49 protein-coding genes are annotated in these 48316 nt (G+C 56.3%); 18 read left to right on the top strand and 31 right to left on the bottom strand.

What is annotated here, in order from left to right:
• Window positions 1-104: 104 nt before the first annotated feature.
• The 7 genes from trmB to WMO24_RS06260 form a co-directional block, all read right to left on the bottom strand.
• The gene (gene trmB, locus WMO24_RS06230; protein ID WP_349215451.1) at window positions 105-791 is read right to left on the bottom strand and encodes a tRNA (guanosine(46)-N7)-methyltransferase TrmB; all 687 of its coding nucleotides are present in this window, start codon (window positions 789-791) and stop codon (window positions 105-107) included.
• A 30-nt stretch (window positions 792-821) separates the two neighbouring features.
• Window positions 822-2393, bottom strand: a complete 1572-nt coding sequence (locus WMO24_RS06235) for a hypothetical protein (protein ID WP_349215452.1) — start codon at window positions 2391-2393, stop codon at window positions 822-824.
• Window positions 2390-3211, bottom strand: a complete 822-nt coding sequence (locus WMO24_RS06240; protein WP_349215453.1) for a hypothetical protein — start codon at window positions 3209-3211, stop codon at window positions 2390-2392. Before WMO24_RS06240 ends, WMO24_RS06235 begins: the two co-directional genes overlap by 4 nt.
• Window positions 3212-3231: 20 nt before the next feature.
• Window positions 3232-4815 carry a hypothetical protein gene (locus tag WMO24_RS06245; protein WP_349215454.1) on the bottom strand — a complete coding sequence of 528 codons (1584 nt, stop codon included), beginning with the start codon at window positions 4813-4815 and terminating at the stop codon, window positions 3232-3234.
• 102 nt (window positions 4816-4917) lie between these two features.
• Window positions 4918-5451, bottom strand: a complete 534-nt coding sequence (gene nrdG, locus WMO24_RS06250) for an anaerobic ribonucleoside-triphosphate reductase activating protein (protein WP_349215455.1) — start codon at window positions 5449-5451, stop codon at window positions 4918-4920.
• Between the two features lies 1 nt (window position 5452).
• The gene (gene nrdD / locus WMO24_RS06255; protein ID WP_349215457.1) at window positions 5453-5611 is read right to left on the bottom strand and encodes an anaerobic ribonucleoside-triphosphate reductase; all 159 of its coding nucleotides are present in this window, start codon (window positions 5609-5611) and stop codon (window positions 5453-5455) included.
• Window positions 5612-5693: 82 nt separating this feature from the next.
• Entirely contained in the window at window positions 5694-7979 is a 2286-nt protein-coding gene (locus WMO24_RS06260; RefSeq protein WP_349215459.1) for an anaerobic ribonucleoside triphosphate reductase, read from the bottom strand.
• 210 nt (window positions 7980-8189) lie between these two features.
• Between WMO24_RS06260 and WMO24_RS06265 the strand changes: the two genes are divergently transcribed.
• The 4 genes from WMO24_RS06265 (at window position 8190) to WMO24_RS06280 (ending at window position 11926) form a co-directional block, all read left to right on the top strand.
• On the top strand, window positions 8190-8738 hold the full coding sequence (locus WMO24_RS06265) for a M48 family metallopeptidase (RefSeq protein WP_349215460.1): 549 nt from the start codon (window positions 8190-8192) through the stop codon (window positions 8736-8738).
• 100 nt (window positions 8739-8838) lie between these two features.
• Window positions 8839-10263, top strand: coding sequence for a lipopolysaccharide biosynthesis protein (locus WMO24_RS06270; RefSeq protein ID WP_349215461.1), 1425 nt, complete (start codon window positions 8839-8841; stop codon window positions 10261-10263).
• A gap of 127 nt (window positions 10264-10390) precedes the next feature.
• Window positions 10391-11170: a YhfC family glutamic-type intramembrane protease gene (locus WMO24_RS06275; RefSeq protein ID WP_349215462.1), complete on the top strand. Its 780-nt coding sequence runs from the start codon at window positions 10391-10393 to the stop codon at window positions 11168-11170.
• Window positions 11171-11359: 189 nt separating this feature from the next.
• Complete coding sequence (locus WMO24_RS06280; protein WP_349215464.1) at window positions 11360-11926, top strand: 6-pyruvoyl trahydropterin synthase family protein; 567 nt, start codon at window positions 11360-11362, stop codon at window positions 11924-11926.
• A gap of 36 nt (window positions 11927-11962) precedes the next feature.
• Here WMO24_RS06280 and WMO24_RS06285 read toward each other — a convergent pair whose 3' ends face one another.
• From WMO24_RS06285 to speB, 5 genes are all read right to left on the bottom strand, one after another.
• Complete coding sequence (locus tag WMO24_RS06285) at window positions 11963-12478, bottom strand: cob(I)yrinic acid a,c-diamide adenosyltransferase (protein WP_349215465.1); 516 nt, start codon at window positions 12476-12478, stop codon at window positions 11963-11965.
• Between the two features lie 70 nt (window positions 12479-12548).
• The gene (locus tag WMO24_RS06290; RefSeq protein WP_349215467.1) at window positions 12549-13565 is read right to left on the bottom strand and encodes an ornithine cyclodeaminase family protein; all 1017 of its coding nucleotides are present in this window, start codon (window positions 13563-13565) and stop codon (window positions 12549-12551) included.
• Window positions 13566-13732: 167 nt separating this feature from the next.
• Window positions 13733-13906, bottom strand: coding sequence for a DUF6472 family protein (locus WMO24_RS06295; protein ID WP_349215468.1), 174 nt, complete (start codon window positions 13904-13906; stop codon window positions 13733-13735).
• Complete coding sequence (locus tag WMO24_RS06300; protein WP_349215469.1) at window positions 13903-14955, bottom strand: LCP family protein; 1053 nt, start codon at window positions 14953-14955, stop codon at window positions 13903-13905. The genes WMO24_RS06295 and WMO24_RS06300 overlap by 4 nt, the downstream gene beginning before the upstream one ends.
• 112 nt (window positions 14956-15067) lie before the next feature.
• On the bottom strand, window positions 15068-15988 hold the full coding sequence (gene speB, locus WMO24_RS06305; RefSeq protein WP_349215471.1) for an agmatinase: 921 nt from the start codon (window positions 15986-15988) through the stop codon (window positions 15068-15070).
• 305 nt (window positions 15989-16293) lie between these two features.
• Here speB and WMO24_RS06310 point away from each other — a divergent pair, with 305 nt between their 5' ends.
• From WMO24_RS06310 to WMO24_RS06330, 5 genes are all read left to right on the top strand, one after another.
• Window positions 16294-16641, top strand: coding sequence for an Asp23/Gls24 family envelope stress response protein (locus WMO24_RS06310; protein ID WP_349215472.1), 348 nt, complete (start codon window positions 16294-16296; stop codon window positions 16639-16641).
• Window positions 16642-16699: 58 nt separating this feature from the next.
• The gene (locus WMO24_RS06315) at window positions 16700-18397 is read left to right on the top strand and encodes a DAK2 domain-containing protein (RefSeq protein ID WP_349215473.1); all 1698 of its coding nucleotides are present in this window, start codon (window positions 16700-16702) and stop codon (window positions 18395-18397) included.
• A gap of 73 nt (window positions 18398-18470) precedes the next feature.
• Complete coding sequence (gene recG / locus WMO24_RS06320) at window positions 18471-20492, top strand: ATP-dependent DNA helicase RecG (protein WP_349215475.1); 2022 nt, start codon at window positions 18471-18473, stop codon at window positions 20490-20492.
• 24 nt (window positions 20493-20516) lie between these two features.
• Complete coding sequence (locus WMO24_RS06325; RefSeq protein WP_349215476.1) at window positions 20517-20987, top strand: GNAT family N-acetyltransferase; 471 nt, start codon at window positions 20517-20519, stop codon at window positions 20985-20987.
• Window positions 20984-21871: a diacylglycerol/lipid kinase family protein gene (locus WMO24_RS06330; protein ID WP_349215478.1), complete on the top strand. Its 888-nt coding sequence runs from the start codon at window positions 20984-20986 to the stop codon at window positions 21869-21871. The genes WMO24_RS06325 and WMO24_RS06330 overlap by 4 nt, the downstream gene beginning before the upstream one ends.
• 79 nt (window positions 21872-21950) lie before the next feature.
• On the opposite strand, the gene WMO24_RS06335 is transcribed toward WMO24_RS06330, so the two are convergent.
• Both WMO24_RS06335 and WMO24_RS06340 read right to left on the bottom strand, forming a co-directional pair.
• Window positions 21951-22439: a hypothetical protein gene (locus WMO24_RS06335; RefSeq protein ID WP_349215479.1), complete on the bottom strand. Its 489-nt coding sequence runs from the start codon at window positions 22437-22439 to the stop codon at window positions 21951-21953.
• A 347-nt stretch (window positions 22440-22786) separates the two neighbouring features.
• Window positions 22787-23677: a DegV family protein gene (locus tag WMO24_RS06340; protein WP_349215480.1), complete on the bottom strand. Its 891-nt coding sequence runs from the start codon at window positions 23675-23677 to the stop codon at window positions 22787-22789.
• A 118-nt stretch (window positions 23678-23795) separates the two neighbouring features.
• Between WMO24_RS06340 and WMO24_RS06345 the strand changes: the two genes are divergently transcribed.
• Both WMO24_RS06345 and WMO24_RS06350 read left to right on the top strand, forming a co-directional pair.
• A complete protein-coding gene (locus tag WMO24_RS06345; protein ID WP_349215482.1) occupies window positions 23796-24410 on the top strand; it encodes a TetR/AcrR family transcriptional regulator in 615 nt (204 codons plus the stop codon).
• Window positions 24411-24496: 86 nt separating this feature from the next.
• The gene (locus tag WMO24_RS06350) at window positions 24497-25222 is read left to right on the top strand and encodes a YwaF family protein (RefSeq protein WP_349215483.1); all 726 of its coding nucleotides are present in this window, start codon (window positions 24497-24499) and stop codon (window positions 25220-25222) included.
• A gap of 58 nt (window positions 25223-25280) precedes the next feature.
• Here the strand turns inward: WMO24_RS06350 and WMO24_RS06355 are convergent, their stop codons facing one another.
• From WMO24_RS06355 to WMO24_RS06370, 4 genes are all read right to left on the bottom strand, one after another.
• The gene (locus tag WMO24_RS06355; RefSeq protein WP_349215484.1) at window positions 25281-25913 is read right to left on the bottom strand and encodes a PepSY domain-containing protein; all 633 of its coding nucleotides are present in this window, start codon (window positions 25911-25913) and stop codon (window positions 25281-25283) included.
• A gap of 94 nt (window positions 25914-26007) precedes the next feature.
• On the bottom strand, window positions 26008-27369 hold the full coding sequence (locus WMO24_RS06360) for a sensor histidine kinase (protein WP_349215485.1): 1362 nt from the start codon (window positions 27367-27369) through the stop codon (window positions 26008-26010).
• Complete coding sequence (locus WMO24_RS06365) at window positions 27366-28040, bottom strand: response regulator transcription factor (RefSeq protein WP_349215486.1); 675 nt, start codon at window positions 28038-28040, stop codon at window positions 27366-27368. Before WMO24_RS06365 ends, WMO24_RS06360 begins: the two co-directional genes overlap by 4 nt.
• 71 nt (window positions 28041-28111) lie before the next feature.
• Window positions 28112-28885, bottom strand: coding sequence for a ZIP family metal transporter (locus WMO24_RS06370; RefSeq protein WP_349215488.1), 774 nt, complete (start codon window positions 28883-28885; stop codon window positions 28112-28114).
• A 204-nt stretch (window positions 28886-29089) separates the two neighbouring features.
• On the opposite strand from WMO24_RS06370, the gene WMO24_RS06375 reads away from it, so the two are divergent.
• Entirely contained in the window at window positions 29090-30397 is a 1308-nt protein-coding gene (locus tag WMO24_RS06375) for a hypothetical protein (protein WP_349215489.1), read from the top strand.
• A gap of 48 nt (window positions 30398-30445) precedes the next feature.
• Here the strand turns inward: WMO24_RS06375 and WMO24_RS06380 are convergent, their stop codons facing one another.
• A complete protein-coding gene (locus WMO24_RS06380) occupies window positions 30446-31318 on the bottom strand; it encodes a DMT family transporter (RefSeq protein WP_349215490.1) in 873 nt (290 codons plus the stop codon).
• A 151-nt stretch (window positions 31319-31469) separates the two neighbouring features.
• Between WMO24_RS06380 and WMO24_RS06385 the strand changes: the two genes are divergently transcribed.
• On the top strand, window positions 31470-31943 hold the full coding sequence (locus WMO24_RS06385; protein ID WP_349215492.1) for a GNAT family N-acetyltransferase: 474 nt from the start codon (window positions 31470-31472) through the stop codon (window positions 31941-31943).
• A gap of 65 nt (window positions 31944-32008) precedes the next feature.
• Here the strand turns inward: WMO24_RS06385 and WMO24_RS06390 are convergent, their stop codons facing one another.
• From WMO24_RS06390 to WMO24_RS06400, 3 genes are all read right to left on the bottom strand, one after another.
• A complete protein-coding gene (locus WMO24_RS06390; RefSeq protein WP_407879770.1) occupies window positions 32009-33598 on the bottom strand; it encodes a peptide chain release factor 3 in 1590 nt (529 codons plus the stop codon).
• Between the two features lie 157 nt (window positions 33599-33755).
• Complete coding sequence (locus WMO24_RS06395) at window positions 33756-34952, bottom strand: AfsR/SARP family transcriptional regulator (RefSeq protein WP_349215495.1); 1197 nt, start codon at window positions 34950-34952, stop codon at window positions 33756-33758.
• Window positions 34953-35081: 129 nt separating this feature from the next.
• Window positions 35082-36401 carry a S1C family serine protease gene (locus WMO24_RS06400; RefSeq protein ID WP_349215496.1) on the bottom strand — a complete coding sequence of 440 codons (1320 nt, stop codon included), beginning with the start codon at window positions 36399-36401 and terminating at the stop codon, window positions 35082-35084.
• A gap of 304 nt (window positions 36402-36705) precedes the next feature.
• On the opposite strand from WMO24_RS06400, the gene WMO24_RS06405 reads away from it, so the two are divergent.
• From WMO24_RS06405 to WMO24_RS06415, 3 genes are all read left to right on the top strand, one after another.
• Entirely contained in the window at window positions 36706-37206 is a 501-nt protein-coding gene (locus WMO24_RS06405) for an RNA polymerase sigma factor (protein ID WP_349215498.1), read from the top strand.
• Window positions 37207-37274: 68 nt separating this feature from the next.
• A complete protein-coding gene (locus WMO24_RS06410) occupies window positions 37275-37979 on the top strand; it encodes a response regulator transcription factor (protein ID WP_349215499.1) in 705 nt (234 codons plus the stop codon).
• The gene (locus WMO24_RS06415; RefSeq protein ID WP_349215500.1) at window positions 37954-39600 is read left to right on the top strand and encodes a sensor histidine kinase; all 1647 of its coding nucleotides are present in this window, start codon (window positions 37954-37956) and stop codon (window positions 39598-39600) included. Before WMO24_RS06410 ends, WMO24_RS06415 begins: the two co-directional genes overlap by 26 nt.
• A 44-nt stretch (window positions 39601-39644) precedes the next feature.
• Here WMO24_RS06415 and WMO24_RS06420 read toward each other — a convergent pair whose 3' ends face one another.
• From WMO24_RS06420 to WMO24_RS06450, 7 genes are read right to left on the bottom strand one after another with little or no spacing between them, the layout of a single operon-like run.
• On the bottom strand, window positions 39645-40712 hold the full coding sequence (locus tag WMO24_RS06420) for a TRAP transporter substrate-binding protein (protein WP_349215501.1): 1068 nt from the start codon (window positions 40710-40712) through the stop codon (window positions 39645-39647).
• A gap of 58 nt (window positions 40713-40770) precedes the next feature.
• Window positions 40771-41436, bottom strand: a complete 666-nt coding sequence (locus WMO24_RS06425) for a ribulose-phosphate 3-epimerase (RefSeq protein WP_349215502.1) — start codon at window positions 41434-41436, stop codon at window positions 40771-40773.
• A gap of 14 nt (window positions 41437-41450) precedes the next feature.
• A complete protein-coding gene (locus WMO24_RS06430; protein WP_349215503.1) occupies window positions 41451-42197 on the bottom strand; it encodes a 5-deoxy-glucuronate isomerase in 747 nt (248 codons plus the stop codon).
• Window positions 42198-42211: 14 nt separating this feature from the next.
• The gene (locus WMO24_RS06435; RefSeq protein WP_349215505.1) at window positions 42212-43507 is read right to left on the bottom strand and encodes a TRAP transporter large permease; all 1296 of its coding nucleotides are present in this window, start codon (window positions 43505-43507) and stop codon (window positions 42212-42214) included.
• Window positions 43504-44025, bottom strand: a complete 522-nt coding sequence (locus WMO24_RS06440; protein WP_349215506.1) for a TRAP transporter small permease — start codon at window positions 44023-44025, stop codon at window positions 43504-43506. The genes WMO24_RS06435 and WMO24_RS06440 overlap by 4 nt, the downstream gene beginning before the upstream one ends.
• A 27-nt stretch (window positions 44026-44052) precedes the next feature.
• Complete coding sequence (locus WMO24_RS06445) at window positions 44053-44526, bottom strand: RpiB/LacA/LacB family sugar-phosphate isomerase (protein ID WP_349215507.1); 474 nt, start codon at window positions 44524-44526, stop codon at window positions 44053-44055.
• Between the two features lie 33 nt (window positions 44527-44559).
• Window positions 44560-44892 carry a cupin domain-containing protein gene (locus WMO24_RS06450; RefSeq protein WP_349215508.1) on the bottom strand — a complete coding sequence of 111 codons (333 nt, stop codon included), beginning with the start codon at window positions 44890-44892 and terminating at the stop codon, window positions 44560-44562.
• 332 nt (window positions 44893-45224) lie between these two features.
• Between WMO24_RS06450 and WMO24_RS06455 the strand changes: the two genes are divergently transcribed.
• Both WMO24_RS06455 and WMO24_RS06460 read left to right on the top strand, forming a co-directional pair.
• Window positions 45225-46271: a LacI family DNA-binding transcriptional regulator gene (locus tag WMO24_RS06455; protein WP_349215509.1), complete on the top strand. Its 1047-nt coding sequence runs from the start codon at window positions 45225-45227 to the stop codon at window positions 46269-46271.
• Window positions 46272-46283: 12 nt separating this feature from the next.
• Window positions 46284-47111, top strand: a complete 828-nt coding sequence (locus tag WMO24_RS06460; protein WP_349215510.1) for a sugar phosphate isomerase/epimerase family protein — start codon at window positions 46284-46286, stop codon at window positions 47109-47111.
• Window positions 47112-47146: 35 nt separating this feature from the next.
• Here WMO24_RS06460 and udk read toward each other — a convergent pair whose 3' ends face one another.
• Both udk and WMO24_RS06470 read right to left on the bottom strand, forming a co-directional pair.
• A complete protein-coding gene (gene udk / locus WMO24_RS06465; protein WP_349215511.1) occupies window positions 47147-47767 on the bottom strand; it encodes a uridine kinase in 621 nt (206 codons plus the stop codon).
• An 18-nt stretch (window positions 47768-47785) separates the two neighbouring features.
• Window positions 47786-48235 carry a NanQ anomerase/TabA/YiaL family protein gene (locus WMO24_RS06470; RefSeq protein WP_349215513.1) on the bottom strand — a complete coding sequence of 150 codons (450 nt, stop codon included), beginning with the start codon at window positions 48233-48235 and terminating at the stop codon, window positions 47786-47788.
• Between the last annotated feature and the right edge of the window lie 81 nt (window positions 48236-48316).

Raw genomic sequence — 48316 nt, forward strand, 5'->3', positions numbered from 1 at the left:
TAATAACTGCATGGCATATCAAGCCAAATACAAGAGAAAAACAGCCACCGCCAAATAGTGATGCTCCCCACCCTGCATCGCACGTTCAAAACGTGCGCGCTTTTTTACAGTTCTTGTGGCAGCGAAACCTTTCGGGCAATCAGTGCCTTTGTGGGGATTCCCATTTCCGTAAACATATTTTCGTGCTCCGTGCGGATGTTCCAGTCCGGCTCATCAGCGTGGAGGTCCCTCGTCATCCAGGTGATCTCAAAACCCGCAGCGGGCAGATACAGCAACGTATCTTCAAACAGATCCTCGTCATCGCATTTGAACCAGATCTCCCCGTTTTCACACAGGAACTCCCGGTACAAAAGCAACTGCTTGGTGTGGGTGAGGCGGTGCTTTTTGTGCCCCGCCTTTTTGTTCCAGGGATTGCAGAAGTTGATATAGATCCGCTCTACCCGGTCGCCCGCGGCACCGGAGAGCATCGAGGGGATGCGCTCGATGTCATGGGTCAGGATCAGCACATTGTCCACCGGGCGGCCCGCCTGGGCGTACTCCCGGTCAATGTTCCGCTTTGCCAGAATCAGAACTTTGTCGGTCAGGTCGATGCCCACATAGTTGATCTGCGGGTTCCGCACAGCCAGCTTTGCCAAAAAGCCGCCTTTTCCGCAGCCCAGTTCCAGATGCAGGGGTTGGTCGGGACGGGCAAACAGTCCGTTCCATTTCCCCCGCTGCTCCATGGGTTCATTGACGTGAAACGGACAGGCCCGCAGTTCCGGACCTGCATAGGGTTTAAAACGCATTCGCATAAAAAATCGTTCCTTTCCTGATAGTGGAAATCAGTTGTTTTCTTCCGGCGGCAGGGTGCAGCTGCCAAGGCGCTTTTCGTTTGCCTGCACCGTCACGGAACCGTCCGCTTCCATACGAAGGGTATATTCCCGGTTTTTCAGCACCCGTTTTTCCGCCAGGCCATCCAAATTGCCGTCGGAATAGCTGACCACTTCCAGCTTCCCGTCCGGCTGCCGTTTGGCTTCCAGCCCGCCCCGATGCAATGTCAGTTCCATAGTCGCGCTGGTTTTCAGCAGCTGGCCATCCGTATCCATTGCCCAGGCTACCACCGTTACAAAGACCGGACAATGCGCCTGTTTCATGGGAGCGCCCGTCAGCGCCAGTACCAGCATGCGGTCGCTGCCCGTTCCCACCACCGTGGGAATCACCGCGCGCAACCCGCCCGGGCAGATTGCCGTGGGAAGGAAATGCCACGAAAGTCCCTCTCCGCCGCTGAGCGTGATTTGAACGTCCAATGCGGCACCTTTGGTATTCACCAGATCTCCAAAGGGCTTATACAGAGACAAACTGACGTTGGGGCTGTCTTCCCGGGGCAGCTCCGGCGGTTCTCCGGAACCTTCCTCTTCCGGCAAATCTCCGTCCAGTCCTTCCCGGCGCGCAGGCAGAGCGTCCGGCTGAGACAGTGCATTGGCCACAGCAGTTCCCCCCAAGCCCAGAGCCGTGGCGCCTGCAGCAGTGGCGACCACAGATCCGCCGCCGGTGGACACATGCCCCCAGTCCGTAATGTTCAGCAGTACATCTACTTCATAGCCCCAGGGCAGGTCTTCACCCGCTTCTATTTTCTGAATTCGGCCATCGTATTCCAGTTCCGCATTCCAAGTTTTCCCCTCCAGCGAATGGACGGTGGAAAACGCATAATAGAATGCATCCGCAGGAAAACTGCTGTTCCGCGCGCTTCCCATTTGGCCCTGCATGGTAGCCCGGAACACCGCTTCCGAATACGGCTGCTGCTGAACCGGCGCACTTTGCAGAAGGCTGCTGGTCTCCTCCCGATAGGATTGCGTATTTTCAAAAGGCGGACGCTGCACCGTCCGCGTCACAGGAAAACGAACCTCAATCTGACAGGTGCCATCCATGGTAAAAAACAAATCACCGGTATCTTCGATTTGGTCCACAGCGAGCAGTTGAACGTTTTCAAACGCAATGCGCAGGGTGCCTGCCGCATTGTCCGGCAAACCGGCCAGCATGCCGCTTTCGTCCGAAGACAGCAACAACCAGCGATTGGAATAAAAAGCAACCTGCTGCTCGACGCTCACCAGGTCAAAAAAAGCCGCACCCTGCCACATGCCGCCCTCGAAAGGATACATCCCGCTGGTATCCATGGTCACCGGGCTTTCCAGTGTAAAACTGACCCGCTTGCCCTCCTGCAAACAAACCGAACCGTCCGCATCCACATCCGGGCCGGTCAGCTGCATGCTCTCGCTCACCGAAGCAGGCGCTGCGATCCGCACACTGTTGATTTTTTCTTCTCCGCCGTCCGCAAAAGCGCACGCACCGGTCAACGCACAAAAGGACAGCAAAATTACAACCGCGGCGCACCGCCGCAAAACCGATTGCTTCATTTGCCTGCCCCCTGACCCGCCGGCTGAATCTGCCGCGCTTTCCACAATGTCCAACCAAGGCATCCCACACCGGCCAAAATCAGAGCCCCGGGCAGGACCCGTGCCAGCAGCATCCACAGCGCACCACCCACCAGAGGGACAGCCCGCACAGCGGCAACGGGCACTGCCGCAGCCATGCCGACGGCGAAGCCCGCGAACACACGGTCCACCGCGCTCCGGTTCACCGTGCGCAGCGCCTTGCGCGCCAGCACGATGTTCAAAAGAGTGATGAGCAGGCCGCGCTGTTTGGAAATCTGCTTGCCTACGCTGAGGAACAGCGCCACGCACACCATGCTGTTGACCAGACTTCCGTTTCCGGTCAAAAAGGGATACGACGCCAGCGCAATTCCTACGCCCAGCAAGCCGCAACCCAGCATCAGAGGAGTTCGATCGCCGGTCAGCAGACGCAGATTGCCATATTGGGGAATGCGCGCCAGCACAGTGGACACGCTCTCCTTTTTCAATTCTTCCAAAAAGTGGACGCGCCGCCGCTCATCGCCCTTGCGCCGGACCACGATGCCGCGAAAAAAGCTGTTGAAAATCACCAGCAGAATTGCCTTGCCGATCGTTCCGCCCAGCGCGCTGCCTTCCAGACCGCTGAGTGCGCCGGTCAAGAAATTCAACGGCCACAGGATCACCCACTGCACACCGGCTGCGCGCACCCAGCCCAGCAGAAGCCAGAACAGCGCCATCAATGCCGTGGGCGCCAGACTGTTCCGCACTAAAGTCCACAGATATCTGCCCCATTCACGGGCGCTTCGCTGTTTGAGATTCCCCATCGTTTTCCCCTTCATCCTTCTTATTCGTTCCGCATTACACAGCTGCCCAGTCGTTTTTCCGCCGCCTGCACGGTGATGGTGCCGTCGCTGTTTTTCGCCAGAGTATACTCGTGCTCTTTCAGCACCCGTTTTTCCGCAAGTCCGTTCAGGTTTCCGTCCGCATAGCTGACCACTTCCAATGTGCCGTCCGGTTTGCGCTCCGCCTCCAGACCGCCCCGGTGCAGTGTCAGCTCCATGGTGCCGCTGGTTTTCAGTATTTTGCCGTCCGGCCCCGCCGCCCAGGCGATCACTGTCACAAATACCGGGCAGTGCGCCTGCTTCATGGGCGCGCCTGTCAGCCCCAGCACCAGGGTGCTCTCACTTCCTGTTCCCACCACCGTGGGCACCACCGCTCTCAGCCCGCCCGGACACACAGCCGTGGGCAGATAGTGCCAGCGAAGGCCCTCGCCCCCGCTGACGGTGATTTGAATATCCACTGCGGCGCCCTTGGTATTGATCAGGTCTTCGAAGGGCTTGTACAGGGACAGGCTTACCTGCGGGCTGTCCTCCTGCGGCAGATCCGGCGGATCTCCGGAATCGTTCTGCTGCGGCAGGTCCTCCTCCAGTTCCTCCCTGCGCGCGGGCAGCGCATCCGTCTGCGCCAGTGCATTGGCCACCGCGCTGCCGCCCAAGCCCAAAGCAGTGGCTCCGGCCGCCGTAGCCGCCACCGGACCCGCATGGGTGGTGGCTTCGTTCCAGTCGATCACCTCGAGATAAAGCGTGACGAAAAGTGAAAAAGACGGCGTGTCGGCTGCATCCAGGCGCTGGGTGCTGTCATCGAACTCCACCGTACACAAATCGCCCTCATCGCTTTCTGTCCCCATCAGCAAAAGGCCGGCGGGAATGCCCCGAACCGGTTCCACCGACTGACCATTGGCGCCGGATACTCCAACGCCTACGGGAGAGTTGTGATATGTGGCACGGTAAACCAGCTCTCTGGGTTCGATCCGGGCCCACTCGCGGTCATAAATGCCACGCGTATAGGCCCACATCTCTTCATCCGTCGAAACCTGAGGCGGCGCCTCATATTCCAGAACGCGGTCAACGGTCATGCGCACCTCGACCTCGATGGTGCCGTCCATGGCCACATAAGGCGTCTCTATTCGGGCGGCATCGTACAGGTAGCGATACTGCTGCACGTTTTGAAATGAAATTTTCACGTGCACCACAGACCCCTGCGCCGGAGCGGCAAAGGTCACACCGGACTCGTCCGCCTGTGCCACCATGGGAACGCGCGCATTGCTGACCTGCGGGAACACCGCGCGCATCTCCGGTGCAGCACCGCCCTTAACCCCTACATTGATGGGTGAATCGAACCACGCCGCATCGATTTCCTCTTCGAACGTAAAGTTGCCGGACCGATCGCTGCGCAGCAACACCGTGCCGTCTTCTTCCACCGAAGGGCCTGTCAGCAGGGATGTCCCATCCGACAGGGTGGGCATCAAAATGCGAATGTTTTCAATTTCCTGTTCTTCGTTCTGCGCCAAAGCGCATGTGCCCCCAAACACACAAAACGCCAGCAGCGCCAAAGACGCGGCGCACCGGCGAAAAAACGACCTCTTCATGCCAGGTTCCCCTCTTTTCCGACACATATTATACAATGCGCCATCGGCCTGTGCAAGGCGCAAAAAAGGGCGGACCCCTCGGGGGCCCGCCCTTTTTTCATCTTATGCATGGGGATGTGTTCCGCCGGTCCAGCGCTCGGCTTCACACCAGACGGCACTGCCGGCCGCCAGGCTTTTGGGCACATCCAGAATGCGCTGGTTTTCTGACCCGCGAAAGCGCAGGTCCAAATTGCGCCTGGCCAGGACAAACTCTCCGTCCACCAGAATATCCAGCTGTGCGAGCAGATCTTTCTGGGCCTGTGTTCCCTCCAGCAGCTGCTCAAAGGTATAGCCGGTATAACTGGCGACCTCATACCCGGCTGCCTTCAGCATACGGGCCAGTTCGCCAAATGCCTCGGCCTGAGAGAAAGGCTCTCCGCCGGAAAACGTGACGCCCCGCACCAAAGGACTTGCCTTGATATGGGCGAACAGCTCTTCCACCGGCACATCCTTTCCTGTACCGAACGGCCAGCTTTCCGGGTTGTGGCAGCCCTCGCACCGGCGGGGGCAGCCCTGGGCAAAAATGGCGGTGCGGATGCCCGGCCCATCCACAATGGAATCTTCCATAATGCCCGCCAGGTTCAGCACCTGTCCCATATCAGTGAGACAGACCGTGTTTCACGCGGTCGCGCTCCTCAGCCTTTTTGGCATCGTTCCATTTGTCCATGGTGCCGACCAGATAGCCGGTGATGCGGCGGATGCGCTCAAAGCCCACGTCTTTGCCATATTTTGCTTCACGGTTCGTCTGAATAGCCATACTGTTTCCTCCCAAGCTCTCGCTTATCTATGTAATGTTGTGTTTATTGTATACCAAATTAGAATAGTTTGCAAGTACCTGTTTATTCACAGCCGCAGAAAGTGGTCACTTCCGGATACAGTTTGCGCAGCTCGTCAACCTTCTCCTGGCTCAGTGCCTCGCCTTCACGGCGGCCGCAGCGGGGGCAAACCTCGCCGATGACACCTACATACCCGCAGATGGGGTCACGGTCTACCGGGTGGTTGATGGAGCCGTAGCCGATGCCCGCATCGTGCATGCAGCGCACCACGCTCTCAAAGGCCTCTACGTTGTTGGCCGTGTCACCGTCCAGCTCCACATAACTGATGTGACCCGCATTGGTCAGCGCGTGATACGGCGCTTCCTTGTGGATCTTATCGTAAGCGGAAATGGGGTACCACACGGGGATGTGGAACGAGTTGGTGTAGTACTCGCGGTCCGTGACGCCGGGGATCTTGCCGTAACGCTTCTGGTCCATGCGGATGAAGCGGCCGGACAGGCCCTCTGCCGGGGTTGCCAGCAAACCGTAGTTCAAATGCGTCTCAGCGGCCTTTTTGTCGCAGAACTCGCGCATGTGGCGCACAATGGCCAAGCCTTTTTCCTGCATCTCGTCGCTTTCGCCGTGATGATGGCCGTACAGCGCAGTCAGCGTCTCGGCCAGGCCGATGAAGCCAATGGACAGGCTGCCATGTTTGAGCACCTCGCGCACTTCGTCGTTGGGGCCCAGCTTGTCGGAGTCCAGCCACACGCCCTGACCCATCAGGAACGGATAGTTGTACACACGCTTGGAAGCCTGGATCTCATAGCGGTCATGCAGCTGCTGTGCCACCAGTTCCATCATGGCGTCCAGCTTCTCGTAGAACAGCTTTTCGTCGCCGTGGCTCTCAATGGCCAGTCGGGGCAGGTTGATGGAAGTGAAGGACAGGTTGCCGCGGGAATAGGCGATCTCCCGCTCCGGGTCGTACACATTGGACATCACGCGGGTGCGGCAGCCCATGGTCGCCACCTCTGTCTCCGGATGGCCGGGTTTGTAATACTGCAGGTTAAAGGGCGAGTCCAAAAAGACATAGTTGGGGAACAAACGCTTGGCGCTGACCTTGCAGGACAATTCGAACAGATCGTAGTTGGGATCGCCCGGATTGTAGTTGACGCCCTCTTTTACTTTAAAGATATGAATGGGGAAAATGGGAGTCTCGCCGTTGCCCAGGCCCGCGTCCTCAGCCATGAGGATGTTGCGGATGGCCATGCGGCCTTCGGGAGAGGTATCGGTGCCGTAGTTGATGGAGGAGAACGGCGTCTGCGCACCCGCACGGGAGTGCATGGTGTTCAGATTGTGCACAAAGCCCTCCATGGCCTGATAAGTGGCACGGTCGGTGGCTTTCTCGGCACGGTGACGGGCATGGCGCACCACATGCGTTGCCTTTTCCTTATCCAGACGGCCGTCCTTCACCAGCTGCTGCGCGGCAGCCGCATCAAAGGTGGCAGCCTGCGACTGGAGCCGGGGCTCCTCGCCGGTGGCTTCGGTACCGGCGGCAATGGCCGCCTGCGTCAGCACGGACTCGTCATCGGTGTCCAGAACATCTTCCAGTGCTTCCTGCAGCTTGCCGGCATAATTTTTGGCAAAGGTCTTGCGCACGCCCTGTGCCATGGCGTAATCGAAGTTGGGCACGCCCTGGCCGCCGTGCTGGTCGTTCTGGTTGGACTGAATGGCAATGGCCGCCAGCGCCGCATAGCTGCCGATGCCCTGCGGCTCACGCAGGTAGCCGTGACCGGTGGAGAAACCGCCTTTGAACAGCTTGACCAGGTCGATCTGGCAGCAGGTGGTGGTCAGCGCGTAGAAATCAAAATCATGAATATGGATATCGCCTTCGCGATAGGCGCGGGCCTGGTCGGGCGTCAGCAGATAGGCGGCATTGTACGCCTTGGCGCCGGCCGTACCGATCTGCAGCATGGAGCCCATGGCCGTGTTTCCGTCGATGTTGGCATTGTCGCGCTTCATGTCGCTGATGCGGGCATCCACATTGGTGATCTCGTCAATGGATTTCATCAGGCTGGTTTTGGCCTCGCGGATGCGGGTGCGCTCGGCGCGGTACAGAATGTACTGCTTGGCAGCTTCTTCCATGCCGGCGTGCATCAATTCCTGCTCAACGGCATCCTGGATCTGTTCAATCTGCGGGGGTTCGTTTCCACACTCTTTTTCCAGCGCCTCTTCCACTGCGTTGGCCACGTTCGCGGCAACGGTGGCGTCTCCCTGTCCTGCCGCCTGCAGGCAGCGCAGAACCGCAGATGCAATTTTGCTTGCGTCGTACAGCACCACGCGGCCGTCGCGCTTCACAATGCTTTTAATCATGGTTTTTTATCTCCTTATCTCGCGCCGGAATCCCCCGGGGTGACGCCCCAGACCGTTCGCTAAATCTTGAATCCGCGTTCTATTATCACACTAGATATTGTGGATGTCAAGCAAAAGGAACGTAAAAAAATTTGCGTTTTTTTGTCCAATTTGCCAAAGGTGACGAACATTGATATAATAAACTCACGTGAATTTGGGAAGTGTGACAATATGCGATCACAACAGCGCCGCACCCCTGGCGGCGTATGCTATGAACTGACTCGAAAGCGGGTAAAAAACCTGAATCTGCGCATCCGCGCGGACGGAAACACCGCTGTTTCGGCCCCCTCTTTTGTTCCTGTTGCTGAAATCGACGCCTTTGTGGACAGCCGGGCGGAATGGATCAGCCGTGCCAAGAGGAAAATTCTGGAGCGAAAAGCACAAGATCTTGTGCCCTGCACGGTTTCACCCCAAGAGGCTCTGGAACTGTTTGAAGCTGTCAGCCGTGAGATTTTTCCCTTGTTTGCGGACGTTCTGCAAAATCAGCCTCCTCTTTTGAAGGTGCGGGATATGAAAAGCCGCTGGGGCGTCTGCTGCCCGGCCAAGCGGCGCATCACACTGGCGCTTCGCCTGGCGGAAAAACCCCGGCGGGCCGTGGAGTACGTGGTTCTGCACGAGTATGCACATTTCCTGCAGCTGAACCACAGCCCGGCATTTTGGGCCGTGGTCGAGCGCTTCATGCCGGACTACCGGGAGCGCCGGGCCCTTTTAAAAAGTTGATTGCGTCAAAAATTCATTGCAATCGCCGGTGAAAACGGGTATATTACTTATTTAAGATGTTTCGGCCCTTCCCGGGCAATCAAACCAAGGAGGTTCCTGTTTGGATAAGTATAAGCGGCTTGTTTCCAACACCATCCTGTTTGCGATCAGCACCTTTTCGTCCAAAATTTTAAACTTTTTTCTGACCACCTATCACACTCACATGATGGGCACCGGTGCATACGGCAGTATGGACGCGATCATTGCCATCGGCAACGTGTTCATCCCCATTGTGAGTCTGGGTATCTCCAACGCCATCATCCGCTTCGGCCTGGAAAAGGGCATCAACAAACGCAGTCTGTACACCAACGGTCTTTTGTCCCTGCTGTTGGGATTTATGATCCTGCTGATTCTGACCCCGCTTCTGGATCTTGTGCCGTTCATTGGCGGCACCATCGGCGACTACTGGCCGCTGCTGCTGATTTTTGTATTCACCAGCTGCCTGCGCACGCTGAACTGCCAGTTTGTACGCGCCCGGGAAATGGTGCGGCTGTATGCCATTGACGGCATTTTGTGCACCATTGCCAACCTGTTTTTCAATGTTCTGTTCCTGTCCGGATTCCATCTGGGCGCCACGGGACTGATTCTCGCGCTGATCTGCTCCGATGCTTCCAGCGCACTGTTTCTGTTCTTTGTCTCCCGCATCTGGAAATACATCCGGTTCCGGCGCATCGACACCCGACTGTTCCAGACGATGCTTCGCTACTCGGTTCCTTTGATCTCCGCCAGCATTTTCTGGTGGGTGACAAACACCAGTGACAAACTGTTCATCACCAGCATGTTGGGCAGCGAGGTGAACGGCCTGTTTGCCACCAGCTATCGCCTGCCCACGCTTTTGACCATCGTGGCCACCCTGTTTACCGAGGCATGGCAGATCAGCGCGTTTACCGACGGCACGCGCGCCGGACGTGAGGAGTTTTTCAGCCGTGTGTGGAACGCCTATCAAAGCGTGATGTTCCTGGCGGGCGCCGGCATTATTCTGCTGTGCCAGCCCATTATGAAAGTGTATGTATCCGATGCGTTTTATGCCGGTTGGATCTACATTCCTCTGCTCACCTTTGCCACGGTTTTTTCCAGCTTCGACAACTTCTTGAACAGCATTTACATGGCGGAAAAACGCTCGGGCCTGAGCCTGATCACCATGGCGGTGGGCGCCGTGCTGAACCTGATTCTGAACGGTCTTTTGATTCCGCGGTGGGGCGTGCAGGGCGCGGCCTTCGCCACGTTTGCCAGCTATTTTGTGGTTTTCCTTCTGCGGGCCGTCAACACCCGCGGCTTGATCCGGGTGGATTTTGCCCCCTTTGTGCTGTTCCTGAATCTTGCCCTGATGGGATTTGAAAGCTACTGGATGCTGACCGACACCCCGCTGTGGCCTTTGTGGTGCAGCCTGTGCGTGCTGCTGATGGCCATTCTCAGCTTCAGCAGTCTGTGGGACACAGCCAAGCATATCCTGGCCATGGGCAAGCGCCGGAAAGCCCGGCATTGAGCATCTGTTTTCAAGCGGAGCCGAACGGCTCCGCTTTTTTCATGCCGGCATTGACTTTTCCCTTTGCCGGGCGTATGATGCAGATATATTATTTAGATGTCCATCAAAGTAAAGTGAGGAGATTTTCATGACACAAACACCTGTTCCCATGCTCACCATTGTGTGCATCGCCGTCAGCGCCTGTCTTTCCATTCTGGTGCCTGTTGCGCTCCTGATCGGATGCCGTGTGCGATTCGGCCGTGGGCCGAAAGCTGCCGCTGTGGGTGCACTTTGCTTTTTCGTGAGCGTCATGGTTTTGGAAACTCTGCTGCACCAGGTGGTGTTTTCTCTTTTCCCGGCCCTTCCTTTTCTGCCGGCCGCCTATGTGCTGTACGGCTGTCTGGCATCCGGCCTGTTTGAAGAGACCGCCCGCCTGTTGGGCCTGAAATGGCTGTGCCGCAAAGACCCCGATTTTGTCACCGGCCTGGGATACGGCATCGGACACGGCGGCTTTGAAGCCGTTGTGATGGTGGGAATCAATCTGGTTGCCAGCTTGGTTCTGGTACTGGCCCTGAACCACGGCGCCGATCTGGCTTCCGGGCTGACGCAGGCGCAGATAGATGTTTTTTCCTCCACTCCCTCCACTGCTTTCCTGTGGAGCGGCGCGGAACGGCTGATCTCCATCTGCCTGCACATCGCTCTGTCTGTTCTGATTTGGATGGTGGTGACCAAACGTATTTCCCACTGGTTTTACTGGGTGTCCGTAGGGCTGCACGCTTTGAGTAATGCGGGCGCCGCATTGTATCAGTGTGGCGTTTGGACCAGTCTTCCTCTCACCGAGCTCTGGACGCTGTGCACTACAGTCCTGACTGTGGCACTGGTCGTTTTTCTGTTGAAAAGGCAACCCCATAAAGAGTTTTCGGCTTGATCGAAGCGCCGCATCCGGTTGGATGCGGCGCTTTTTCACGAGAAAAAATATTTTTGTTATTGACATTTAATATCAATAAGGATATAATATTATCAATAGGAAATTCTTCCAGTGCAAAACCAGCCGGAAGGACTTCGGCGCATGTGGGTGCCTGATCCCATAAATTTAAACGATGAAGGAGATAAAACCATGAGAAGCATCACAACACTTGATCTGCAGTACGCCCACCGTTTTTACGGCTTCAAAGGCGAAGCCCAGTATCTTCACGGACACACCGGAGTTCTCACCATCGAAGTAGAAGGCTCGGTCAATCCTGGCGTCAACATGGTATTCCCCTGCAACGAGATCCAGAAGACCGCCTGGGAAGTTTTGAAAAATTTCGACCACGCCCTGATCCTGCGGGAGGATGATCCCCTGCTGCCGGCGGTACTTGCCGTCTACGAAAAGCAGGGCATCAAAGACGGAGCCCCGAACAATGTGATGAAAGGGCCTGCGTTCCAGACAGAACTGGCCACTGCTTACCCCGAATGCCGCCTGGTCGTCACCAAAGAAACCATGACGGTAGAGGGCATGATCAAAATCGTTTACGAGCTTTTGAAAGATAAGCTGAACATTGTGAAGCTCACCTTCTCCAGTGGTGTGAACATGGCTTCGCAGGAATACGAACCGCATCTGGAAGTAGAGCGCTGCCCGTTGTGCGGCATTGCGCTGAATGAAAACGGCGTCTGCCCCAAATGCGGATACCGCAAACCGTAAAGAAAAAAGCCGCCCCGAGAGGGCGGCTTTTCTGTTTTAAAACTCAATGCCCGGCCGGGCGGCGAGCCCCTGTTCATAGGGGTGGCGATGGCAGCGCATCTCGGTGGAATAATCCGCAGCCTCCCGCATCCAGTCTGCGGGCTGACGGCCGGTCAGGACGACCTCCCGGGAAAAGGGACGGTCCAGGACCGCCTCGCGCAGGAGGGATTCGTCCACCATATGAAGGGCACAGGCAGCGCAGGCCTCGTCCAGAATCAGCACATCGGACGGTTCTTCCAGCGCCCGGCGCAGATGTTCCGTCTGCATACGGGCGGTCTCTTCCTTTTCCTGTTCTGTCATTTGAAATACAAATTTCTGCCCGGCTTTTCCCCGGTACACAGCCGCGCCCAGCTGCTCCAGCAAGCCGATTTCACCGGTGGGAGCGCCTTTCAAAAACTGCACCACAGTGACGCACAGGCCATTGCCCAGCGCCCGCAGCGCCAGCCCCATGGCCGCTGTGGTCTTTCCCTTTCCCTCGCCCCAATACAAATGGATTTTTCCCTGCTGTTCCATACGGCACCTCCAACCTTTTTACCGCATCATACCACAAAAGGCGGGATCCCGAAAGACCCCGCCCAGATTTTTAAACCCAAAGAGGATTATCCCACAGCGTCAGCTTGGTGCCGAGCCCCAGCTTCTGCGCCTCTTTGTACAGCATGTTTGCAATGAGGATGTCCACGGAGCCAACCCCCAGCGTACCGCAGAAAATAAACTCGTCGTCATTTTCACGGCCCAGGTTCTCCACTACCATCTGGGGCATCTCCACTACGTCTTCCTGATTCAGCCGGCCCTCATGGTACAGCTTGCCTTCCAGCGTGCCGTTGTAATGAGAAAGCTGCGCCCAGTTGTCCACAAAAATTTTGTCCGCACCGGTCAGCACGTCCTCTTCATAGGAGGCTGCCTCCATCTGAATGACCGTGGCATTGGACTTGATCCACTCTTTTTTCAGGAAGGGCTTCGCAGCCGTGGTCTCGGTGACCACAACATCCGCGTCCTTCAAAGCGGTCTGTGCATCGGTGCAGGGCACCACATGGTAAGTTCCTTTGAATTCGTCCGCCAGAGCCTGCGCTTTTTTCTCGTCCAGATCCACCATATAAATGGTCTCCAGGCCGGGCAGCACTTCCATCATGGCCATAATCATGGTGCGGCCGATCACGCCTGCCCCGAACAACGCCGCCACTTTGGAATTTTTGCGTGCGTTGTACTTGGCCATTACGCCGGCCGCCGCACTGGTGCGCATGGCCGTTGTGATGGTTCCGTCCAGAATTGCTTTGGGGAACACTGTGTGCGGATCGCTGAGCACAACAATGTCCACGCCGTAGGGCAACCCCTTGGACGGGTTCGCCTTGGCCTCCGACGCCCATTTGAAGCCGACCACGTCCTCGTCTCCTCCAATATAGGAAGGCATGGACATGCAGTAGGAATCCCAGTCATCTGCATCCATTTCCGGCATGCGCAGCTGCACTTTTGGCGGATTGCTGACCTTGCCCTCTCCCAAAAGACGGAAGGTTTTTTCCGTCGCCTCCAGAATTTTTTTCATATCCAACAGGCCCGCCTGAATGACGTCTTCCTGCTTTAAAAACAAAATTTCCGGTACCATTTCCAACACCTCTGCTTCTTTCTGCCCCGTTCACAGCGGGAGCTGCTGTCTTCAGCAACTCCCATTATAGCACCCAAATTCATAAAATCAAGTAAATTATGAATATTTATTCAATAAATTGCAAAACAAACGCCCTCTCCTGCATCCGTTGCTGAGAGGGCGTCGGTTCAGTTCTGCTTTTGGACGATTTTGTATTCATCATCCATCTGAAAAAACGGGCATTCGCGCGTGCGGCCACCCAGGCAGTCACACATTTCGTCTTCGTCCAAAGGAACACAGCACACCCGCATGCCGTACTCCTCGTCCCACACATAATTCAGGCACCATTCGCAGCTGGTCATGATTCAGACTCCCTCACGTAGGTTTCCCCTGTCAGGAAGGCATCCAGGCGGGCAGCTTCCTCTTCAAAATCGCAGCCGATCACCGAACGGCCCGAAGGCAGGTTGATGCCCCAGCAGTAGTCCTGGTCGGGAACGGTGATCTGGTCCGCGTCACTGGTGAGCAGAGCCGGCATCTTGAACGCAAGCTGCCACAATTCGCCGTTGGTCAGGTTGGTCTCAATCATGGGCAGCAGCTTGTCCGCGATCAGGTTGATTTTGGCCGGACTCAGGGTCGCGATCTGGTCGGCTGCACCCTGAATCACTTCCTGTTGGCGCTCCACACGCTTCCAGTCGCTGTCCAAATGGCGGATGCGGGCGTACACCAGCGCGGTGGGACCGTCCAGGCGCGCCTCGCCGGCTTCCCACTTGTCCTCGCCGGCAATATCATTCATGTACGCAGCCTCTTCTTCGCTCAGGTCCACCACTACACCGCCGATATCGGTGATTCCCTCTTCAAATACGGTGAAGTTCACACGCACATACTTGCTCACATCCACCTTATAATAATCGCGCAGCGTTTTTAACAGCAGTTCGGGACCGCCGTATGCATACGTATGCGTCAGCCAGTCATCGCCATGGTTGGGAATGGACACGCCCACGCCGCGTTCAAAAGACGCCAGCTTCCAGGTGTTGTCCTTGCTGTTGATGGACAGCAGCATCATGCTGTCTGCACGGCCGGTGTCCGACTTGTTCTCCTCCCGCTCGTCCGAACCGATGAGCAGAATATTGGTAATATCCTCGTGAACGTTGACGTCACCCTCCGGCGGCGCGATGTTTCCGCCGTTCTCCATCACATCAATATAGTCCAGGTCCAGATGCTCAAATGACAGCTCCTCGTCCTCCGGAATGGATTCCGCAATGCTGTAGCTGCCCGATGTGGGGCGGGAGAGCATACTCATTTTGCTGTTGATGTAAATGACACCGGCCACCACCACAAGAAGCAGCAGCGCCAGCGCGGACGCAAGAACGATCAATGCGATCTTCGCACGCTTGGAAAGCTTCTTTTTCATTTTCAGTTTCCTCCGGATCTATCAGGCTTTCTGAAACCGTCCCGCCTGAGCGGGATAACGCTTTATTATACCACGGATTTGTTAAACTTGTATGAAAAAAATACCGTCTTCTTCAACGGGCAATGTTTTTGAAATAGTGATGCGCCCAGCACTCCGTCACGATTTTGCGGGCGGCAAACAGCGCCGTCTGGGCAGGGTCCAGGCTGGGAGCCACCTCCACCACGTCCATACCGATCACATTCAAGTGTTCAAACACGCCCCGCAGCAGATCCAGCAACTGACGGGCAGAGAGACCGCCAAACTGCGGTGTGCCCGTGCCCGGAGCATAGGCCGGGTCCAGACAGTCGATGTCCAGCGTGATGTATACTTTTTCAAAACGCCCCAAAAACGACACGATTTTCTCCAGTGCCGCGGCAACACCCATGTGATCCACGTCCGCTGCGGACACCACCTGAATATTATGGGTGCGGAAGTATTCCAGTTCATCGGACTCAATGGAACGGATTCCCACAAAGCACAGATGGTCGCTGTCCCGCACATGGGACAATTCCACCGCCCGCCGTTCGGTGGAACCATGAGACAGCTTGTCGCCATGCATTTCATCGCACAAATCAAAGTGCGCGTCAAAATGAAGAATGCCGAAATCCGTATCCACCGCCTCGTCGATTCCCCGGTGTACCGGAATGGTAGTGGAATGGTCGCCGCCGATCATTGTAAAAAAGCGGCCCGCTTTGACCGCCTGCGCAGCCATGGCCTGCGCCTGGGCGAACATCTCTTCCCTGCTGCCGGTGCAGTCACCCAGATCCTTGACCTTCAGCGAAGAAAAGTCGCGGAAATCTTCGGTCGTGGGCGAAATGGTATAGGTGATGCCGCGCAGTGCCGCCGGTGCCTCGCACGCGCCGGCGCGGAAGCTGACCCCGCCGTCATAAGGAACGCCAAATACCACCACATCGGCCTGTTGTGCAGAAAGTTCCGGATGATTGAGCCCGGCCCAAATGCCCGGGTCACCGGCCAGTGATTGTTTGTTCGCCATATTGCTCTTCCTTTCTTCTTTCCTCTTCCGGTCCTGCCGGAACACATTCTGCTGTGTCCGGAATAATGAATGTTCAAAGCGCGCAAAATGCAATCAGGGCGAACTTGCGCCTGTTTCACACCGGCCTGCGCTGCCGCCCGGATGAATAAATATAGTATAGCAGTGCAAGCGGTTTTCGCACAACCTTTTTAAAAAAGGTGAAAAGAAAAAATCAGCTGTACAAAAGACTCCTCTTATTGTATAATATAGGATGAATTACGCCTGAAAAGGGCGTTGAAACCGGATGGAAAAGGAGTGGAGCGGTTTTGATCAAGTTCTACAATCCCCTGGGCAAAGTATGTATGACCAATGAATACTTTGCGGGCCTTGTCGGCGCAGCTGCGCAAAGCTGCTACGGCGTCTGCGGCATGGCCACAGGCGGCAAATCCGACAGTTTCAAAACACTGTTCCTGGGCAGCGATTTTCCCGACAAGGGTGTGCGCGTGACCGAGGAAGACGGCAAGCTTGTGATCGAGCTGCATATCAAAGTGACCTACGGGTTGAACATTGCTGCCATTGTGCGCAGCATCACCCACAAAGTAAAATACGCCGTGGAAAGCGCAACTTCTCTGGAAGTGCGCCGCATCGACGTGTGCGTGGACGATATCGTCTGACCCTCGCCCGGGCGGGGTATCTGCGGCAAAGGCCGACATTTTTTTGAGGTGAAATAGCATGATTACTGGCGCAATTCTCAGAGACAGCATTCTCTCCGGCGCGAACAACCTGGCCAACCAGCGCGCTCGCGTGGACGAATTGAACGTTTTTCCCGTTCCGGACGGTGATACCGGAACCAACATGAGCATGACCATCGGCAGCGCCCGGGCGGAACTGGAAAGCCTGGCAGACGACTGCACGGTGGAAACCGCATCCAAAGTGGTGGCCAGCGCCATGCTGCGCGGCGCGCGCGGCAACTCGGGCGTCATTTCCAGCCTGTTGTTCCGCGGCTTTTCCAAGGCTCTGAAAGAAAAGAAAACCGCCAGCGCCGCCGACTTGGTCGCCGCTCTGCAAAAGGGCGTGGAAGGCGCGTACAAGGCAGTGATGAAGCCCACCGAGGGCACCATGCTGACCGTGGCCCGTGTGGCCAGTGAAGAGGCCGCCAAGGCGGATGCTTCCGCCATGACCGCCGCCCAGATGTGGGAGCTGATCTGCAACGCCGCGCAGACGGCGCTGGACAACACCCCCAACCAGCTGCCCGTGCTGAAAAAAGCCGGCGTGGTGGACGCGGGCGGCCAGGGCCTGATGTGCATTTTCCTGGGCATGCTCAGCGTAATGCGGGACGGCAAGTTCATCCAGCTGGAAGAAGCTCCCGCCAAAAAGGCGAAGCTGTCTACGGACGGCGCGGACAAAGGCGTGTATACCGATGATCTGATGACGGTGGAAGACATCGTGAACGGTTACTGCACCCAGTTCCTGGTAAACAAAAACGAAAATGCGTCCAGCGACAAGCTGCGTGCCTTCCTGGAGTCCAACGGCGACAGCGTGGTCGTCATTGAGGATGACGAAGTCATCAACTGCCACGTGCACACCCAGGACCCGGGCAAGATCATCAGCCATGCGCTTCAGTACGGCTATTTGACCAGCTTCAAAATCGAAAACATGCACGAGCAGTTCCTGGCCCGTCAGAAACAGGGTGCCGGCCTGCGCAAACAGGCTCAGGCGGAAGCCGATTCTCCCGCCAATGAGTTCTCTTACGCCGCCGTGGACCAGAGCCGTGACTTCGGCTTTGTGGCCGTAGCCGCGGGCGACGGACTGAAGGCCATCTTCGCCGATCTGGGTGTGGATGCCGTTGTGTCCGGCGGACAGACCATGAACCCCGCCACCGAAGACATTGTGGCCGCCGTTCAGAGCGTGCCCGCCAAAACCGTATTCGTTCTTCCCAACAACAAAAACATCATCATGGCGGCGGAGCAGGCCAAAAAGATTGCTGACCGCGCCATCGTAGTGCTGCCCACCCGCACCATTCCCCAGGGCATCACCGCCATGCTGAACTTCGACCCGTCCCTGTCCGCGGACGAGAACAATGTGAACATGATGCAGGCCGCCGACCATGTGGCCACCGGCCTTGTGACGTTCGCTGCGCGCGATTCGGACTTTGACGGCAAGAAGATCAAAAAGGGCGAGATCCTGGCTTTGGAAAACGGAAAGCTGGTCGCCACCGGCACCGACATCACCAAGACCACCTATCGCCTTGCCCGCAGCATGTGCAAAAAAGACACCAGCTTTGTGACCGTGATCTCCGGCTGCGATGTCAGCGAAGAGGACGCGGAGCGCACCGCACAGATGGTTCAGGCCAAGTGCCCCTCCGGCATCGAGGTCACGCACCTGGTGGGTGGTCAGCCCGTTTATTACTACATCATCAGCGTGGAGTAATTCTCTGCTCTGCAAAACTGCCAAGCGCCGCCAAAGTGGCGGCGCTTTTTCGTAAATCGAAGGGAGGGCCGGCATGGACATCCGTTATCTCAAGGGCGTAGGCGAAAAACGGGCCGCACAGCTGGCCAAACTGGGAATTTTCACCGTGGACGATTTGCTGGGCTTTTATCCCAGGGACTATGTGGACTACTCCCGCCCATACCCGGTTGCCAGCGCGCCTTATGACGTAAAATGTGTCGTCCGTGCTACCGTATACGGCAAGGGCGCCCTCACCCGAATTCGGGGCGGCAAGCAAATGGTCAAAATCCTGGCCGGAGACGATACCGCCGGTTTATCTCTTGTATATTTCAACAATCCGTATATTTCTCAAAAATTGGAAGTCGGCACAGAATACTGCTTTTTCGGAAAAGTGGGCGGTGGATTCGCACAGAGGGAGATGGTCAACCCTGTAATGCTGACCGCAGAAGCCGCCAGTGCCACGCCTCTGGTGCCGGTGTATCCCCAGACCGAAGGAATCAACAGCAATTACCTGGCCAAGTGCATGCGGACCGCCTTTGCCGCCGCACCGGACATTCCGGAGCCTCTTCCGGCCTGGATGCTGCAAAAATACCGGCTGTGCCCCAAGGCAGACGCTGTGCGTATGATTCATTTTCCGCGCAGCACCGCAGAAATTGCCAGTGCACGGCGGCGGCTGATCTTTGAAGAACTGCTGGCGCTTCAGCTGGGGCTGCTGCTTTTGCGCAGCCGGGACGCCACCCTGACCGGCGCCCCCATGAAACCGGTGGACCTCCAGCCTTTCTGGGCGTCGCTTCCCTTTTCTCCCACAGGCGCTCAAAAACGCGCCGCGCAGGAGATCCTGGCCGATTTCAACAAACTTTCTCCAATGAACCGGCTTTTACAGGGCGATGTGGGCAGCGGCAAAACGCTGGTAGCTGCCGCCGGCATTTACGCCGCGTGGAAAAACGGGTACCAAAGCGCATTGATGGCCCCCACGGAAATTCTGGCGGCCCAGCATGCCGAAACCTTGAGGCGGATGCTGGAGCCCCTGGGCGTGCGAGTGGCTTTGTTGACGGGCAGCGTCAAGGGCGCCGCAAAAAAAGCAGTGCGCAAAGCCATTGCAGAGGGCGAAGCCGATCTGGTTGTGGGTACCCACGCAGTGCTGGGGCCGGATGTAGAGTTCCGGAAGCTCGGCTTTGCCGTAACGGACGAACAGCACCGCTTTGGGGTTCGCCAGCGCTCAGCACTGGCCGGAAAAGCCGACCATCCGCATTTGCTGGTCATGAGTGCCACCCCCATTCCCCGCACGCTGGGGCTTCTGATGTTCGGCGATCTGGACATCTCCATTCTGGACGAACTGCCGCCCGGAAGGACCCCCGTCAAAACCTATGCCATCACCGGCAAAAAGCGCGCGGATATGTATGGGTTTCTGAAAGCACAGCTGGCGGCCGGCCGCCAGGCCTATATTGTATGCCCTGTGATCGACGAAAGTGAGACCGATATGCAGTCGGTGACTTCCTATTATGAAGAGACCGCCCGTCCGCTTCTGGAAGGCTATCGGGTAGGGCTGATGCACGGCCGGTTGAAGGCGGCGGAGAAAAACGCCGTGATGCAGCAGTTCAAAGACGGCGAACTGGACGTGCTGGTTTCCACCACTGTGATCGAGGTGGGTGTGGACGTGCCAAACGCCAATCTGATCGTCATTGAAAACGCCGAACGCTACGGTCTGTCCGCCCTGCACCAGCTGCGGGGGCGCGTGGGGCGCGGCAAGGGAGAAGCGTACTGCATTCTTATCAGCGATCACACCGGCGAGGCAGTGAAAAAGCGTCTTTCTTTTTTGTGTCACACCACCGATGGATTTGCCATTGCGAAGTTCGACCTGGAGACGCGCGGCCCGGGCGACTTTTTCGGCAGCCGGCAGCACGGTCTTCCCAGTTTGCACATTGCCGATTTGATGGCGGACTCCAAGGCGCTGTACGCCGCCCAGCAGGAGGCCATTGATCTGGTGGCCGCGGACCCCGGTCTGCGCCAACCGGAAAACGCCGGCCTGCGCGCACTGGCCGAGGGGCTGTTCCGGGAACAGACAGCCCTCAACTGAATCTGACAAAGGAGACATGTCATAATGGAAATTCGAAGAGCCTGTGCAGCGGACATTCCCGATGTAGACCGTCTGCTGTTCCAGGTGAATCAACTTCATCATGAAGGCCGTCCCGACCTGTTCAAGCAGGGCGGCCGAAAATACACCCACGCCCAGCTGGAAACCATTTTTCTGGACGACACACGCCCCGTCTTTGTGGCAGCGGACGAAACCGGCCGGGTGCTGGGATACGCCTTCTGCATCTTTCAGCAGCATGTGGGCGACAACATTCTGACCGATGTGAAAACCCTTTATATTGACGATCTGTGTGTGGACGGAGCATGCAGAGGCCGGCACATTGGCCGCGCGCTGTACGACCACGTGGTGGCATTTGCCCGCGCCAGCGGATGCTACAATGTGACGCTGAATGTGTGGAGCTGTAACACATCCGCGCAGGCCTTTTATGAAAAATGCGGGCTGAAGCCCCAGAAAACAGGGATGGAACAAATTTTATGAAGCGACTTCTGATGCTGATGAACCCCTATGCGGGTACCCAACAGGGAAAACAATATCTGGCCGACATTTTGGCACTGTTCTTCGAGCGAGGCTATGAACCGCTGACCTTCGTTTCCCATAAACCGGGCGATTCCACACGGCTGGCCCAAACCTACGGCTCACAGGTGGACCTGGTGGTATGCGCGGGCGGCGACGGTACGCTGAACGAAGTTCTGACCGGTCTGATCACAGCCGGGTGCCAAACGCCTGTGGGCTACATTCCCTGCGGCTCCACCAACGATTTTGCCAGCAGTCTTCATCTCTCCCGGGATATTCTTGAAGCCGCCCGGGACATTATGGACGGCCGTGTGCAGCTGCTGGACGCGGGCAAGTTCGGAGACCGTTATTTCTCATACATTGCCTCTTTCGGGGCCTTTACCCGGGTCTCCTACGCCACGCCGCAGCACATGAAAAATCTTCTGGGGCATTTTGCCTACATTCTGGAAGGCATTCGGGACATCGGCGATCTGAAACCCCGCCACATCCGTGTGGAGAGCGCGGAGACATCACTGGAAGGGGATTATCTGTTCGGTGCGGTGTGTAATTCCACTTCCGTGGGCGGTCTGCTGAAGCTGGACCCCAATGTGGTGGATCTCTCCGACGGGCAGTTTGAGGTGATTTTGCTGAAGCAGCCCGCCAACCTGCTGGAGCTGAACGACTGTTTGTGGAAGCTGAATCAGCAGCGATACGACACACCCATGGTGGAATTTTTCCGCACCAATCGGGTGATGTTCCACACGCCCGGCGCGCCGGACTGGACGCTGGACGGAGAGTATGCACCGGGTATGGAACAGGTGGAAATCGTCAACATGCACCATGCCTTCCGCCTGATTGTGAATGATTAAAAAAGAAGGGCACGGCTTTTGGACCGTGCCCTTCCTTTTATTTTGTTTGAAAAGGCGCCGGGCTGCCGTGCCCATGACATCAAGCGGCAGATGACGCGCCCTGCGATGTAATCTCCGTCACTGAAAGCGGCAGCTGATACACAAATTCTTCTCCGCTTTTATCCGTTGCAACCAGTTTAAAATACAGCGGCTCAGCCAAAGGATCGAACTCCGTTTTCCAAACCGCATCGGGTCCGGATATTTTTCCCAGGTCTCCGGCGACATTGACGCAAGCGCCCGTCTGGTCCACCACTGAATGGGACAGAAGGACCTGCTCTTCCCCACCGGATCCCCAGCAAAATGTCGCGGAACAGGAAGTGACCTCAGCCGGAAAGAGTTCTTTGGGGGTCAAAATTCCCCCGTAAAACACTGTTTCTTCGCTGCTTAAAACGATCACTCCGTTGGAAATGGAAAACTGCTCATTTTCTCCGCTGAAAGAATAAACGCGCAATTGTTCCGGCTCTGCTTTTCCGCACCCCGCCAGGACCAGCACAAGAAGGACGAACAGCGCAGCCACTTTTGTTTTCATTGTATGTTTCTCTCCCCGATTCCCCGCTGTCCGTTGCGGCAGCCGGATTCTTTGAGCACAAGTTTAGCATAAAGCGAAACAGAAATCCATCCTGAAAGAAAAACATCCTGCGCAGAGTCTTCTGCGCAGGATGTTTTGTTTTAATTCTGTTATCTGAGGGAAACACCGTTCTCAACGACGGCGCACCCGCACCGGAACTGGTACCGGCTGGCGCCTGCCCCAGAGCAGCTGTGCGAGAATATCCCAAAAAGTACCGTTCATACAAAGCCCTCGCTTCCTGATTCTCCTGTGGAATTCGATGCTTTGATTGTATCTGTTTTTCCCGCCATGCACCGTGACAAAGTCACTCAATCCAAAAACTGAATGCAGGCTCCCAGCACGCCCGCGCCAATGTAGCTGCTGAGCGTGGCGTCGATTTCCCCTTCCCAGAAATGTTCGGGCCGGGGGAAAGCAGCCTTCACCTTTTTGGCCAGTTCCGCCATCTCCTGCGGGGCTCCGCCGTTGGCCACCGCCAGGTTGTAACGGGTGTGGACGCCCGCATGCCGCTGCAGCATTTCCACCAGTTTCGGCTGCACTGCTTTGCGGCCGCGCACTTTGGCCACGCTGGAAAGCTGACCGTCCGAAGAGAAGCCGATGATGGGCTTGATGTTCAGCATCGTACCGGCCACCGCAGTGATCTTACCGATGCGGCCGCCTTTCTGCAGATACTCCAGCGTATCCACCGAAAAGAAGGGGATCGTGTTCTCCAGAAGACGCGGCACACGGCGGTCCGCCAGCTCCTGCCAGCTCATGCCGCCCTGAATGTCTTCCCAAGCCTGCAGCAGCGTGCTGCCGATGCCCAGGCTGCCGCTTTGCGAATCAAACACGCGCACTTCCAAATCCGTCCGCTCCTGGGCGTGCAGGCGGATCAGGTTATAAGTCCCCGAAAGTCCCCCCGACAGATGAACTGCCAGCACTTTTTTATACCCCTGCGCCGCGATCTGGTCCAGCACCGCATCCACTTCACCCCCGTCGGGCAGCGAAGTGCGGGGCATCTCGCCTGCGCACTGACGGCGGTAAATATCCTGGGCGAAAATGTCTACGCCGTCGGAAAATTCTCCGTCTTCGCAGCGGATCTTCAGCGGCACCACAAAGATGGGTTTGCCTTTTCGCTGTTTTTCACTTAAATCCGCACACGAATCCGTCAAAAGTGCAATTTTTTCCGGATTGTGGGCGAAACGTGCTTTTTCAGTTGACAAACAAACCACCTTACCTTACTATAATATATCAAACCATTCCATATCACATAACATTGTTATGTGATTGTTATTATAAAATTTTCCCGCGTTACTGTCAATAAGCGAAAGGGGAATTTTCATGAACGAATACACGGAACGCCGCCGGCTTCAGGCGCATGAAACAGAACAGGCCATCCTGCGGGCAGCGATGGAGCTTTCCCGCGAACAAACCTTTGACAAGGTTTCGGTGCGGGATATCTGCAAAAAGGCGGGCATTACCACCGGGGCATTTTACCATCATTTCCGCTCCAAGGACGAATTGCTGAGCCGCGGGTTTGCCTCGCTGGATGCCTGCATGGAAAACGCGCTGCGCGGCCACGAGAACGACCCACCGGAACAACGGCTTCGGCTGATTTTGTGGAATTATGCTTCCTTTATGGAAGACCTTGGATGGGAACTGGTCGCCCGCTATTACCAGCAGCGAATGGGGGCGCCGTCTTTTCAGTCCATGGACTCGCGCCGGTTTACTCTGCGCGCGCTGCTGAAATGTCTGACAGACGCAGAATGTGAGCACAAACTGCTGCCCATCCAGACGCCGGAATGGATCGCTCAGTTTTTATTCCGCCATTTCCGGGGCGTTGTGGTGGACTGGACCATCAACCGGGGAAGTTATTCGCTTCTTGAAAAGCTGGAGCAGGATTACCGCTTTTTTGAGGGCATCTTTCAGGCGGAGAAACAGGCGGGCAAATTGTAAAAGTTTTTTCACAAATCTGTTCCGCGCCGCGGGGAATGGTATAATAAGAATAATTCGAAACTGTTGTGACAGGAGGCTGGTTTCTTATGTTTTGGGAGACCTCCAGTACCATTGCACCCGGAAACGGATTTTCTCTGTTCTCTGCAACGCACCTTTGCTGGCTGGCTGCGGCGGCGATTCTTTTCTTTCTCGCGGGGCGCTGGTACCGCGGCGCAGATGAAACCGCGCGCCGCCGGCTGCGGATTCTGATCGGGATCCTGCTGATTTGTGACGAACTGGCAAAAGACCTTTCCACACTTGCCACGGGCCGGTTTGAATGGGCGTTTTTACCATTTCATCTGTGCAGCATCAACATCTTTGTGATTCTTGCTCATATTGTGCGGCCCGATGACGTAAAAAGCGAGTTTCTGTATGCGCTGTGTCTGCCGGGAGCGCTGGCCGCGCTTCTGTTCCCGTCCTGGTCTTCGCTGCCCGCCTGGAACCTGATGTGCATTCACAGCTTCTCGGCCCACATTCTGCTGGCACTGTACCCCATTTTACTGTTGTGCGGCGGATACCGCCCTCATTTTTCCCGCCTCAAGCCGGCGATATTCCCCTCGCTGGCCATTGTATGCGTGATTTTTGTTTTAAACAAAAAACTTTGTACCAATTTTATGTTTCTGAACAACGGCGGGTCCGGAAATCCGCTGGCCTGGGCGGAAAGTATTCTGGGAAATCCCGGCTACCTGCTGGCGCTTCCCGTTTTGATCGCGCTGGTGTGGGCCGTCATGTATCTTCCTTTGGAGGCCGCGCGGAGAAAGCGTGCCGCCTGAGTTTCTTTTTTCAAAAAAGCCCCTGCCCGAATTCGGGCAGGGGCTTTTGCATCGTTATTTAATCCAGTTCTTTCTCATAGCTGAGAATCTCTCCGGTGGATGCGTCTACTTCATACGAGTATTCCGTGCGGTCCACGTCCCATTCCAGCTCATACACAGAACGTCCGTCATCATAGTCCAGTTCCACTTTCAGGCGGGAAATGTCCGTCTGTGCAAGGCCCGCGTGCGCCAAGGCTGCCGCCAGTGCCTCGTCCTGGGTGATCTGACCGGACTGCGCGCCGGACTGAGCCTGACCCGGGGTATAATATTCCGCATCCTGATCAAAGGACAGGATCTCCCCGGTGTTGGCGTCAATGTCGTAGTCGTATTCCGTGCTGTCTTTGTAGAACTCCACTTCGTACTCCAGGCGGCCGTCGTCCCGGTCCAGCTTCACGTGCACAAAGGTCACGTCCGCCTCTGTCAGGCCCGCATGCTCCAAAGCGATTTTCTTGGCCTCTTCTTCACTGATGCTGCCGGAGGCCGCGGTGGAAGTCGCGGTGCTCTGTGTATCCGTGCGGGGCGTTACCGTCCCCGACGGAGAAGCGGCCGGCGCCACCGCAGATTCCGAGGAAGCCGTGGTCGAACCCGCACAACCCGCCAGAAGCGCGCCCGCCAATACCAATGCCACCAGTCCGATTTTTGTCTTTTTCATATGGTCATTCATCCTTTCTGTGAGAGGGTGTTTTTTGTTTCTGGCATTAGTATAGCCGGTCAAGATTAAAGGCTCATTAAAGTTTTGCTCTTTTTTAATTTTTTTGCGGCGACCGGGAAAGTGTGAACGTAAATGCCGTTCCCTGCCCCGGTTCACTGCGGACACACACGCTGCCGCCGTGGGCTTCGGCGATCCACTTGACCATGGACAGGCCCAAGCCCGCGCCCTGCGTACTGCGGGCCGGGTCAGCCTGCCAGAATCTGTTCCAGATCTTGTCCAGGTGCTCGGGTGCAATGCCGATGCCATTATCCTCCACCACGCCGGTCACGGTGTCCTCATCGCCGGTCAGCGTCAGGCGCAGCCAGCCGCCTTCCCGCCCGTATTTGATGCCGTTCTCCAGCAGATTGATCAGCAGGCGCATCAGCAGGGTCTCGTCCCCCTGCACCACCAAACCCGGCTGAACGGAAGTTTCCACGGAAATGTGGCGGGCGTCCGCCGTCTCTTCCATCTGTTCGGCCACCAGCTCCGCCAGCTCGCTCAGGTCCACCTGTTCCCAGTGCAGTTTCTGACTGCCGCCGGCTGTGCGGGCCAACATCAGCAGCTGTGCGATCAGCGCCGCCATTTTTTCCGCCTGATCCAGCACGCTGCGCAGGGCGGCGCGTGCCTCGTCCAGCGTTTCGGCGTTTTCCAGCGCATCTTCGCACTGGGAAATCACAATGGCCGTGGGCGTGCGCAGTTCGTGCGATGCGTCGGATGCAAACTGCTTTTCCGCTTCAAAAGCCGCCTGCAGCCGCTGGAACATCCGGTCAAACTCGGCCGCAAGCGCATAGATTTCATCCCGCCCCTCGCCCAGGGCAATGCGCCGGGACAAATCGTTTCCTTCGCTGATCTCCCGGGCGGTCTGCGCAATGCGCCGCACCGGCCGGAAGGCGTTTCGCGCGATCAGATATCCGCCCACCGCCGCCAATACCACAAAGAACGGGAAAACCACCAGCGCCAGACGCAGCATGGCGCGCAGCGTGGAATTGACGTCATCTGCCGAGGACACGCCCCGCACCCACACAACGCCGTATCCGTCGATCTCGTGCCGGGCGTCGTACACATACCAGTTATTCTGCATGGTGCCCACAGCACGCATCCGCCGGTCTGAAAAAGCGGACGTGTTGTCGAACTGCCCCGGAACAGCACCGTACAGCGGTTCCCCCGCCGCAGTATAGACGGACAGATAGACACCGTCCTGGAAATACTGCAGCTCTTCGCGGATCTCCAGCCCGCCGTCAACCGCTTCCATGGCAGAACGGCTTTCCTCCACCAGCGTGACCATGCGGTCCCGGGTGGCCAGCCGGGCGGACTCGCCGCCCGCGTAGAACAGAAGCCACAGCGCCACGCCTGCAAGCATCCCCATAAATAAGGTAAACCAGAGGGTCACCTTCAGCCGAATGGTCATCCGCTTCATGCGTCCACCCGCAGTACATAGCCTGCACCCCGCACGGTGTGGATCAGCTTGGGCTCAAAGCCCTCGTCCAGTTTCTTGCGAAGATACCGGATATACACATCCACCACGTTGGAGCCTCCCTCATAATCATAATTCCAGATATGGCGGCTGATCTTTTCCCGGGAAAGCACCACGCCGCTGTTGCGCGCCAGATATTCCAGCACGGCAAACTCCTTGCTGGAAAGTGTCACGGGCCGGCCCGCCCGCTCCACGGTGCGGCCTGCGCAGTCCACCACCAGGTCCGCAATCGTGATCACGTCGCTGACCGCGCCGCTTTTGCGGCGCAGCAGAACGCGCAGCCGCGCCAGCAGTTCATCAAAGGCAAAGGGCTTCACCAGATAATCATCCGCACCGGCATCCAGACCAATGACCCGGTCCTCAATGCTGTCCCGCGCGGTCAGCAGCAACACCGGGGTGGTGTTGGAAGCGCTGCGCATCCGGCGCAAAACCTCCAGGCCGCTGATGCCCGGCAGCATAATGTCCAGCACCAGCGCGTCGTACTCTGCGCCCGGCAGATGATCCAGCGCGTCGCGGCCGTCCACACAGCTGTCCACACTGTATCCCGCCGACTTCAACCGCTTCGTCAGCAACCGGTTCAGTTCCGGCTCGTCTTCCACCACTAAGATGCGCATGGCATTTCCTCCTCCGTCGCATAGGTTTTGAGGTTATTATACCATGAAACCACACCGTGCGACAGACGCATTCACCCCAGCGCCACATCCATGACCATCATGATGACAAAGCCCAGCAGAACGCCCCATGTCCCCGCGCGGGACGTCTCGTCCCGCCGTGCCTCGGGGATCAGCTCCTGGGCCACCACATACACCATGGCGCCTGCGGCAAAACTCAAAAGCCAGGGCATCAAGGGCTCCACCCAGCCCGCCGCCAGCACCGCCAGAATGCCGCCCAAAGGCTCCACTGCTCCCGACAGGGCCCCGCCCGCAAAACTTTTCAGCCGGGACGCCCCCTCTCTGCGCAGCGGAAGAGCGATTGCGGCTCCCTCTGGGAAATTCTGCAGGCCGATTCCCAGTGCCAGAGCGGCCGCCCCCGCCGCCTGCCCCGCGTCCTGCGAGGAAGCCGCCAGCGCGCAGGCAAGGCCCACCGCCATGCCTTCGGGAATGTTGTGCAGCGTAATGGCCAGCACCAAAAGCGCCGTGCGCCGCTGGCCGCTCTCCAGCTGGCGCCTCACCACCAGCGGGCGCAGTGCGTCCAGCGACACCAAAAACAAAGCGCCCAGCAAAAAGCCGCCTGCAGCCTGTACCCAGCCTGACTGGCCCTGTTCCACGGCCCGGTCAATGGCCGGCAGAAGCAAACTCCACACCGAAGCCGCGGTCATCACCCCTGCGGCAAAGCCCAAAAACACGCGCTGGAACACCGGTGCGATTTCTTTTTTGAAGAAAAACACCACGGCGGCTCCCGCTGCCGTCATCAGACAGGTGAAGCCTGTTCCCAGCGCCGCCATCTGTACCGGTCCCATATTCTTTCCCCCTTTTTTGCGCTGAAACGCAGATTCGCTCCCCACGCCCTGCGGGCGCACGGGGCCTGTTGTCACGCTATGCATCCGGCGCGGAAAAGGTTCCTGAAAATCAATCTTGACAATCCCGTTTTGGTGCGCTAATATATTGAATATTGTGTAAATTTGGTGAAAAAACGAGTTCAATTCAGTTTGAGTGGGAGCATTATGGTCGAGCAAATCTTGGTCCTGAAGGAAGAAGCGCAGTTTTCCGCCGGCAGTTTTCAACGCATGGAGTGGAAGGACGGACGCCTTGCACTGATCTGCGAACAGGGAGAAACCGTGCGGGGAAGCTATACCTCGCCGGAATACCGGGCGGTCGCTTTTGACGAGCTGGTTGTGTCCTGGAACGCTGTGGTGCCGGACGGATGCACGCTGGAGGCATTTGTGCGCGTGCAGGCCGCCGAGCAGTGGAGCCACTGGTTCTCCTGCGGAAAGTGGAGCGTTTTCTCCGCCCGCGCCAGCGCACCCCAGCAAAGCGAAAAGGGCCTTTCCATGCGGGACGGTATTTTGAATGTGGACGTGCCGGGCGGCGCCGACCAGTTTCAGCTGCGGCTGGAGCTGACTGCTCAGCCGAACGCGGCAGCACCTTCCGTTTCGCTGCTGGCCGCCTCCATTCATTCCCGCAAAAGTTCCCGGGAAGGCGGTGACCCGGTGCAGCACCGCATTCTGCCCGCACCGGCCTACTCGCTTTACACACGGGATTCCCGCCTGCACGCTCTTTTGGCAGACCCCTGCACGCTGACCATGCTGGCCAACCGCTGGGGCGCTGATGTTCTGCCGGAAGAAGCGATGTATGCCTGCTATGACAGCACTTCGGAGAACTGCTCCAACCCGGGCTTTGCCGCCGCATTTCTGGGCTGCTACGGTCTGGAAAGCTATGTGGTATACACTGACTGTGCCGGCCTGAAAAAAGAAATCAAGAACGGTTGTCTGTGCGCGGTTCGCCTGCATTCCTCGGAGGGTGAAGAGCAGTATCGCTCGGTGGTGGTGCGCGGCTTTGAGACCGACGCCGACGGCTGCGAGTTCGTATTCGTCAACGACCCCACCGCATCGGAGGACGCCGCCACGGAACAGCGCTGGCCTCTTGCGCAGCTGGAACAGCTGTGGAGCGGCATTGCCCTTTTGTCCCACGGGCGGCCCGACAATGGCGTGGTGTGCGCCCCTGCCCGTTATGCGGGGGAACTGCGTCCCACCCAGATCCCCGGTGAATATGCGCTGTACTTTCGCGGGGAACGCCACAGCCTTCCCACAGACCTGTGCATGCGGGACGGCCGCTGCACGGCCACGGTATGCTACACCATCCGGGACGAACACGCCTATGCTACCACCGCGCAAAAGCGTTTTTACTATACGCACGTGACCTCTTCCGGACATGTGTGGCTGGACACGACCAACATGCCTGCCGGCACCCGGCTCACGTTCTACCTGATCACCGACCGGGGACAAATGGTGACGGCCGGTCTCACACTCTGAAAATTCGCATAAAAAAAGAAGCCCTTGTTACAAGGGCTTCTTTTTTTCTTATGCAAACTGTGCCAGCACAATGGCTACGAACATCAAAATGCAGCCCAGCAGCTCCTTCATGGAAAGCGTCTCGCCCAGAAGCAGCCAGCCGAACAGCACGGCGAACACCGATTCCAGACACAGGATCAGCGAAGCCACTGTAGGGTCGGTGTCTTTTTGCGCCACCACCTGCAGCGTATAGGCCACGCCGCAGGACAAAAAGCCCGCATACAGAATGGGCGCCCAGGCGCTGAGAATCGCCGGAACGGACGGTGCCTCAAACAGGAACATGCACACCAGAGACAGGGCACCCGCCACAAAGAACTGGATGCAGGACATGCGCACGCCGTCCACTTTTTGCGAAAAATGGTCAATGATCAGAATGTGGGCCGTAAAGCCGAACGCGCCCAGCAGCACCAGAACATCGCCTTTGGAAAGGGCCAAACTTCCGTCCATGCACAGAAGGTACATGCCCGCAGCCGCCAGCGCCACACTGCCCCACAGCAGTTTGCCCGGGCGCTTGCCGGCAAACAGACGGCACAACGGCACGAAAATAACATACAGCGCCGTGATGAAGCCCGCTTTGCCCGCGCTGGTATACTGAATGCCGAACTGCTGCAGTGTAGCCCCTGTAAACAGTGCAACACCGCACAGGCATCCGCCCACCCAAAGGTTTTTATCCTCGCTGCGCCAGCCCAGGCGCACATGACGCATTTTGTCAAACAGCGCAATGCAGGGAATCAGCACAATGCCGCCCAAAATCATTCGAATGGTGTTGAAGGTAAACGGTCCGTTTTGCTCCATGCCTGCGCTTTGGGCCACAAAGGCGGCGCCCCAGATCAGCGCGGTGAGCAAAAGCAGCAAATTTCCCTTCCATTTTTTGCGGTTCAAATTCAACACTTCCCATCTTCACACTTGCGCCGCCCCCCGGGCGACGGCCTTTTTATTATAGCAGATGAAAGCGCCGGACGGTACCCCCTTTTCCTTTCACAGTTGTGAAAAACGTGGTATACTGAGAGCACTTCCCCAGGAGGTGTGTGTTATGAACCGTTTTTCGCTGCGGCAGGCCCGCCCGGAGGACCTGGCGGACATCGCCCGTCTGTTTCGGGATACGGTGCGCACGGTCAATTGCCGGGATTATTCGCCCCCGCAAATCGAAGCCTGGTCCGGGCGCTGGCGCAGTCTGACACAGCGCCAAGACTTTTTGCGGGAACTGCACACGCTGGTGGCCGTGCAGGACGGCGTTCTGATGGGATACGGCAACATTACTGCCGGCGGATACCTGGATCATCTGTACGTCCGCCGGGACGCCCAGGGCCAGGGGTGTGCCACCGCTCTGTGTGACGCGTTGGAGGCCTTTGCCCTGGCACAAGGCGCCAAAGCGATCACCGTACATGCTTCCATCACGGCCCGGCCTTTTTTCGAGCACCGGGGATACCGCGTTCTGGCCCGGCAGACCGTGCAGCTGGACGGCGTGGAACTGTGCAATTTCCGGATGCAGAAAGATGTTTGCTGATAAAAAAGCACGCCCCTTCCGCAACAGCGGAAAGGGCGTGTTCTCTTTTTGACAGAAAAATTCGCTCAGCGCCCCACTTCGGACAGGCGCAGGCCCTCGTTGTGCTCCAGCGCCCAGTCAATGTTCCAGGGGCTGGTAAACAACAGCAGACGGCGGCCTTTGAAGTCTTCAACGCGCCGGGTGTCGCTGGTCAGATTCAGAGTCTTGGGATCCAGGTCTTCGTTTTCGATCCAGCGGATATAGCTGTACGACAAATCGTTGCGGCGAATGTCCACATTGTACTCGTTCTTCAGCCGGTATTCCAAAACCTCAAACTGAAGCACGCCTACCACGCCCACAATAACTTCTTCCATGCCGCCGCCCAGCTCTTTGAAGATCTGAATGGCGCCTTCCTGGGCGATCTGCTCCATTCCCTTTACGAACTGTTTGCGCTTCATGGTATCCACCTGGGAAATCCGCGCAAAGTGCTCGGGCGCGAAGGTGGGAATGCCCGCATAGGCAAAGGGCACTTTGGCTGTGGTGATGGTATCTCCGATGGAGAAAACGCCCGGGTCAAAAATGCCGATGATATCTCCGGCAAAGGCCTCGTCCACCGTTTCGCGCTCGGAAGCCATCAGCTGTGTGGACTGGCTGAGCTTGATTTTTTTACCGCCCTGCACATGATAGACGTCCATGCCGCGCTCAAACCGGCCGGAGCAAATTCGCATGAAGGCGATGCGGTCCCGGTGGGCCTTGTTCATATTGGCCTGAATTTTAAACACAAAAGCGGAAAAATCCTCCGAGCAGGGATCGATCTCTCCCCGGTCGGATGTGCGGGGAAGGGGCGGCATGCTCAGGCGCAAAAAGTCCGCCAGGAACGGCTCCACACCGAAGTTGGTCAGCGCCGAACCGAAAAACACCGGTGTGAGCTTGCCGTGGTCCACTTTATCCTTGTCAAACTCGTAGGCGGCGCCGTCCAGCAGCTCGATGTCGTCTTTCAGCGTGTCGTGCAAAGGTTTTGTCAGCAGCTGATCCAGGTTTTCATCGCCCAAATGCGCCTCGATCTTCTGGGCCTGCTGCGTGCCCACCTTGCCCACATTCTGGAACGCCAGAATCTCTTTGGCATTGCGGTCGTACACACCCTTGAAATCCTTGCCGGAGCCAATGGGCCAGTTCATGGGATACGTCTCAATACCCAGCACCTGCTCGATCTCTTCCAGCAGGTCAAAGGGATTGCGCGCCTCACGGTCCATCTTATTAATAAAGGTAAAAATGGGAATGCCGCGCATGGTGCACACCTTGAACAGTTTCTTGGTCTGCGCCTCTACGCCCTTGGCCGCGTCGATGACCATGACGGCGGAGTCTGCCGCCATCAGAGTGCGGTATGTGTCCTCAGAGAAGTCCTGATGGCCCGGCGTGTCCAAAATATTGATGCAGTAGCCGTCGTACTCGAACTGCAGCACCGATGAAGTGACGGAAATGCCGCGCTGTTTTTCAATTTCCATCCAGTCCGACACCGCCGCGCGAGCGCCTTTTTTTCCTTTTACAATGCCCGCCTGCTGAATGGCGCCGCCGTACAGCAGCAGCTTCTCCGTCAGCGTCGTTTTGCCCGCGTCCGGGTGCGAAATGATGGCAAACGTACGCCGTTTCTGAATCTGCTCAACAAAATCTTTCACGTTACTCCTCCCATGGCTCAAAACCGGCCAATGCATGTGCGGCTGCCGGGCAGCCGTTTGTTATTGTATGTCATTTTCCGCCGCAATGCAAGGGCGGGACCTTAAAAACTCCTGTACCGAAACGATACAGGAGTTTTTTCGCATTTGAACGCCGCGCTCACTGTTCCAAAGCAAGCCCTGCGCTTTGATATTTCAGAGAGTAATCTCTCTGTCCGGCCAATGCGCCCAGCGCCGCATCCAAACGGCGGCACACGCACGCCGCGTTGCCCGCGTCGTCCATGGGCATCAGCATGGCAAACTCATCCTTGCTGTACCGGGTGAACACATCGCTTTTGCGAAGCGTGCACAAAATCGCCTCTTTCAGCCGGTCCATGCCGTCCTCCAGCGCATTGCGGGGCAATTCGTGGCCCGCGCCATCCCGCAGCGTGACCAGAACCACGCCCACCACCTGCCGCTTGCGCAAAGCCATGCGCGCCATCAGTGCATAGGTGTGTTTGAACACTTCATAATTGCAGAAATAAGCGCCCCGGGGCGGATTTTCCTGCCGCGCGCTTTGCAGCAGATCGCTGCACACCACGCCGATATCCTGCGCGGGGCGGTCTTCCTGCCCCGTGGCCTGCCGGCGAATGGTCTCGGTCTCCTGCGACAGCGCAGCGCCCTGCCTGCGCTCTATCGCGCGGGCGTCGCGGCCGTAGATTCGGGCCAGTTCTTCATCCCGGCCCAGCTTCTGCAAAGCGCGCATATGCCACAGAAGGACCGTCTCGTCTTCTGCTTCAAAGCCGTGGGTCCGCTGTGCCGCCTCGGCCAGTTCTTCCAGCCGCTGCGCAGCCCAAAGCGCTTCAAACAGCGCATAACTGATTCGCAGATACATCTGGCGGCACTGGATGGAAGGCGCCACCATCCAGATGCGGCTGCTGAGCGTTTCCGGCACAAAGCCGCCGAACGCCCGGTGGGCTGCCAGCAGCGCGTCCGCCCGCTCGCTTTCGGGCGCGTTCTTCGCCTTTTCGCACAGGTGCAAAAACTCGTTCAGGTCCACACACACCTGCACATTCTGGTCAAAACGATATCCGCCGTTTTCAAATACGATGGTGGATTCTTCTGCACCAGCCGCATTCAAATCCCGCCGAAGAGCATAGACCGTGTTTTTCAGCACGTTGGCCGGGTCGGTCAATTCCCCCGGATTCCACAGCTGATTCAGCAGCTCACCCGCCGGGACCATCCGGTCCGCATGCAATGCCAGATAATACAAAATCTGCCAGGGTTTGTTCAGCTTTTCGGGTTCCTGAAACACGGTTTTTCCGTTGACGGAAACACAAAGGCCGCCGAGCATGGCGACATTCAATTGACCTGCCACAGACGGCGACCTCCTTTTTCTCTCAGTTACATCTATTATATTACATCCTGTTATGTGCCGTCAAATCTTTTTTCCCTTCAAACACAAAATGATGGCCGCAGCAGAGCGCCGCAGCCATCATTTTGTGTTTTAACCTTCGCTGGTCGCTGTCTGCGTCTCGGGCTGAGACTCCTGCAGCGTCAGGCTGACTTCTACCATTTGTTTTCCGCGTACCACCTGAACTTCGATGGTATCGCCCACTGCGTGTTCGTCCAGAATGCTGGTCACGTCACTGGTGGTGCTGATGGCGTTTCCGTCAATGCTCACCAGCAAATCGCCCGCTTCCAGGCCCGCTTTGTCGGCCGCGCCGCCCTCATTGACCTGGACGATATACACGCCCATCTGAGAGACGCCATACTGCATGGCCGTCTGCATATCGGTCACTGCCAGCACGGACACGCCCATAGCCGGACGGCCGGTGACATATCCGGTGGTCATCAGGGACTCCGCTACTTCCATAGCGGTATTGATGGGAATGGCAAAGCCCAAACCTTCCACATCGCTTCCATCCGATTTTGCGTTCACGATTCCGATCAGCTCGCCGCGCTCATTGAACAGGCCGCCGCCGGAGTTGCCCGGGTTCACAGCCGCATTGGTCTGCAGCAGGCTCATGGTCTGATTGTTCACGGTGATGTCACGATTCAGTGCGGAGATAATGCCGTCCGTCACCGTACCGCCCAGGGTACCCAGAGGATTGCCTACCGCCAGAGCAAACTCGCCGACCTTCAAGGTATCCGAGTCGCCGATGACCGCCGGGGTCAGGCCGGTGGCTTCAATTTTCAGAACTGCGATATCCGTTTTACTGTCCGTTCCCACCAGAGTGGCATCGTATTCGGTCTTGTCAGACAGGCGAACTTTGATGCTGCTGGCTCCCTCAATCACATGGTTGTTGGTGATGATGTAACCGTCTTCCGAAATAATCACGCCGCTGCCTGCGCCGCTGGTCACATACTGACCGAAGAAGTTGCTGTAGGAAACGGTCTCTGTAGTGACCTCCACCACGCTGGGGCCGACCTTTTCCGCAATTTCTTCCACGCTCATGCTGGCTGCGTCCGTAGGCATTCCGGTGCTGCTGGAACTGTCGCTGGAGTCTGCCGGGGCTGCCTGGTAGATGACGGTTTTGCCGCCGTTGTTGGCCACCATGCTGCCCACATATCCGCCGCCGAAACCGATCGCGCCGCAAAGCACCAACGCCAGAACCCCGCAGGCAATGCGCTTTCCGCGGCCATTGCCCGGTTTGTGAGGGGGCTGCATTCCCATCGGTGTATAGGGCGGCTGTGCACCCGGCATCGGGTCGGGCTGTGTGCCTCCAAAGTTGTTATTTTCGTTCATAGGCGCGCCGGATTGGGGGGCGCCGTTCGGATCATTTTGATAACGGTTCGAATAATCGAATTCCCAATTGTTGTTCATGATACATCCTCCTTTTCTGATGCTGATCATATTGTACCTGTATGGTATGAAAAAAGTATGCCAGGGTTGTGAAAGAACGGTGAAAGTGCGGGGTAAAAAAACGGACTTTTTCCGGGTACGCACCGGGTTTGAGTGACCATATTCAGAGCGTCGATTGAATAAAAACAGCGTTTGAGCGCCTATCTGCTGTCTTTCTTAGGAAAATCCTTCTGATTTCTTTGGAAATTCTTTCGTTTTTCGTGCAGGTGTTCTTAGGGTTTGCTCTATACAATAGAAGCAGCAAACAGGAATGGGGTGTGTATTTATGACGGCTGGAGAATACGAAGCGATGGTTCGTCAATACGAAAAACTGGTGTACACGGTATGCTATCAGCTGGTACGCGATGTCCATACGGCGGAAGACCTGGCGCAGGACGCGTTCCTTTCCGCCTGGCTGCACCGGGACGACTGCCGGCCGGACGCCCGCAAGGCCTGGCTTTGCCGCATTGCCGTCAACAAGGCCAAAGACTATCTGAAAAGCGCCCACTGCCGGCACACACAGGTGACGGCCGACGAAACGCTGCGTCTGTTTTCCGACACAGCCCCCGGACCGGAACAGCTTGCCGAAGACCGGGACGCCGCCCGGCGTGCGCTGGAAAGCATCCGCACCATGGACGGCCCGTACCGGGATGTGTGCACCGCCTATTTTGTTCAGGAGCGCCCGGCTGCTCAAATCGCGCTTCAGCTGAACCGGCCCGCACGCACCGTACACACACAGATTTACCGTGCGCGCGCACGTCTGCGTTCACAGCTGGCAACCGCATGAGCCGTGTGGTATACTGAGAGACGGCGACCGGGGACGCTCCCGGAAAAAACTGCATCGGGAGGACATTTATGGACGCACACATTCTGGTTGTGGAAGACGATGACGAGATCCGCAACGCCATCGGCATTTATCTGGAGAATCAGGGCTATACCGTTCACAAAGCAGAAAATGGAGCGGCCGGCCTGGCCGTTCTGGAACATCAGCAGATCCACCTGGCCATTGTGGATATTATGATGCCGGTGATGGACGGCATTACCATGGTGATGAAACTGCGGGAACAGCATGAATTTCCGGTGATTTTTCTGTCCGCCAAATCCGAGGACATCGACAAGATCACCGGTTTGAATATCGGTGCGGACGACTACGTCACCAAACCTTTTGTCCCACTGGAACTGCTGGCGCGGGTTCGTTCTCAGCTGCGCCGGTACGAACGCTTTTTGAAACTGGCCGGGCAGGCCCAGCAGCCGGCCGAGCGCTGCTATGTCATTGGCGGGCTGGAGCTGAATGAAGACGCTGCCACCGTCTGCGTGGACGGCGCCCCCGTCAAAATGACGCCTTTGGAATTTAAAATTCTGGCCCTTCTGATGAAGCATCCGGGGCGGGTCTTTTCCGCTGAGGAAATTTACGAGCGAGTGTGGAACGAACGCGCGGTCAACACAGACACCATCATGGTTCATGTGCGCAACATCCGCGAAAAAATTGAAATCGATCCGCGGAATCCCAAATATTTGAAGGTGGTGTGGGGCATTGGATATAAAATCGAAAAAATTTGATTTTCTTCGGGTGCTGCTGGCAGTTCTCATTCCGCTTGTGGTCGTATTCTTCTTTTCACAGATGTTTCCCTATTTTGAGAACACGATGGAGAAAAACACCACAGACAGCTTTCCGCCGGTGGATGCGCTGTTTTTCAGCGGCTTTTCCTCGCTCTATTCGTTGGTTCTGGCGGTCAGCGTGGCAGCGGGTGCGTTTTTTGCCATCTTCCGCCGCTTAGGCGTAGGCCGTGGCGTCTGGAGAAAACTGCCTTTGGAAGGACATATTCTGCTTCTCTCCTTTATTCTGTCAACCCCCTGGTCCGTGGCCCAGATTCTGGTGGGCATCTTTGATGGCAGCTATGCACAGGACCTGCAGCATATTTTCTCCGCATCCGAACCCATGGAAGCGGAAGTTGATTTTCTTCTGGGCGTGTTTCTGTACCTTTTCTTTTTGTGCATGTATCAAACCGGAGCCGTGCTGATGGCTGCTTTGCGGGACGGCATTTTGCCATACCTGCGCCGGCACAGCCTGATCGTGCGTCTTTGCGCATGGACCCTGACCCAATGCGCAGCCGGCGCCGGTGCCTCGGCGGCAGCGCTCCGCCGTTTTTTCCATCGCCTGGGGCAGGTGGACCTGAGCGCTCCCGTGGAAAAAACGCTGCTCAAATGGTTGTGTGTCAACTTTCTTCTGGTCGCAGTGTGCTGCTGCCTGTGGTATTTTGGCGTGGCCGGCGGAATTCTTTATTCCATCGTGCTGTTTTTTCTGCTGCGCAAGTACATGCGCAACGTTCAGCAGCAGTATAACCAGCTTCTGTCTGCCACACAGCGCATGGCCGGCGGCGACCTGCACACGCCTGTGGAGGGCGATTTGGGTATGTTGAACCCTTTGCGGGACAGTTTGAACGACGTGCGCGCCGGATTTGAAACCGCGGTGGAAGAAGAAGTGCGCAGCCGCAACATGAAGACGGAACTGATCACCAATGTCTCACACGATTTGAAAACCCCGCTGACGGCGATCATCACCTATGTGGACCTGCTGAAAGACCCCTCTCTCAGTGAAGAAAAGCGCGCGGAATACGTTGCCACGCTGGACAAAAAAAGCCAGCGGTTGAAACGTCTGATCGAAGATCTGTTCGAAGTGAGCAAAGCCACCAGCGGAAACGTGCTGATGCATCCCGAGGCGATGGATCTGACCGCACTTTTGAAACAGGTCCAGTTTGAAATGGGCGACCAGCTGGACGCCTCGCCCATTGATTTCCGCTGGCAGCTGCCCGCCGAAAAGGTTCCCGTGGTTCTGGACGGCCAGCGCACCTGCCGCATTTTTGAAAACCTTCTGGGCAACATTTTAAAATACGCCATGCCCGGCACGCGCGCCTATATCCATCTCGAAACCGAAGCAGACCAGGCAGTTGTAACGATGAAGAACATCTCTTCCAGCGAATTGACGTTCGACCCGTCCCATATCACCGAGCGCTTTGTGCGGGGAGATGCTTCCCGCAACACCGAAGGCAGCGGCCTGGGGCTGGCCATCGCGCAAAGCTTTACCGAGCTGCAGAACGGTCATTTTTCCATCGAAACAGACGGCGATTTGTTCAAAGCCATTGTTTGCTTCCCGCTGACGCCGGATACACCGCATTCCTGACAAAAAAAGCACCCCGTACGGGGTGCTTTTTTGATTGCGGAAGCTTATTTCATCGCTTCGATCTTTTCAAAGATGTCGCTGTACTTCTCGCCTTCCGTGGCGTTCAGCTCTTTCACAGCGTCCATGAACTGCTGGCGCTCTTCGTCCGTCAGATCAATGATGGTGCAGCCTTTTTCAATGCACTCCTCACGGGACTCTTTCTCGCTTTCAGCCCACAGTTCGCGCTGATACAGGCTGGACTCGTCCGCCGCTTCCTGGATGGCAGCCATCTGCTCATCGGTCAGTTTATCCATGGTCGCTTTGGAGATGACCAGCAGGTCCGCAGAGCGGTTGTGCTCGTCCATGGTGATCATGGGCGCCACTTCGTTCAAAGACATGGACAGATACCAGGGCAGGTTGTTTTCAGCACCGTTCACAACGCCGGTCTGCAGCGCGCTGTACAGCTCGCTGGCCGCCATGGAAGTGGGGTTGGCGCCCATGGCGCGCACCATGCCCAGCATCAGGTTGGATTCCTGCACGCGGATCGCCAGGTTGGCCATATCGGACGGATTGTGCACTTCTGCTTCGGTGAAGAAGAAGTTGCGGGTTCCGTTGTCATAGAAGCACAGGCCATACAGACCATTGTCCAGCATTTCCTGCGAATGCAGCATTGCCTTGCCGACTTCTTCCGAATCCAGCACCTTCCAGTAGTGCTCGCTGCTGGTGAAGATGTACGGGAACAGGATGGCGTTGTAGTCATCCACAAACTCGGCCAGCGGAGAAATGTTGACACGGATGAGGTCGATGCCGCCGAACTGTGCCTGCTCAATGGTGGCCTTTTCCTCGCCCAGAACCGCATTGTAATAGCATTCCACTTTTACGCTTCCGTTGGTTTTTTCCTCGACCAGCTCAGCAAAACGGTTGGTCGCCAGAGACGTGACGAAATCCTCCGTGTGATTGGATGCCAAACGCAGGACGATTGCCTCGCCGTTCTCCTCTGTCGCGCTGGCAGCCTGAGAGGTCGAACCGGCGGACGCGGTGCTTTCCGCAGCAGAGGACGCTCCTCCGCCGCAAGCGGTCAGCATGGAAAGCAGAGCAGCTGCTGCCACTACGAGTGATAATACCTTTTTCATATTGCTCCTCCTTGATAAATTATTTCATTATTGCATCGCAATAACTACATACCCGTTCTCAAATCGATCCGAACTCGCGGTCGAAGCGCATACATGCCGCTTTGATCCCGTCCGGTTGCCCGAAGATGGTGTGAACCGTTCCCACAATGGCGTCCACGCCCATTTCCTTGCATTCACGCCCCTTTTCATAGTCAATGCCGCCATCCACCGACAGAAGGAACCGGCAGCCCATCTGTTCGCGCAGCGCGCAGATCTCACGCAGGCGGTCCATGCTCCCCTCCAGAAGGGGCTGCCCCGCAAATCCAGGCTCCACCGCCATCAGCGTGACCATGTCCACATATTCCACAAAGGGCCGAATATGGTCAATGCATTGCGACGGATTGATCACAATGCCCGGTTTCATACCCGCGGCACGGATCTCATTGATGGTGCGCCGCACGAAGGGCGTGCTGTCCGTATGGAAGGACACATAATCCGCCCCGGCCTCCTTCAGGCGCCGGATATAATCGCTGGGGTTGGTCACCATCATGTGAACATCCATATTGACCTGGGGATAAGCTTCCTTCAGTTCCGCCAGAAGCTTGATGGGAAGGCATAAGTTCGGCACATAATGCCCGTCCATCAGGTCGATGTGAAAAAAGCGAGTGCCGCCTTCCACCAGAGCGTCCAGTTCCTCTTTCATATTCAAAAAATGAACATTGATGATGGATGCCGTATTGAACATATTCCCGCCTCCTGTTACTCCAGTTTGTCCCCGTAAATCTTTTGGGTCCGCAGATTCATAAATTCCCGGTCGCCCTCCGTGGTGGACACCATGCAGTATACATACCGCAGGCCGCCGCACGGGCACCCGCAGTTGGGATGATAGCCATGGGGAATGGCCACCAGATGATTGTTCTGCACCACATAGGCCTGCGCTGTTTCCAGCTCATCGTACACGCACTGCACACCGAAGCTTTGTCCCATGTTGAAATAGACATAAACTTCTTCCCGTTCTGCACCGTGTTCGTGGGGCGGCCAGGCGGTCCATCCGCCGTCGGCCCCGTAGCAGATCCCGGTCAAAAAGCGGCCCGAAGCAAACTCTTCGTCAATGAAGTTCCACACGTCCCGCCGGGTTCCGTTTTCCACTTTTCCGTAAACTTTATGGCGGCTGTCCGCATCCACGTCTGCGAAACGGATGTGACGGAATTCATACGCATTGCTGCAGGGAGCGCCGAATCGCATGACTGTGGCAGGTCCGCCCTTCAGTTCCAAAGCGCTGTTCCGGGGCAGGTACAGCATGTCGCACATCACCGCCGTGCCGCTTTTCCCGCCGTATGTATATTCCACGCTTCCATCCAGGCAAACCAGGCACAATTCCTCACTGCCGCTTTTCAGGCAGATGGGTTCTTTGATCTCCAGCCGCTGCGCGGAGCAATAAACCAGTCCCATATCTTCCGGAGAAAGCCGTTCCAGCGTTTCATCCGGCAAAAAATGTGCTTTCATGCAAACAACTCCTTTTATTTCATGATCAAATTGGGCAGCCAGGTGGAAAGTGCGGGCACAAATGTGACTATCAGCAGGCACGTGATCATAACAGCGTACATGGGCAGCAGTTCTTTTGTAACCCGTTCAATGGAACTTTTACCCACAGCGCAGCCCACGAACAGTGCCGAACCCACCGGCGGAGTGCACAGGCCAATGGCCAGGTTGAAGATCATCATGACGCCGAAATGGACCGGGTCCATTCCCAAAGCCGTTACAACCGGAAGCAGGATGGGCGTGACAATGAAAATGATGGGAGCCATATCCATAATGCATCCCAGGCACAGAAGCATCAGGTTGATCAGAAGCAAAAGAATGATGCGGTTGTCCGTAATCGACAACAGGAAATTGGTCAAAAGCGCGGGAACCTTCAAGAAAGCCAGCACATAGCCGAAGGCACCCGCCGCGGCAATCAGGCTGAAGGAGAGGCACAAGGTATTTACAACGTTTCCCAAAATACGGGGAATGTCTTTCCATTTCAGCTTTTTGTAAACAAACATGGAAATCAGGAACGCGTAAATGCAGGCGATGGCCGCCGACTCCGTAGCGGTAAACCAGCCCAGGCTCACGCCGCCCATGATGATAACGGCGGTAAACAAAGCGATGAGCGCATCTTTTGTCACCAGCAGGATCTGTTTCAGGCCCATGGCCTCGCCTTTGGGATAATTGCGCTTGACGGAAATAAACAGGCTGTATGCCATCAGTGCAAAGCCCAGCAGAACGCCCGGGATCGCGCCGCCCAAGAACAACTTGCCCACGGAAACGCCGCCCGCCGCCAGTGCAAAGAAGATCATGTTGTGAGAAGGCGGGATCAGAACGCCCTGGCAGGACGTGGTCACGGTCAGCGCAATGGAAAAATCCCGCCCGTATCCGGACTTGACCATGGTGGGGATCACGATGGAACCGAGGGAGGAAACGTCCGCCACCGCGGAACCCGAAATACCGCCGAAGAACATGGAGTCCAGGCAGTTCACACAGGCCAGGCCGCCCCGGAATCTGCCCACAATGGCATTTGCAAAGTCCACGATCTTGTCGGATATTCCGCCTGCGCCCATGATCTCACCCGCAAGGATGAAGAAGGGCACGGCCATTAACGAAAAACTGTTGATGGATTTTGCCATTTGCTGCACCATGGTCATCAGGGGCAGGTCCAGATAGATCATGGTCACGGCAGTTGACGCGACCAGTGCGATGGGGATGGGCACACGAAGTATGATCAGCGCGATAAAACCGCCCACCAAAAGCAAAATTGCAATTGCAGATGTGCTCATTGCGCGTCCTCCTCTTCTTCAGGGTCTTCAAATATTTTGGCTGCATTCGGGAAAAACATATGAAGAATGGTGCAGTAAACAATGTAGAAACCGCCCACGGGAATCATCAGGTACAACATGAAACTCGGCCACTTGGTCGTGGGCAGCGTAGAGTTCAGTGTAGCCATGACCAGCTTGTAGCCGTTGATCATCAGCATGGCGCCCACGAACAGCGTCACAATGTGTCCCAGCCAGACCGCGGCTTTCTGCACCGGCTTCGGAAACAGCTTGTAAAACATTTCAATGCGGATATGAATATTCTTTGCAACACCCATGGCCATGGAAATAAAGGCCATCCAGACCATGAGCAGCAATGCCACTTCTTCCGACCACACAATGCTGTAGTGCAAAAACTTTCGGGAAATGACCTGGGCGCTGACCAGCAGGACCACACCCAGCAAAACCACTTTGGAATAGGTCTGAAGAACGTTGAAAATAATGTCCAGGAATTTATTAAATCCCATTAGAAATTTCTTCATCTGCACATACCTCCTGTTCCCAGTGATTTAACGAAAGCTTTCCTCTTCGATGGACTTCAGCACCTGATAACCTTTCTCGTTGTTCAGCCGGCGCTGGGTTTCAAACCCGTCGCACCACTTGCCTGCCAAAAATTTTTCTGCCATTTCTCCGCCCATATCCCAGCTGACTACCCGGGCGCCCATGGCCAGCACATTGGCATTGTTGATCAGCGAAATTTTTTCCGCCGTGAACACACTTTCACAGGCCACACAGTAAACACCGCGGAATTTGTTCACGATCATGCTTACACCGGCGCCTGTGCCGCAGATGACGATTCCCTTTTCACATTCGCCGCTTTGGATCACCTTTGCCAGATTTTGCGCCGCCTCAAAATACAGGACATTTTCGTTTTCCGTCTGCTGTCCCACATCCAGAACCTCGTATCCTGCGGCCTGGATTCTTTTTTTGACGGCTTCCTTCAGAAGAAAAGAAGACGCCTCGCACGCAATTGCCACTTTCATAACCGTTTCCTCCTTTGCACACCCTGTCATGTTTCACTTGGGAAAGTGAAACAAAACCACTTCCAATTCCGGACAATCCGGATTTTTTCGAATCGCATGCGGCACACCGGCCGGTGCGTAAAAGAATGTGCCCGCCTCAATGGGACATTCTTCCTGGGCTACTTTCGCCCAGCCGGAGCCTTTGACCACATAAAAGCCCTCGTTGTCTTCGTGAACGCCTGGAACCGGATATTCTTCGCATTCGTAAAAGTTCACACTGGCGTTGCAACCCTCGCAGGGTGCTGTTCCATCCAAAAAAATCGGATAATTGGTGGCTCCCGGCGCAGGCTTCGGAGCATTCATATCTGCTTTTGAAAAATACTTCACGCAAATCCCCCTCACAAATAGGTAAACGTTTATTCTATTTTTTGTTTCATAACAAAAAATCTATTTAGAAATTACAAAAATATGACATTTTTTCAAAAAATATATTGATTTTGGATTAAAAAAATGTTTACTTTCTTCACCAAGATAATATAAAGATTCCTTGCATAAAGTCAAGCTGTTTTCCTACTTTTTTACGTTTTATAAGAATATTTTCATTATTTTTGTACACTATTACAAATCATTTTCGTAAACGTTTTCCTTGCTAAATCTTGCATTTTCGGTACGTTTCGTCTATTATAAATTTAATATAAAAGAGAGCCTAGGGATCAGCTATGGAAAACAACAAACCCACCATCAAAGACATTGCAACCATTGCCGGCGTCTCCATTCCCACCGTTCACAAAGCGATTTACGGAAAACCCGGCGTCAGCGAAAAAACGCGGGAACGCGTTTTAAAAATCACTCATGAGTTGAATTATTCCATCAACCCGACTGCATCCAGGTTGAAGCGCGGCACGCTGAACCTGGCGGTGGTTCTGCCGCTGCTGCCGGAAGACTGCAACCAGTTCTTCCGAAAAATCTGGGAAGGCATTGACGACGCTGAAAAAATGATGCAGGACTACAATGTCACTCTTGAACGAATGCCCTGCGGCCGCACCAGCGCAGATCAGATTCCGATTTTTGAAAAAATTCTGAAGCGGGACAACATTCACGGCGTCATCACCTACTGCTGGGACGACACCACCCTGAATGTGTATTTTGAGCAGCTTCTTGAAAAAGGAATTCCTGTGGTAACCGTGCATTCCGATGCGGTGAACTCCAAACGGGTCGGCTGCGCGCGCGCGTCCGGACGGCGCACCGGGCAGCTGGCTGCGGAACTTTTGGGAAAGCTGACTCCGCCCAGTGGTCGGGTCATTCTGATGAGCGGCAACCACAAACTGAAGCTGCTGCGTGACAATGCCATGGGCTTCTGCGATTACATCACAGAACAGCATCCCGGTCTGGCCATTTTGGACATCAGCAACGCCTGCGGCAATTTCTCTCTGGAGGACACACTGGTGCAGGAGCTGGAAAATCACCCGGACATTGTGGGCATTTACTGCAACAGTGCGTCCAACTGCATTGCCATGTGTCACGCTTTGAAGCGGACCGACAAATGGAAGCACATTGCCGCCATTTCCAGCGATATTTTTGCCGAGCTGGAACCCTATCTTATGGACGGAACCGTGGACGCCAGCATCTGGCAGGCGCCGGAGTTTCAAAGCAAAGAGGGCGTCTGTATGCTGTACGAATACCTGTCCGGACAGCACCTGCAACAGGAAGTTCGCTATGTGCAGCTGGGCATTGTCATGAAAAACAATTTCCACGACTATCTGTGAGAGGAGCACTCCATGAGGACTTCCCGCTACTGCTATCCCCTGTGCATTCAGCTTCCCGCTTTTAACGATTTGAACGACCCGGCCTTTCTTTCTGCGCTTGATCTGCTGCAAGAGCGCGGATTTTATGGCGTGGAACTGAACTTACTGGATTTTGAATCCCTTTCACCGGAAGAACTTTGCCGTCTGCTGGAAGCGTATCAGCTCAAGCCGACCATGGTGGCCACCGGAGCCCGTGCCAAGCGGGACGGACTATCTCTCAGCAGCCCGGACGAGGTGATTCGCAGCAAAAGCGTAGCCGCCATGCGTGAGATGGTTTCTTACGCACAGCGGCTGCATGCAGGTGTGATCTGCGGATTCATCAAAGGCGGACCGGACGGAGACCGGACAGAGTGTTCCCGGCAGCTGCAGCGCTCTTTGGACGAGCTTGCCGCAGACGGCACCCTGCAAAAAGCACCCGTCTATCTGGAAGCCACCAATCATTACGAAGCACTTCTGGTCAACACACTGGCCGAAGGAGCTGCTTTCGCGCAACACACCCAGGGGCCCGTCTGCATTCTGCCAGATACCTATCACATGAATATCGAAGAGCGTTCTGCCGCACAGGCGCTGGCCCTTCACCAGTCCCTGTACCAAAATTTGCACATTTCCGACAACAACCGGTTCTTTCCCGGCCTGGGCGCCATTGATTTTCATGCGGTTCTTCGGCTGCTGCAGGGGCTTCGCTATCAGGGGACCATCACCATCGAAGGACGGGTTCGTGCAAACTGGGCCGACGACGTCTCTTTCTCCTGTGACTATCTGGAACAGGTGGCACGCCGCGCCTGTGATTTTGAAGCATAAAAAAAGCACCCCGTACGGGGTGCTTTTTCTGTTGCTCAGGTCATATTCTGCAGATGATGTTCCACGCGGCGCACCAGCATATCCAGCGCCACCGCGTTGCGGCCGCCCTCGGGCACGATGATATCCGCATACCGCCGGGATGGTTCCACATACTGTTCATGCATAGGCTTTACCGTGGTCAGATATTGTGTGACCACACTTTCCAGGCTGCGGCCCCGCTGCTTTACATCCCGCACCACCCGGCGCAGGATGCGCACATCCGCATCCGTATCCACATAGATTTTCACATCCATCTGGCTGCGCAGGCGCTCATCCGCCAAAATCAAAATTCCTTCTACCAGAATCACGCCCGTGGGGGCAATGAGCATGGTCTCGTCGGAACGGTCGTGCTGTTTAAAATCGTAAACCGGCGCGGCAATGGTCTCGCCCCGCCGCAGCGCGGCCAGATGCTCCACCAGAAGTTCTGTGTCAAAGGCGGACGGGTGGTCATAATTCAGCCGCACCCGCTCGTCATAGGGCATGTCCGGATGACTTTTATAATAATTGTCATAGCTGAGCACGGTCACCGCACTGCCCAGCCTCTCTTTCAGGCGTTTGGTCAGCGTGGTTTTTCCGCTGCCCGTTCCGCCGCCGATGCCAATGACAAAGCATTCCATTGCGATCCCTCCCGTGAATCAATAGGCGATCTTGAACACGGCTTTTTTCACATGGTCAAACCCCTGGGCGCGAATCCCCGGTTTGTGAGGCTCCTCTACCATAAACACAGCAAAGCGGTCTGTTCCCAGTACCAATGCGGCGCTGGTGTCCGCTCCGTACAAAGCCGCGTCTGTCTCCTCGTCATAAGGCTGTTTTTCGGTCAATTCTCCCAAAGCCACTTCACACAGTTCGGCCCCCTCCAGATCCACCTGCAGATCCATGTAGCGGGAGTGGGTCTCGAAGGGGATTTCCTCGCTCTGCTTGGGCTCCAGTTCGAATACGTTCACATAGACGTTTTCACCGTCGATGTTGGTGCGGCCCGGAGGGAGCAGGGACAAATCATGGCTTTCGATGTAATCGATGGCCGTATCCAAATGCTCGAACAGGCCGGTGTACTGATTCAGGTTTTCCAATCGGTCAAAAATCATAGGCAAAGACCTCTCTTTCTCTTTGAGTATAGCAGATTCCGTCCGTTCCCACAACCAAAAAGCGGGCCTCCCGCAGGAGGG

The sequence above is a fragment of the Ruthenibacterium intestinale genome, from assembly GCF_040096265.1.
GTDB classification, from domain to species: domain Bacteria; phylum Bacillota; class Clostridia; order Oscillospirales; family Ruminococcaceae; genus Ruthenibacterium; species Ruthenibacterium komagatae.

Bases quoted from the DNA above. Each gene is read 5' to 3' on its own strand.
- WMO24_RS06265 (WP_349215460.1), top strand. From the start codon at position 8,190: ATGCGATCACAACAGCGCCGCACCCCTGGCGGCGTATGCTATGAACTG.
- trmB (WP_349215451.1), bottom strand. From the start codon at position 791: ATGCGAATGCGTTTTAAACCCTATGCAGGTCCGGAACTGCGGGCCTGT.
- WMO24_RS06235 (WP_349215452.1), bottom strand. From the start codon at position 2,393: ATGAAGCAATCGGTTTTGCGGCGGTGCGCCGCGGTTGTAATTTTGCTG.
- WMO24_RS06240 (WP_349215453.1), bottom strand. From the start codon at position 3,211: ATGGGGAATCTCAAACAGCGAAGCGCCCGTGAATGGGGCAGATATCTG.
- WMO24_RS06460 (WP_349215510.1), top strand. From the start codon at position 46,284: ATGAGGACTTCCCGCTACTGCTATCCCCTGTGCATTCAGCTTCCCGCT.
- WMO24_RS06430 (WP_349215503.1), bottom strand. From the start codon at position 42,197: ATGAAAGCACATTTTTTGCCGGATGAAACGCTGGAACGGCTTTCTCCG.
- WMO24_RS06405 (WP_349215498.1), top strand. From the start codon at position 36,706: ATGACGGCTGGAGAATACGAAGCGATGGTTCGTCAATACGAAAAACTG.
- nrdD (WP_349215457.1), bottom strand. From the start codon at position 5,611: ATGGCTATTCAGACGAACCGTGAAGCAAAATATGGCAAAGACGTGGGC.
- WMO24_RS06275 (WP_349215462.1), top strand. From the start codon at position 10,391: ATGACACAAACACCTGTTCCCATGCTCACCATTGTGTGCATCGCCGTC.
- WMO24_RS06360 (WP_349215485.1), bottom strand. From the start codon at position 27,369: ATGAAGCGGATGACCATTCGGCTGAAGGTGACCCTCTGGTTTACCTTA.
- WMO24_RS06295 (WP_349215468.1), bottom strand. From the start codon at position 13,906: ATGACCAGCTGCGAATGGTGCCTGAATTATGTGTGGGACGAGGAGTAC.
- WMO24_RS06365 (WP_349215486.1), bottom strand. From the start codon at position 28,040: ATGCGCATCTTAGTGGTGGAAGACGAGCCGGAACTGAACCGGTTGCTG.
- WMO24_RS06400 (WP_349215496.1), bottom strand. From the start codon at position 36,401: ATGAACAACAATTGGGAATTCGATTATTCGAACCGTTATCAAAATGAT.
- WMO24_RS06330 (WP_349215478.1), top strand. From the start codon at position 20,984: ATGAAGCGACTTCTGATGCTGATGAACCCCTATGCGGGTACCCAACAG.
- speB (WP_349215471.1), bottom strand. From the start codon at position 15,988: ATGGCGAACAAACAATCACTGGCCGGTGACCCGGGCATTTGGGCCGGG.
- WMO24_RS06280 (WP_349215464.1), top strand. From the start codon at position 11,360: ATGAGAAGCATCACAACACTTGATCTGCAGTACGCCCACCGTTTTTAC.
- WMO24_RS06315 (WP_349215473.1), top strand. From the start codon at position 16,700: ATGATTACTGGCGCAATTCTCAGAGACAGCATTCTCTCCGGCGCGAAC.
- WMO24_RS06410 (WP_349215499.1), top strand. From the start codon at position 37,275: ATGGACGCACACATTCTGGTTGTGGAAGACGATGACGAGATCCGCAAC.
- WMO24_RS06455 (WP_349215509.1), top strand. From the start codon at position 45,225: ATGGAAAACAACAAACCCACCATCAAAGACATTGCAACCATTGCCGGC.
- WMO24_RS06470 (WP_349215513.1), bottom strand. From the start codon at position 48,235: ATGATTTTTGACCGATTGGAAAACCTGAATCAGTACACCGGCCTGTTC.
- WMO24_RS06285 (WP_349215465.1), bottom strand. From the start codon at position 12,478: ATGGAACAGCAGGGAAAAATCCATTTGTATTGGGGCGAGGGAAAGGGA.
- WMO24_RS06375 (WP_349215489.1), top strand. From the start codon at position 29,090: ATGGTCGAGCAAATCTTGGTCCTGAAGGAAGAAGCGCAGTTTTCCGCC.
- udk (WP_349215511.1), bottom strand. From the start codon at position 47,767: ATGGAATGCTTTGTCATTGGCATCGGCGGCGGAACGGGCAGCGGAAAA.
- WMO24_RS06335 (WP_349215479.1), bottom strand. From the start codon at position 22,439: ATGAAAACAAAAGTGGCTGCGCTGTTCGTCCTTCTTGTGCTGGTCCTG.
- WMO24_RS06325 (WP_349215476.1), top strand. From the start codon at position 20,517: ATGGAAATTCGAAGAGCCTGTGCAGCGGACATTCCCGATGTAGACCGT.
- WMO24_RS06440 (WP_349215506.1), bottom strand. From the start codon at position 44,025: ATGAAGAAATTTCTAATGGGATTTAATAAATTCCTGGACATTATTTTC.
- nrdG (WP_349215455.1), bottom strand. From the start codon at position 5,451: ATGGGACAGGTGCTGAACCTGGCGGGCATTATGGAAGATTCCATTGTG.
- WMO24_RS06300 (WP_349215469.1), bottom strand. From the start codon at position 14,955: ATGAAAAAGAAGCTTTCCAAGCGTGCGAAGATCGCATTGATCGTTCTT.
- WMO24_RS06260 (WP_349215459.1), bottom strand. From the start codon at position 7,979: ATGATTAAAAGCATTGTGAAGCGCGACGGCCGCGTGGTGCTGTACGAC.
- WMO24_RS06420 (WP_349215501.1), bottom strand. From the start codon at position 40,712: ATGAAAAAGGTATTATCACTCGTAGTGGCAGCAGCTGCTCTGCTTTCC.
- WMO24_RS06290 (WP_349215467.1), bottom strand. From the start codon at position 13,565: ATGGTACCGGAAATTTTGTTTTTAAAGCAGGAAGACGTCATTCAGGCG.
- WMO24_RS06370 (WP_349215488.1), bottom strand. From the start codon at position 28,885: ATGGGACCGGTACAGATGGCGGCGCTGGGAACAGGCTTCACCTGTCTG.
- WMO24_RS06350 (WP_349215483.1), top strand. From the start codon at position 24,497: ATGTTTTGGGAGACCTCCAGTACCATTGCACCCGGAAACGGATTTTCT.
- WMO24_RS06345 (WP_349215482.1), top strand. From the start codon at position 23,796: ATGAACGAATACACGGAACGCCGCCGGCTTCAGGCGCATGAAACAGAA.
- WMO24_RS06435 (WP_349215505.1), bottom strand. From the start codon at position 43,507: ATGAGCACATCTGCAATTGCAATTTTGCTTTTGGTGGGCGGTTTTATC.
- WMO24_RS06245 (WP_349215454.1), bottom strand. From the start codon at position 4,815: ATGAAGAGGTCGTTTTTTCGCCGGTGCGCCGCGTCTTTGGCGCTGCTG.
- WMO24_RS06385 (WP_349215492.1), top strand. From the start codon at position 31,470: ATGAACCGTTTTTCGCTGCGGCAGGCCCGCCCGGAGGACCTGGCGGAC.
- WMO24_RS06425 (WP_349215502.1), bottom strand. From the start codon at position 41,436: ATGTTCAATACGGCATCCATCATCAATGTTCATTTTTTGAATATGAAA.
- WMO24_RS06355 (WP_349215484.1), bottom strand. From the start codon at position 25,913: ATGAAAAAGACAAAAATCGGACTGGTGGCATTGGTATTGGCGGGCGCG.
- WMO24_RS06445 (WP_349215507.1), bottom strand. From the start codon at position 44,526: ATGAAAGTGGCAATTGCGTGCGAGGCGTCTTCTTTTCTTCTGAAGGAA.
- recG (WP_349215475.1), top strand. From the start codon at position 18,471: ATGGACATCCGTTATCTCAAGGGCGTAGGCGAAAAACGGGCCGCACAG.